Source organism: Methylomonas sp. EFPC1 (assembly GCF_016925515.1).
Classification (GTDB): Bacteria; Pseudomonadota; Gammaproteobacteria; order Methylococcales; family Methylomonadaceae; genus Methylomonas; species Methylomonas defluvii.
Window position 1 is genome coordinate 3,738,603 of the sequence record NZ_CP070494.1, and the last position, 57,671, is coordinate 3,796,273.

Sequence of the window (57,671 nt, forward strand, 5' to 3'; positions counted from 1 at the left end):
TAATCGCGCAGCCCGGACTGATGCTGAGTAACCAAATGATGCAAATAAGCGTCATCGAACCACCCTGTGCTTTTCAGAGTTTCCCCCAGCAAGGCCTGCTGCACTCGCCCCTTTAATGGCCCTCTAAACCAGTTACTTAATGGCACCGCAAAACCCATTTTGGGACGATAAAGAATATCATTAGGCAGATAAGGTTCCAATGCCTTCTTGAATAGATATTTACCTTCTCGCCCATGCAATTTTAAATCAGGTGGCAAGGTTGCCATCCATTCCACTAACTTGTGATCCAGCAACGGTACCCGGACTTCCAAGGCATGGGCCATACTAGCCCGATCAACCTTAGTCAGAATATCTCCAGCCAGGTAAGTTTTCAAATCCAAATATTGCACCATTGACAATGGATGATCAGGGGCTTGCTGACTATACCGACGGAATACTTCAATAGCTTGATAACCCTGCAACTCGCTCTTTAGACTATCGCTAAATAATTGGCTGCGCATGCCGTTGGAGAGCACCGAGACACTGTGAAAATAACCTGCCATCGAATCTCTACCAATAGACTCAAATGTTGTTTTTGCCCTTAATACCTTGGGCGCCCAATCCAGCTTCGGATATACCTTGCCTAAGGCAGAGAACAAAGGCATCCGCAACGCATCAGGCAATAATGCCCTCATCCTCTCTTCATAGGTGTGCCAGCGATAGCGCCTGTAACCAGCCAGATTCTCGTCGCCGCCGTCGCCAGATAACACCACGGTCACCTGCTTCTTGGCCAACTCGCAAACCCGGTAAGTAGGTAACGCAGAACTGTCGGCATAGGGCTCGTCATATAAACCGGACAACTGATCAATCAAACTAAAGTCTTCGGGATCGACTTGTTCGACTCTATGTGCAGTGTGATAGCGGTCCGCAACCTGAGCGGCGAATTGCGCTTCGTTAAATTTAGGATCGCCAAAGGAAATCGAACAAGTATTGACCGGATCTTTGGATAGTCCTGCCATCAATGCCACGACACCACTGGAATCGACGCCGCCAGACAGAAATGCCCCCAATGGCACATCAGCGACCATTCTAATTTTCACTGCCTCGCGCAAGCGCTCGATTAACTCTTCACCGGCCTCTGCTGCGTTGCCCGCAGAGGCCGTCTGAAATTTAACATCCCAATATTGTTTAGGTCGAAAACCGTTCTGTCCTCGTTTAATCGTTAAACAATATCCAGGCTCAAGCTTGTAAACACCTTTATATATGGTTTTTGGATCGGGAATATAGCCAAAGCCGAAATAGTCCTCTACCGCAGTAGGGTCAACATTTTTAGGCAGTAAAGGGTGTTGTTTTAATGCTTTCAGTTCGGAACCGAAAATGAACTGACCGTTACTTAATTCAGCATAAAACAGCGGTTTTACGCCGAGACGATCTCTAGCCAAAAATAAGGTCTGCCGCGGCCTATCCCAAATCCCAAATGCAAACATGCCGCGCAAGCGTTCCACGCAAGACTCACCCCACGCTTGCCAAGCATAGAGAATGACTTCTGTATCGCAATGCGTCCTGAAACTAAAGCCCAATGCCTCCAATTCTTCTCGCAATTCCGGAAAATTGTAGACCTCGCCGTTATAAGTCAACACCACATTGCCATCCTGACTATGCATGGGTTGTTGACCGCTGGACAAGTCAATAATGGACAGTCTGCGGTGTCCAAAACCCAAACCGGGCTCGGTATGCAAACCGCCTTCGTCTGGTCCCCGGTGGAACTGCGATTCGTTCATCCGCGACAACAAGTTGCGGTCTATTTCACTAGCACCTGTAATATCGAAAATACCGACTATGCCGCACATATGAGTTCTCTCTGGATCATTTACTGTTTGTCATAAACCTGCCGATAGCGATTCACCATGCTATCGATTGAAAATTCCGCCTGAACCCGCCTCAGCGAAGCTGCGCCCCGTTGCTGCCGTTTGCTATCATCCAGCGCCAAATCACGCATCGCGAATGACAATCCCGCTACATCCTCTTTTTCTACCAGACATCCAGTCTTTCCATCCAACACCAACTCGGGGTTACCGCCTACACGAGTCGCTATAACCGGCAAACCGCTAGCCATCGCTTCCAATATGGTATTGGAAATACCTTCGGCTTTTGACGGCAATACAAAAATATCCAGACTACGCAGGATTTCGGCGATGTCGTTACGTTCGCCGGGCAACCAGGCTTTATCTGTAAGGCTGGCGGCACTCAATAACTCAAGCGCTTCGGCTCGCAAAGGCCCGTCACCAATCAAAAACAATCGGGTTATTTGGGCAAATTCTGGGGATTTTTGACAAGCATCGATAAACCCCCTAACCAGCGTCAATTGATCTTTCACGCCGTGCATGCGCCCGACCGTACCGATCACCAGCTTTTCATGCAAATTCAGTGAGCAACCGTCCGGTATTTGTCTACTTCCGGCACGAGGATAAAACGTTTTGGTATCGACACCGTTACAGATTCGCGTGATTTTATCTGAAGAAATGCCCACTCGATTCAGCAGATAATCCTGTAAATGCTGCGACAAAGGAATGAAGCGATGAATGATTAAACCTAAACCCCGCCTTAGCCATTGATATTTGACATTACTGCCATCCGGATCGAAGACATCCCAGCCATGCTCGCCATGTACGCGATAAGACACACCAGCTAACAACGCGCAAACCTGATATTCGATTGCCGCTAAATTACGGGTATGCACGATAGCGGGCTGCAATTGTTTCAACAAGCGATAGACTGTATAAAACGACGCCCAATCCTGCCCTGGGCGCTTATGCAACTGATGAACAACCACATCTTGCCGCTTGATACGTTGGCTGAATTCGGTACTATCCGCCAAACAGATAATGGCATGCCGGTAACTGTCTTCAGGTAGATTGTTGATGATATTGACCAGACCGTTCTCCAGACCGCCGATACCTAGCCGATAAATGATGTGCACGATTAAGGGCGGTAACGGCTTGGACATTTATGCAGACTCGCCCGCTATCAATCGGCACAAGCGTTGGCCGTTCTGCTCCCAACTGAAATCGCTTTCCACATAGCGGCGATTGATGTTAGCTGATTCGACCGGCTGACTCAAAAACCGTAAAACTTGGCAGGCAAAGTCTTCGGGAGCGTCGGTTATCGCCACCTGCAGATCCGCTCCACCTGGTATACCTTCCATAGCCGCCGTAGTAGCCACTATCGGCTTCGCCATCGCCATCGCTTCCAACACCTTGTTTTGAATCCCTCTGGCAATTCGCAGGGGTGCGACGACAACGTCAGCATAAACTACATAGGGCCTGACATCGTCAACCCGACCGGTCACAATGACGCCTGAGTCTTTATCCGCCAGTTGCGACACTTCTTTGGCAGGCTTGGAACCCACTATGTAAAAATGTATGTCGGGGACGCGGCTTTTAATAATTGGAAAAACCTGCTCGGCAAACCATTTGACCGCATCGACATTGGCCCAATAATCCATCGCTCCCGTGAAAACTATAGCGTGCTGCTTGGCCGGAAAGGGCGTTTGCCAAGACAAATCCGGATCGAAACTATCCGTATCCACACCGTTGTTCACAAAACCAATTTTGCTTGCCCATTCAGGCGCCAAAGCTTTGAACAAACCTGCTTCTTGTTCGGATACGAATATTGTCGCATCAGCCCATGCTGCGATACGTCGCTCATAGGCCAAAAGCTTTTCGGCTTCACGCCGGTAAACCCAATTGGCTGGCCAGCGCTTGCTGAAGGCATATTGCTGCCATTTATCGGAATCGACATCGACAAAATCGGCCACACAATACAAGTGGGTATATTTCTCCACGTATTGCGCCATCGGCGATGAAAAAATCATCGCCCGCTCAATACCCTGTTCGTGAATAGTCTTATCCACCCACTCTTGCAACCCACGGTTTCGATAATACGGCAAACTCAAGGCTTCGCCACTCAACAAGCCCGCCAAGCTTTTAATTTTACCGATCTTGGGATTTAATTCGATACAGCAAGTATCCGCACAGAAAGACTTTAAGGCGTCGATATGCCGCCTGTCATCAGGATCATCGATAAAGGTACCGAGGAATATCCGGTATTCGGCGGCTAACGCCTGCAAAAAATGAAATGAACGAATCTTATCGCCCTTGTTGGGCGGATAAGGAATACGATGGATCAAGTAAAGTAATTTAGGCTTTTCCATTAGCCTAAGTCCTTGGCAAGCCAAGGGCCAATTAGCTGACTAAGCGGCAAAGGCAAACGCTTCCAAGCCGCAATAAACAAGCGGTATTTAGGATTTAGCGGATTGATTTCGGGTATTTGTTTGGCTTTAACCAGATCAACCTCGTAATAGAGCGGTTCCGGTTCAAAACCCCAGTGCTTCTTAAAGCGATAAGAGCCCGTGCCAACTTTACTGCGACCATAATCGAAAATCTTGCAGCCCTTTTCCACCGCACGCCTCATCACTTCCCAATACATGAAATCGTTGCCTTTCAAATCACGGGCTGCATCGGTGCCGCCGCCGTAATACGGCAAAACCTCGTCCTTGAAATAAAAACTCATTACGCTGGCCACTAATTGACCTTCGTGCTCTATCGTGAGCACCTCGCAACTCTCACCAAATACATCTTGCAAAATTTGAAAATATCTTTTCGGAAAAACCGGGGTGCCTAAATTCCGGACACTTTCGGAATAGGCGCGATACAAACGTTCGACATTATCGTCTATGAAACTGGTAAGACCGGCTTTAATGCCGGCCCGCACCATTGCCCGCTGTTTACGCGGAATCGCATTCAGATTTTTTTCGACATCTGGATCGAGTTCTTTTCTAAACGTGACATAGAGTTCTTTGTGCGGCCAATCCGGGTGATGCTGTTGTCGACTTCTCATCTCCAGACTATCCACGCCCAATTCCCTGGCAAGTTGTTGTGCTTTGCTTTGTAAGCCTGCGAAGGCTTCATCATTGCTTGCGACAATTCCACCATAAACACAAAATGCGTTTGAAACCAAAGAATTACCAAACAACAAGCTATTGACATGAGTCAAGGGCAAAATACCGGTAATTTCACCATCTTGCTCTGTGTAGTAATAATAGGTGTTATGTCCGAAAGCCTGCTTTATCACTTGCTGCCAAGCCGATAAATGAAAAAAGCTGCCATCGGCCGAAGCCATGACATAGTGGTCCCAACGCTCTCTTTGGGCAGGTTCAAGTAATTTGATCATGACTGACTAGGATGATTTGTCTGTTTGCTTGGTTAGAAACACATTCCGCATGGTATCCCAAGCAAAATCAGCAAGTAAGCTGTTAAGGCGATTTTCCATTCGACCCAGATTCAGATAATGTCTAAAGCGGGTTTTAAATGACAGGTCATGCTGCCGCGGTTGCTCTGGATCTATTTCCCAAGGGTGAAAATAAAAAATACCTGACTGGTTTTCGCATTTGTTGAGGTGGCGATAAGCCCATTTCGAAAATTGGTACGGATACAATCTAAAAAATCCGCCGCCGCCACAGGGAACATTACGATTCAGAATTTTTAATGTAGTAATCGGAATTTCCAACAGTTTCGGCGCGTTGTCGGGCCGATAGGCGAAGCGAGGAGCTCCAGGCATACCGTATAAATCATGCTTGACCGGATAAATACTGGAACTGTAGTGAAAGCCTTCATCTTCAAGGACTTCTAAGGCCCAAAGATTTTTGGCGCCAATTGAATAACTAGCCGCCCGATAACCCACAATTGGCTTACCACCAATATCCTCAAGAATCTGCCGGCTAATTTTAAGGTCTTGGCGGAATTGCTCCGGTGTTTGTTCGGTTACCCGGGTATGCTGATAACCATGCGACGCGAGTTCATGCCCTTCATCGACAATCCGTTTAACCAACTGCGGGTAACGCTCAGCCACCCAGCCCAAGGTAAAAAACGTTGCTTTTACTTGATGCTGAGCAAACAAATCCAAAATTCTCTGGGTGTTTTGCTCTACCCGGTGAGGTAAAGCATCCCACTGATTACGCTGAATATTCGCCTCAAAAGCCGAGACCTGAAAATAATCCTCGACATCGACCGTCATGGCATTAACCCGCACAGGCAAATTCATATTGCTTTACCCTGCCAACTCATAACGACGCAGAATTTCGTCGACGATGCGATCAGCCGCTTTACCGTCCCAATATTCCGGGACTCGACCACTCTTACCGCCAGTGTGCAAAATATCATCAACACATTGCATGATTTTGGCCGGATCGGTTCCCACAATAGTATTCGTGCCCTCGGTGATCGTAATCGGCCTTTCGGTATTTTCCCGCAAAGTCACACAAGGCACACCCAATGCGGTGGTTTCTTCCTGCAAGCCGCCGGAATCAGTCAAAACCAATTGGGCTGCTTGCATCAAACCAAGCATTTCCAGATATGCCACCGGCGGCAACATAATCACTCGCTGTTGCGGCAATAATTGCAGCAAACCCGCTTCCGCAATTTTTTGCTGTGTGCGTGGGTGAACCGGGAATATCACAGGGAGTTTTTCACTAATATCACCCACTACCCGAACCAAGCGCTCCAGTGTTTCGGGGTCGTCAACATTAGAAGGTCGGTGTAATGTTAATAAGGCGTAAGCTTTTTCCGAAACAACCTGCTTAGAACCGTATCGCTGCAATGTTTCCGCCAAAGAAGAGGCTTGCTGGCAGTTAGCCAAAAGCGTGTCGATCATCACGTTCCCAGTAAAGCATATCCGCAGTTCTGCAATCCCCTCCCTTGTCAAATTATCCGCCGCCGCACGTTCCGTAGTGAATAGCAAGTCAGATAGCTGGTCAGTCAAAATCCGGTTAATCTCTTCCGGCATTTGCCGATCATAACTTCTTAAACCGGCTTCAACATGAATCAGTGGAATGTTCTTTTTCACTGCGACCAACCCACAGGCGATGGTGGAATTGACGTCACCGACAACCAATACCGCAAAAGGCTTAACCTCATCCAAAACCGGCTCAAAGCGCAACATGACATTTGCAGTCTGCACGGCGTGACTGCCAGATCCGACCCCCAAATCTTTGTCCGGCTCCGGAATACCGAGCTGTTGGAAAAAAGTATCTTTCATGGCCTGGTCGTAATGCTGACCGGTATGCACCAAATAAGGAGTGATCAAATGGCTAACAGCTTGCAACTGTCTAATAATGGGCGCCATTTTCATGAAATTAGGTCGCGCGCCAACCACGCAAACCAAGACTTTAGGGAACATTTTTTAATCCAGGGAGGTTGTTGTATCGCTGTATACGGCATCCATATCCAATTGCAGCAGAATAGCTTTTCTAAGCAACGCTTTTTCTTTATTCAGACTGTTTCGAAGATTAGTGACAACGTCTTCTAGCCTGGCAATCCGATGCTCAAGAGATTCTGAGTCAACACCACTGAAACGATGTAAAGGCGGCATGGAATTCTCATACTCCTCGTCAGCGGCTTCGAGTAGCATTTCTTCCTTAACCTCGACAATCACTTTGGTGACCGCCTGCTCATCCAGCAGCTTCAACTCCTCCAAATAACCGAACAATAGCAGACGATCACACAAGGAATTAATGCGCCTAGGAATACCGCCGCTAAACTCATGAATTACCTCGAAAACACTGGGCGTAAACTCGGGAGTTCCCGTCCAGCCGGCAGTTTGCAACCTAAAAAGTATATATTCTTTAGTCTCTTCCAAATCCAACGGATCAAGTTGAAATGTGGATACAATCCGTTGTTTCAGCTGCTCCATATCCGCGGAGTATATAGTACGTTTCAATTCGGTTTGCCCAACCAGAAACACCTGAAAAACGGGATTGCCGTTAACATCCAAATTGGTAAGCATGCGCAACTCTTCCAAGGACTGTTTAGGCAAATTTTGTGCTTCATCTACGATTAACAATAATCGCCTTCCCTCTCTGGCTTTTTCAGCGATAAATTTTTCGAATCCCGATAATAAACTAGCTTTATCCGTTAGGGAAAATGAAAAACCAAATGTCGATGCAGCCATCCGCAAGGTGTCTTCGGGACCCACTTGAGAAGTCATCATCACACCAATTAACAATTTCTCCTTATTCAAATTTTTTATCAAACTCTTTACCAGCATAGTTTTACCTGTTCCTGGTGAGCCAATAACGAGCACAAAGCCTTCACCTTGCGTCAAGCCGTAATGCATATAAGCTAAAGCACGCTTATGCACGGAGCTCTGGAAAAAGAAATCTGGGTCGGCGCTTAACTGAAAAGGCTTTTGGGTGAGATTATAAAATCCGTCGTACATGTAGTTTCTATTTAGAATCGTACGTTAAAATTGGCTGTCGCCCTGTTTTCAACATAACCGTTAAATTGAGACGAATCAGATATTTGATTGATATGTCGAAACTCGAGCCTAGTATCCATTAATAAGGGCCTCCCAAGATTAATCGGAATCCCCCTACTAACCCCCAAAGCAACATCATATCGAGAATTGCTGGTCAACTCTCCGTCGGTGTGCTGCCAAGACGGCCGCAAATAAAGATCCATTCTAGAAGCAAATTGCCATTGCCAACTACCCGTAACACCATATGACATGTCTTCTCCAGAACGAACCTCATATGTTCTACGTTCGTTAAATACCGAAGCGGTATAACTGCTCTTGCCCGTTTGGTACGAGAAAGAAAGATTTCCACGTTTTCTAATAATCACGTCGTTGACCAAATCAAACGGATTGAAAACTAATTGAGTATTGTTAAAATTGGGGCCTCGAATTAAAGATGATCTTCCCGTCACAGGATCAGTAGGGCCCGGCGTGAGAAATCCCTGAGCAATTAAATCTTGAGTATTAACCACCTGAGTCAAACTACCCGATGCATCCCGAAGAAAAAACCCCTGCTCAGCAAACAATTGCTGCTGTGTAGTTGTCTCCTGGGAATAATTGAATGCAATAGTGGCCTGCTTAGCTCGATAATTAAAGTTTGCATCCCAGGAATCGCCAGTGTTTAACCCAACATCTTTATTACGATACGTAATAGTCGAACTGAGATTTTCCGATGGATTAAATTGCAACGTAGCATGCTTGTTATTACCAATACCTACCTCAAGCGAATACCACTTGCTTGGCGTCCATTGACCACCTACAGTATAAAAAAAACCATTACTTATGCTGTTGGCCGAGGTCTGAAAATCGTTATTTTCAAACCCCGCTTGCCCGAAAAGGTTGAATTTGTTATTGATATAATACCGGGCATTACCTTGATATTGTTCAAATCGAACATCTTGCCCGACAACCCTACCCTGTTCTTGCGACGAATAATTTAATCCCCAATTAATTCTATTAAAATAACTGCCGCTGGACAATCTAGCCTGGCGCGTAATAGTATCTGAATCAGACACTAAACTCGACAACTGCGGAGTGACCGCAGATCCATTTAAATTCTCAAAGGAAGACTTACTATAACCGACTTTAGCTAAACCCGTTGCAAACTGGCCAAAACGAGGCGTCCAATAGGGTGAAATACTAAATGTCTTTACTTCAGTCCGCCCTCCGTTCCCAGAAATATTATCAGTCGTAACAAAGGAATTACTAATATTTTGCTGACTAATTGAGCTTGCAGTTTCCAGAAAAAGAGTATTACGAACAGCTTGATACAAAGAATTCATATTAAGCTGATGATTTACATCTATAGCATCTCTACCACCCGCATTATAGAGACCTTGCATACGATAATTTAAATTGAAATTACTCCACGGAGAATTCCCATACAACGAAATTCCAGGACTAATCTCGGTGACAAAACCGCTCTTTTTGTTATTTTCAGAAAGCGCCAAATTATCAGAAAATATTTCACTCGCCGACAAACTCGGACTAAATCTCCAATCTAGCGCCATTGCGACGCTAGAATGTAAAACCATGCCAACACTTAAACCAGAAAGCAAGGTAGCTAGAGATAAACCGGAAAGACGATTACTGTCACAAATGTCCATATTTCCCATAACTATAATTGTGACCGTATATATCTATCTCTTTTCTTGTTTTGTTCAGAAGAGTCATAACAACATCGCAATTACTAAGCTTCGCAACCGACTCATTAACCACGCTCTGAGGGGTTACTTCCGCCGCAATCACGAGCACTACTTGCCCTACAAGTTCCGCAAGTATTTGGGCTTGAGTAGCAACTAACAACGGAGGTGAATCAAAAATCACAATTCGATCTTTGTATCGCCGACTCACTTCTTCCGCGAACAAATACATCCGTTGACTTGATAACAACTCTGTTGAGTATTTATGTCTTTTACCCGCTGTAATTAAACTAAGATTTGGAAGATCTGTTTTTAACAAAATATCTGAAAAAGTTACTTTATCATCTTCTAAATACTCTATTAAGCCTCGAGGGCTATTAATGCCTAATTGTTTTGATATACTTGGCTTTTCCACATCAGCATCTATAAGCAAAACTTTTTTATCTCTTTCGTTAGCAATACTCAAAGCCAAATTAATTGAAACAAATGTCTTACCTTCCCCAGGCAAACTACTGCAAATAAGAATTAAATTAGAACGATTAATTCCATTATTTTCTGCGCCCTGTATATTGTTTACCAAAGGCCTCTTAATAACTCTAAATTCTTCAGCTAGCTGAGATTTTGCGTTATTATTATCTATAAAACCGTTTTCCGCCAAACTAGCCCAATCAACAACAACCTGTTGTTCGGGCGAAAATGCCCCGGAAGATTCTCGCAACCCAGTCGATTCTAAATTGGTTTCACTGAAACCCCTATCAGGTTTAGCTGTGGTAGCCGACTCTTGACTATTATTTTCCACAACTAACCCTTGGCTCCCTGCCTTTTTCAGCGCATTCTCTATAATGCTCATATGTTTACCTGTTTAATACGACTTTACTTGAGTATCTCAAATATCATGATACCGATATAACCACTTAGCAATATTGCAAAAGTCGAAATAAGTAACCAGTCAATATTATTAGTTTGACTTATGCCTTGTGAGGTAAGAGACACACTACCTAAGGATGGTAGGCCGGTCACAATCCTTACTTGTCTCGTTGACATGAACACTGGACGTATAAAATAAACCAAAAACGCGACACCAAATCCTAAAATAACCCCAACCAAAAGCGCGAAAGAATAAAATAATTTTCTATTAGGTGAGCTAGGCTTGTTGGGCTTACTAGGGGGATCAGCAATTTTAAATTTCAAACGAGATGTCTGGTCATCAACGCGTTCGGTAATATGAGCCTGTTCACGCCGATCCAGCAACTCGGCGTACTTGCCGCTTATCGTTTCATAGTCCCGGTTAAGATTTTTCATTTCCGTTTCTATGGTCAATCTTTCATTCAAACCTTCTTCAAGTTTTGCTATCCTGTTTCGAATTGACTCAACCAAAGTTTGACTAGAAGCAACTTCAGCCTGAGCATTGTCAAACCCCATTTTTAACGCCTGAACATAGGGATTCGCCATTTTCTCTGCACCAATACTTTCGGAAAGCCCTGCCTGTATATCTCCATTTGCTTGCGTCTGACTAGTCTTAGTTTGATTTTCTTGAGTTTTCAGCGTGTCAATCAACTTATCGATTTCAATTATTTCCGGATGGCGTTCGGTATATTTAAGCAACAATTCAGTGCGCTTATCTTTCAGAGATTCTATCCTTGCATTATCCGCAGATACTTCCTGAGTGGATGTCGGTAGACCCCAGTCTTCCTCAGACTCTTGGATTTCAGCAACCTGCTCCGCTAAAACATTTCGTCGAGAAATAGCTTGCTCTAGAGCCGTGTTGGCATCTAGATACTGCTCCTTCATTTTCTGCAAACTCTGAAATTGATCTGAGCCGTTAAGTAAATCAATGTTTGCGCGTTTAAATTCTTCTTTCGCTTTTTCAGCATCTTGCAGCCTAATCTCGTATTCTCGTATCTGCTGTTCGATGAAACGCTGCGCATCACTCGCGTCAGCCAATGCTTTGCCCTCTGTTTGTTCAGAAAACACTGTAAGAACAGCCTGGACCACACTCTTCGCAACTTCAGGATCTTGTGAGGTATAAGCAATATCGAATATATCTCCTCTGCCTCCTGCAATCGTTATGTCCTTCTTAAGTTTCTCAATCAATTCCGTAGCAGATCCTGAGCTATCCTGCGATCTACTTAGCTGAGATAGCGAAATAATTTTTTCAAGATTAGGTCTCGTAAACATTAGCTGCTGGATTATTCTGATCAGCGCAGATATATCAGGCTCTATAACCATACCTCTCATGAGAGGCCTAATCACTGTAGCTGAATCAATATGAACTTTGGCTTTCGATTCAAATTTATCAGGCATCATAAAAATGTACGCCCAAGCAGCTGAACAAACAACCAAAGCGAAAACGATGGCGAGGCGCTTGTACTTTAAAGTACCTTTCAAATAAAAATAAACTTCGGAAAGATCTTGCTGCATATTAACTAGCCGTTGTTTTCAATCTAAAATTAATGGACATACTACCTACAGAAAAAGTCTACCGTCTTACAAACACTTAAAAATACGCATCAGGAATAATTAAAATATCCCCAGGCATCATCAAGACATTAGCTGACAAATCTGTATCATCAATAAGGTCGTCAATCCTTACGCCAAACGGCTTCAATTCTCCATTCACATCCCTGATAACACTGGCTCTATTACCATCAGCATATTGGTTCAGACCAATTTGAATAATAACATCCAATAGCGTCATTCCCCTCTCGTATGGAATGGATTTACCCTGGTAACGTCCTACGCCACCACCACCAGTTCCACCACTGGCTCCACCACCGCCACCGCCTATTCTCCCAATGACCCTGATTTGCTGAGTGCTAATCCCTTTGAATCCGCTAACCATAACAACTACCTGTGGACTTTTTATATAAGTCGAAAGCACCTTCTCAATGTCCCGAGCAAGTTCAAATGGCGTTTTACCACTGGCCAACAATTCTTCTACTAGAGGAACAGTTATCTTTCCATCCGGACGCACTGGCGCTGATGTAGATAACTCTGGGTTGCCCCAAACAAAAATATTGACACTATCGCCAGGCCCTATCTGATAAGTATAGTCAGCAGTCTGTTGCATATCCTCAAGTAAAGGCTGGGAACACCCAACAATACTAGAAACAAGGGCAGAAGCTATCAAACAATACAACAACTTTTTTTTAAATATCGGCATAATCATAATCAAAGTAGTTACCCAATTACCTGCTCAATTCTCTATTTCTTCAAGGATCTTTTTTGCGTTATCTTTACCGGAAAAATTTCGCTTCTGTTTTTCAGACAAACTAATAGATTGTTTAAGCTCACTTATCGCAGTCGCTTTATTACCAGCATTCATGTGCGCAACTCCTAAGTGATATCTAAACTCAGGCAGTTTAGGCTCTTTTAGAATCAAGGACTGTAATAACTTAAGCCCCTCCTCATTACTACCAGCTTTAATTAATGCCCAAGCGTATGTGTCTTGAAAATAAGAATTCTCGGAATCTTTAAATACTTTTGCCAACTCCATTCCTTGACTAATCTCATCGTGACTGTTTGACTCTATCAATAACGAGGCCAAATTGTTAATAGCTAAGTTATTATCGGGATTCTTATCGAGTACTGCTTTATACACCCTGATTGCATTTTCCTTTTCGTTTAATTGTTCATACAAAGCAGCTAGAGCCATAGCTAACTGAGGATCATTTGGATTGACTTCCAATCCTCGCAAGTACACATCTTTGGCTGAAGAAATATTTTTATTCATCATTGCCTCAACCCTTGCTAGAGCGAGATAAATCGATGCTGCTTTTGGAGTATGTTTAAGCTGATCCGTCAGCAGCTTTTTGGTTTTTACAAAATCATTATTTGCAATGTATATATCACTCAGTACGCCAACAGTATTTAATTGATCAGGATACTTTACATGGTGCTTTTCCAAATACGCAACAGCATTCTGTCTTTGCCCAAGAGCCTCGTAAGATCTGACTAAATTAATCAAAGAATTTAAATGATTAGGATACTGTTGTATCAACTTGTCATACAAGCTAATTGCCTCAGCATACTTACCTTTACCCTGTAAAACATTGGCTTGAAGATATATAGGCATCACCTTATCTTTAGAAAAAAGTGCTAGCCGTTGAATAGAATCTTGGGCGCCATCCCACTTTTTCTCTAAAATATCCAACTCAGCCTTACTAGTAAGTAATAAAATGTCGTTTTGTTTTAGCGATAACGCCTTTTCAAGATATTGCCTAGCATTTTCATTTTGCCCGGCCTGTACGTAGTTACTATATACACGAGAAAAGGCAGCCAAATTTGCTGGATTAACTTCTAACGCCTGTTTAAAACTTTTCTCAGCCTGTTTCCGATCTTGTTTTATTAAATAAGCATCACCTAACAAAGAATAAACGTCGTCTACATTAGTTTTGTTCCATACAAGTTTATTAAGGAACTCAATAGCTTCATCCGTTTTATTTTGAGCCAGCAAAAAACGACCTTTAAGCAAATTTGCCTGAATCAATTCCGAATTAATACTAAGAATATCTTTTAAAGAGCTTTCTACAGCACTAAACTGCTTTTCCGTTAGCGCAATTTCCGCAAGAATGACTTGGGCTGACAAGCCTGCTTCGTTGTTCTTTTCTAGCTGAACAACTTGTTCTAACCCTTCCTTACCAGTTTCAGCATATCCTGACGCAACCATCCATTTCGAGAGCTCTAACAACACCTTAGGTTGCCCTTGATGGCGGTTAAGCATAGCCTTGTACTCAGGAATCACTCGATCTTTAGCACGAGCATTTAAAAATTCGAACAAAACTATTTCAGGCTCGACTTTATCATTTGATTTTTCGACCATTTCCCTCAATAGTCTCTCCGCCTCCTCAAGCTTATCAGTCATCGAGTAAATGGAAGCCAAGCTCAGCTTAAAGTTACCGGCATCTGGGTATAACTGAATAAGCTCCTGATAACCTTTTATTACGCTATCTATGTTATTCAGCCCTGCATCCAGTTTTATCTTAAATAAGCGCAAAGGAAGGTTTGCGGGCTGTACTCCCAATGCCTTATTTACTGTCCCCAAAGCTTGATCTATTTCATTTTTTTCAGCAAATAGAGCAGCTTGCAATGACAAAGCCTCAACATTATCCGGGCTATCTTTTAAAACAAAATCAACTATTTCTGCTGCTTGATCTTTTTTCAACTGCTTAATATAAACCGATGCCTTGATCATTTTTGCATCAATATTGCTTGAGTCACTTGTCAAAACTGACTCCGCTTGCTCCAATGCTTTCTCCAGATCTCCAAAAACAATATCGAGCTTACCTAGTTTTATTTTTGCGGAAGTCAAACTTGGTTCTAATTCTAAGGCCCTAATCAGGTTTTGCCGCATCGACTTGAAATTATTATTTTTTTCGTCCAATAGGGCCATATACAAATAGGTCTCACCAAACTTATCGCTGCTTTGACTGGCTGTCTTCAACTCAAGCAAGGCCTTATCAAATTCCCCTTTTTCAAAAAGCTCCTTACCTTTTTGTAAATGACTCCGAGCAGATTCCTCCGGCGAGGAACATGCCGCTGTTTGCAATAAAAACGTACATGCAAGAACTACGGAACTGATTATTTTTCTTTTCATCCTATTACCAAAACCCCAATATTTTATTTGACTACTTACTAATCGCCTAGAAATATATAATTACATTCGATCCCGCCATATTAATTAACAATATTTTCTTTTATCCAGGAATATAACTCTAGCAAATCGGGATGCATATTTTCTAAAACAGCCTGAGTAGTAATGAAATAAGGTGCTCGTATACCATGATAGTCAATATCCTTACCAACTCGTTGAAAATCTATACCTGACCGATGCATCAGCCGCGGCAAGAACGGCTCCATCATCGCAAACACATTTGTACGTCCATCAACCTCTGTTAGGACTGTTGCGGCAAAAAAACAAGCAACTGCTATTGACGAAAAAGTCCTCTGCTCTTGAGGCGAAAACTGTAAGCCGTTAATTTCACCGAAGCGGGTTAGAGTCTCGCCGGTACGTCTACGAAACGCCCCATCCACAGCTAATCTTGATATTTCGCATACTGTATTTCTTTGTAGCTTTAAATTATCTATAAGCTTGCTGTCTAAACTAGCTCCACAGTATTTTTCTAACGGCAATGGCTTATTCTGTCGTTCCCCGATAGCAGGAACCATTCTTACACAACCAGCAGGGATACCAGTTTGCAAATGCGTAATCAAACAGTGGCGGGAATATTGATCGTATTCGTCTACTTCAAGGCGATTAGCAAAACGTTCAACAGGTTCATATTTAAACTCTTCACAATAAACACGGTACCTTACTTGAAAAACAAATTCCTTCTGAGCATCGCTTTCAGCGAGCCCCACCTTGAAGTAACGGCTAAAACTTTCTGCCAGTGATAACTTAGGCCCCACATCCATCTTGCCCTCTCATTTTCACGAGCATCATCCAACTACAAATATTTATCGATATCATGCGCTTTAATTCCCCACGCCAGTAAATGCTCTATTCGATCATTTGCCAATCCCAAACGATTGGACATAGCTTGAAACAAGCCTTTCAAAAATAAATAACCCTGCACCGGATGATCGTCCAAATAAACACTCAACATATCACTACGAACTTCAAGTAAACACACATCAGTCAATGAAACAACAGAAGCCGTTCTCTCCCTAGGCTCGTACAAACAGACATCCCCAAATACCGCCCCAGCATCTAAATCACAGAGACCTGGGCTTATTCGCCGATTCCCATCCAGCTCTGCACCGCCCAACACTCTAACAACACCTTCTTCTATGAGAAATAATGTATTTCCTTGCTGGCCTTTTTTCACGATGGTTTCACCCGCATTTAGGCGATATCGTTTCCAGCCGGAACCGTCAGAGAATTGCGCATTGGCTAGTACGTCACTAAATAATTCTTTCATGTCAGCCTGAATCTGCAAAGTAATGATCCTGCCTACTGCTTATAAGGTCGTATAATGATTATACGTATTGAAAAAACACTTAAACATCGACGCTAAATGCAAAGCTACATTTATTACAGCTACTTAAGCGCAGCCATCGCTTATGGTTTTTTACTTTTATACGCTTGCTTTAGGAAAAACTGGCATCTGCCTTTCATAATAGCAGTTTTGTGCTCGTTAGCATGGTGCACAAGCGTGATAATCGCCACAAAAAATAGCCATTTCTTCTTCGCTGACACGCTACCGTACGAAACTCTCCGGAATGCATCTTGGTTTCTTCAACTTGGAACGCTGCTGTCCAAACAAATATACAACGATCACAAGCAAATATTTAAGTCGAACGTTAGCGTAGTCGTTACCCTGATTTTAATGCTGGTTTTAGGTATCGAGATCTTCCCTGGCAGCCTAACCCTAATCCGAGAACATCTAAACGTCGATCCTCGTTTCGCATCGCACGTTGTATCCGCTGTATTTGGCCTCATCCTAGTTGAGCAGCTTTATCGCAGCACCCCCCTGAAGCAAAGGTGGAATCTCAAATTTCTGTGTATAAGCCTTGGCTCGCTATTCGCATTCGATTTGCTCGTTTACAGCAAATCACTGCTATTCAGCAGCCTGGACTTCGAGCTCTGGCAGTCACGAGGTGTAATTAACGCACTCATGACACCACTTTTAGCAGTCACATTGACCCGACTAAAGCTTAACAGCCAAAGTACGGAACTGACAACACCTCGCAAAACTATTTTTTACTCAACGATTCTCCTCGGTTGCGGCATCTATTTAATCCTTATGTCGTTTGCCGGTTTTTATATCAAACGCGCAAATACCGAATGGGGTGAGGCTGCACAAACTCTGTTTATTTTTCTCGCCATTCTCCTGCTGATTATCCCGTTTACATCTGGAAAAATACGAGCGATCTCCAAGGTGTATTTTAGTAAGCACTTTTTCCACTATAGCTACGATTACCGCGAAGAGTGGCTCAAAATCAGCAAATCATTGGCAAAACTTGAGTCGCTTGAGGAACTGAAAGGATTCATCATAACTACGTTGACGGACCTAGTAGAGAGCGCAGGAGGCGGTTTGTGGTTAAAAAACGATCAAGGCCACTTTTTTCTAGCTGCAGAACAAAACCTCAAACTCACTCCGCAAGAAATTGAATATCTCCACAACATAGGCGACCTGCCTCAATATTTAGCGAACAAGCAATGGGTCATCGATTTTTTCGAACTGGCTCATGCTCCGGAAGTATACGACGACATAGATCTATCGCCGTGGTGCTACGAAGATAGCCAAGTATGGCTGATAGTGCCGCTATTTCACCTAAACAAACTTGAAGCTTTTGTCGTGTTAACGCAGGCGCGCGCGCCACGAAAGCTTGACTGGGAAGACCACGATCTTTTAAAAACTGTGGGAATGCAACTTGCCAACGCCCTCGCTCTCAACCGGACAAGTGAAGAACTCGCCAATAATCGTCAATTTGAAACTTATCACCGCCTTTCAGCATATTTGGTACATGACCTCAAAAATCTGGTGGCCCAGATCTCCCTGATCGTAAAAAACGCGGAAAAGCATAAACATAACCCGGACTTCTTCGACGATACCATAGACACACTAAATAATGTGGTCAAAAAAATGCACCATATTGTCGAACAGTTAAAACAAGGCGAGACCAACACAACCACAGCCAATACCTTCATCAATTTGGTGGAATTGGTTAAAAACATCGCGCAACAACATCTCGGCACTCCGCCGTTGCAGATGGACACAACACTCAGCGAGTGCTTCGTGACGGCCGACAAAATCAAACTGACCAATATCTTGACGAATTTAGTTCAAAACGCCCAAGACGCCATAGCGACAAGCGATGGATGGGTTAAGCTTGAATTAACAAAAAACCAAGACTATGCTGTCATCAAAATTATCGATAACGGCATAGGTATGGACCAACAGTTCATTGCAGAACGCCTATTCAAGCCGTTCGATACGACAAAAGGCAACGCCGGAATGGGCATCGGCGCCTACGAAGCCCGAGATTACATTCTAAAGCAGTCCGGAAATATCCGGGTCGATAGCAATCCAGGCCGCGGCACTGCTTTCACCATCCAATTACCATTAGCTCAGCGAGTTTCCGCAAATCAAGGAAATAATGATCACTTCTAAAGTACTGTTAGTTATCGAGGACGACCTAGGCTTACAAAAACAACTGAAATGGGCCTTCGAGCAATACGAAGTAGTAATAGCAAGTAATAGAGACGAAGCAATAGCTGCACTTAGACGATATACGCCAAGCGTCGTTACCTTGGATCTTGGTTTACCGCCCGACCCCACCAACGCCACTGAAGGACTCGCCACTCTCAAGGAAATTCTCGCATTAGCACCGGCCACCAAGATAATCGTGGTAACCGGCAATGATGATCGCGCAAATGCGATTCATGCAGTAGCCTTAGGTGCTTATGACTTTTATCAAAAGCCGGTAGACCCGGACGTCTTGGGCCTGATTATAGAAAGAGCGTTTCAACTCGACGCATTGGAGCGCGACTACCAAATATTGCAGCAACAAAAGCCCCTGACCGGCGTGATCGCCACCAGCCCGCAAATGCAGGCGGTCATGCGGATGATTGAAAAAATTGCACCGACTCAAGCAACCGTTTTACTAATCGGCGAAAGCGGCACCGGTAAAGAGCTATTGGCAAAAGCCTTACATCGCCTGAGCACACGCGCCTCACAACCGTTTGTAGCGGTAAACTGCGCGGCCATACCAGAAACATTGTTAGAGAGTGAATTATTTGGCTACGAGAAAGGTGCATTCACCGGCGCAGTCGCGCAAACCAAAGGCAAAATCGAATATGCGCAGGGCGGCACATTCTTTTTAGACGAAATCGGCGACCTCCCTTTTGCCTTGCAAGCAAAATTGCTGCGATTTATCCAGGAACGGGTCATAGAACGGTTAGGGGGTAGAAAGGAAATTGCCGTGGATGTGCGCATTATATGTGCAACACATCGCCATTTACCCGACCTCATTGCGCAAGGTAATTTCCGGGGCGACTTATATTACAGGCTCAGTGAGATCGTCGTTGACATTCCCCCGCTACGCGAACGCGAAGGCGACATTATTACGATAGCTAATGCTCTGCTACAGCGCTATTGCCGCGAAAACAACTCCAAAGAAAAACATTTTTCCCACGACGCCGCTCGTGCTCTTGAAGCTTATAACTGGCCTGGCAACATTCGGGAGATGGAGAACAAAATCAAACGTGCGGTCATTTTATCCGACAACAATTTCGTCACCGCCGAAGAGCTGGAAATTGGTACCGATAGCGACAAGTCTATGCCGCTGAATCTCAAATCGGTACGAGAAGCGGCAGAAACGATCGCCATCAAACGCGCACTGACCTACGCAGACAATAACATATCCGAAGCAGCTAAATTATTGGGTGTTACCAGGCCAACCTTGTACGGTTTATTTGAAAAATACGGACTGCAAGCTTTGCTGCGTAATCATACTGATGAACACCAGGATTGACATAGAAGGCCTACCAGCGAGAACAGTTGATAATTGCAGGCTAGGGCTTTAGGCGGCGGATTTAAACGGATAAATCAGATTCTCGACACATAAGAAATAACGCCGATTTGCTTTACCTGGCGCCCCCTCATATCGACAGGAACGTCAGTTGCAATATCCGAATATAAGCGAAAATCGTGTCGGTAACCCTCAAACCATAAAGAGTTTTCCAGCACTTGCTTTGTATTCAAATAATACAGCAGACGTGCACTTTGACGACTAGCATCGCCCAGTTGCTGTATATCTAAGCCTTGTTTCTTAATACTGTACGCCAGTGCCGGATTGGCTAGCATATACCAATGTTTAATGCCCTGCTGGACAGAATAAACCGCCGCAGCTCGATACAGCCCCAACATTATGTCTCTATTGATATTGCGGTAATCGTGCAGAAAACTAATTTTGCGATTTTCTTCAGCTACCTCTATAGCCGGGTTTCTGAAGGCAAAGCGCCTTGCTTCCTTAGTAACGCATAGCCTGGAAATTTCAACGGAATTTTTGTATCTGCCGTTTGGTAGCCGTTGATGTGAACTACTGCTTTCTTGAAACGGAAAAACGTGACCTTTGGGCATGACCATCCTCAACCCGCCCAACCATTGCTGCGTATATTTATGCCTTACTAAAAAATGAACTGCGCTTTTATCCCATTCGTCGATTTCTTGCTGCGCCGGAAACCGCTCCATATCGTCGAAGCCCATTTCATCGCAATAAATCCGGTATCTGAGTTGATAATGAATTTTTTTACTTTCCGGCGTATCAGCTAAAAATACCTCGAAACAATGATCGAAAGACTGCTTCTGTCGATTCAAGATACACCCCACCCTATAAACAAATATTCATAACAAGTTCAAATAGCTATAGCCACTTTGTCTCGTTCCTCAGGTAAGGATGGTATAGCAAATCGAGTCAATTTCAAGCTAAATTGTAAAAAAAACCGACACTCGCTGATTAGATTTTTTTAATTTCCCCACTCTGATTAGCGCGCATTCCAACGTAAATCCAGCGTAAACGGATAGTCTTTATTCAGCTCTTCACTCGGTAATTCCAACACGGTTTCGGTCGGCGTATGCCCGTGCTGCCAAAAACGACTAACCCTGCGTCCTTCAGCCTCGTAAGCATTGACTGGCAGCGTGTCGTAGTTGCGGCCGCCGGGGTGAGAGACATGATACGTACAACCGCCGATAGACCGACCGTTCCAGGTATCAACCAAATCGAATACCAGCGGCGCCTGCACGCCGATAGAGGGATGCAAGGCCGACGGCGGGTTCCAAGCCCGATAACGGATACCCGCCACCAGCTCGCCTTGCTTGCCGGTGGCCTTTAATGGCACCCTGCGACCATTGCAGGTTAAGGCATAGCGTTCACCCATCGCCCCACTCAGCGACACCTGCAAGCGTTCCACCGAGGAATCGACATAACGGGCGGTGCCGCTGCTGGTGATTTCTTCGCCTAACACGTGCCACGGCTCAATAGCCTGATACAGATCCAATTGCAGATCGTTAACCCGCAGACTACCGATTCTAGGAAAGCGGAATTCCAAAAACGGCGCGAACCATTCCGTCTTGAATTCATAACCCGCAGCTTGCAGATCGCGCGCCACATCGTAAATATCGCTGGCAATGAAATGCGGCAACATAAACCGGTCATGCAATTGCGTCCCCCAGCGCACCAAAGGCTTCTTGTAGGGCTCGCGCCAAAACCAAGCTACCAGGGTTCGCAGCAACAGCATTTGCATCAAACTCATTCGTCCGTGCGGCGGCATTTCGAACGCACGCAACTCCAGCAGGCCAAGCCGTCCGGCATCGGTACCCGGCGCATACAGTTTGTCGATACAAAACTCGCTGCGATGCGTATTGCCGGTCATATCCACCAACAAATTGCGGAACAGCCTATCGACCAGCCACGGCGCGGCCACTTCGCCCTCCGGCATTTGTTGAAAAGCAATCTCCAGCTCGTACAAACTGTCATTGCGCGCTTCGTCGACGCGCGGCGCCTGACTGGTTGGACCAATAAACAAGCCGGAAAACAAATAGGACAAGGCTGGGTGATGCTGCCAATACGTGACCAAGCTGCGCAACAAATCCGGTCGCCGCAAAATCGGACTATCGGCGGGCGTAATGCCGCCCAAGGTCACATGATTACCGCCACCGGTCCCGGTATGCCGGCCATCCAGCATGAATTTCTCGGTGCCGAGCCGGGTCAACCGGGCCAGCTCGTACAAAGTGGTGGTGTTGTGCACCAGCTCTTTCCAACTGGCGGCAGGATGAATATTCACCTCTATCACGCCAGGATCGGGCGTCACCGGCAAACGGGTCAGACGCAAATCGTGCGGCGGCTGATACCCCTCTATTACCACAGGCATTTTCAAAGCCGCTGCCGTAGCTTCCACCGACGCGATAATGTCCAGGTAGTGTTCCAACTCGGTCGTGGGCGGCACAAATACAAATAAACGGCCTTCACGGGCCTGAACCGACAAAGCCGTATGCGGCACCCATTCCGGATCGTGCGGCCTCTCATCGTCGGCGGCGTCCATTTCGGTCGGATGTAGTCCCTGCTTGGCCATTTGACTGTAACGACGGCTAACTTCCGAATCAATATCGCCCAAGGGTTCCACCGGTTCGTACAGGCTACGTTCATGGGGGTGATCGCGCTTTTCAAACGGCACCCAAGGCAAACTGTTTAAAGGTAAACGCAAACCCATCGCCGAATCGCCCGGCACCAGGAACATCGCCCCACGCCGAAATTCCCAAGCACTGCTGTTCCAAGAGCCGGCCTGATAGCTCCAATGCAGCGGCAACACATAGCCGACCGGCGCGCCGAGATCCGCGCTGAGCAATTTGGCCAAGCGCTGACGCTCTAAGTCGTCTTTCAAATCGACTTGCAAAGGATCCAGGTTTTTCGGTACCAATCCCTCCTGTAACAGGTAGTAAAGAGGATCTTCGAAACCCGGCAGAATGAACTCGCCGGCCACGCCCAGCCGTTTCACCAAATCACGGATAAATGCATCCGCATGCTTGAGATCGAATCCATAATCACGGGTCTCATCCGCCAATAAAGCCGGATTTTTCCAGATCGGTTTGCCGTCCTTGCGCCAGAAGCACGCCAATTGCCAACGCGGCAACGGCTCGCCGGGATACCATTTGCCCTGGCCGAAATACAATAGCCCGCCCGGCGCAAAGCTGTCGCGCAAACGTCTGACCAATTTTCCGGCCAACTTGCGCTTTTCCTCGCCGTCAGCATCGGTATTCCATTCCGGCGCATCCATGTTATCGATGGACACAAAAGTCGGTTCGCCGCCCATGGTTAAGCGCACATCACCCGCTTTCAGCTCGGCATCAACCTTTTCGCCCAGACGCTCAATGTCTGACCATTGCCTATCGGTATAAGGTTTGGTAACCCTGGGATCTTCATGGATGCGGCTGACACGATTGGAAAAATCGAAGGTAGTCTCGGCCTTGCCGATAAAGCCGCCGCTAACCGGCGCCGCGCTGACATAATCGGCGGTACAGGCTAAGGGAATATGGCCCTCTCCGGCAAACAGTCCGGACGTCGGATCCATACCTATCCAGCCGGCGCCGGGAATATATACCTCGGCCCAGGCGTGCAGATCGGTGAAATCGTGATCGGTACCCGACGGCCCGTCCAGCGATTTCACATCCGCCACCAGCTGCACCAAATACCCCGATACAAAGCGGGCGGCCAAACCCATGTGCCGCAATACCTGCACCAGTAACCAACCGGAATCTCGACAGGAACCCAACTTTTTTTCCAGGGTTTCCTCGCAACTTTGCACGCCCGGCTCCATGCGGATTGCATAGTTGACGACCTGATTCACGGCTTGATTGATACTCACCAGAAAATCGACGATGCCTTGCTTATCCCGCTTCAAGCCGGCCAGAAAACCTTTGAGCAAAGGCCCTTGTTCGCGAATTTCCAGGTAGGGCGCCAGCTCCTTGGCCAATTGCTCCGGATAGGAAAACGGATAATGTTCGGCGTACTCTTCCAGAAAAAAATCGAAGGGGTTGATCACCGTCATATCGGCAATCAGATCCACTTCTATCGAAAATTCGGTGGTTTTTTCCGGAAACACCAAGCGCGCCAGATAATTGCCAAACGGGTCCTGCTGCCAGTTAATGAAGTGCTTATCCGGCTTAATGGTCAATGAATAGGCACTGACCGCCGTCCGCGAGTGCGAAGCCGGCCTTAGCCGCAATACGTGCGGACCCAATTGGACCGGATGATCGTAGTGGTAACTGGTTTTGTGATTAATCGCTACTCTGATACTCATGCTGACACCGGACTGGCTGCTTCACTCTCTGCCTGTAACAAACGTAGATTTTCCTCTACCCCAGCGGCATGCGTTAATTCAGCAACATTCTGCTTTGTAAAGAAACCATCAAAATTACCAAAACGCTGCACGTACTCCACAATCAACGACGAATGCTCGGAAGCGCTGGAAAATATTTGCTTCAAGCCTTCTTCGCGTGAACCGATGACATCCAGCAGAAAGTCCTTACCTCTGGCCCGGATAGCCTGCACTACATAATCGATATTGGCCTGGCCGTTGATCTCACCGTCCGCTACTTCCAAAGCCACATGATGCAAGCGCGGTCCATAGTTGCGCACGAAACTCTCGGTCGGTGACGGCAAGCCCACCAGATGATTGACAAAATACGGATGATTGGCAGCGGTAAACACTTTGGCCGGACTAATGCGTTCCTCGGGATAATGAATGCTTTTGGTGACGTTGGTCGAAGAATTCTGATTGGCAATATCGTAGGACCCCCAATAGTAATAACTGGAGAGCGTCAAATATTCCAAAATCGCCACTTCCCGATTCTGGCTGTAAACCCGGGTAGCTAAATGATCGATGGGGCGGATCAGTTTATCCAGCCCTAATTCTTCCTGAATCTCCTTGGCTTGCAGGTAGCCGCGATTCACTTCGTCAAGGATAATGCTATTTCCCAAGGCATATACTCTGATGTCCTCCGGCGGCCTTTCCCAGTAAGCCACGATGTTGTGAGTATACGGCGACGGTTTGACGATGGCCATATTGCCGGGCAATTCCAGTTTGCGAATTTGATCCTGGTTAAAAAAGCGGATTTCCCTGGCTTTTTGCTGCTCGACCACTTCGTGCAAATTGCTGACCCGGAAAATTTCGCCCATATAGCGCGAGTTAGGCTTGTGGGCACCAATCGGATACACCTCGTTCAGACTGCGGAAAATGTCAGCCCGACCGGGTGCACGCACTTCCCGCACCAACAAGTCCGGCGAATTCATATCAATCCGCAGCACGTGAGTCCAATGGCTCTCGGACTGTAAAGTGACCAGATAGTGGTAAGGCGTCATCAAGGCCAATTCGCTGACATAGGCCGCCGAACAGCCTGGCTCCACCGTCAACATTAACGCATCGATTTCGCGGATCATTTCGGTCAGGCCGGTTCGATCCCGGTTTTCCAGCAACTTGACCAGAAACTCGTCAAACCAGGGCGAATTGGCCTTGTCGCCCTGCTTGGGGTGGATCAGTGAATTTATCATCCGTTTTCCTCTAACTCTATTTGTCCGCTAGGCTGAATCGCCAAAATTTTGCTTAAACAGTCGGTGCAGCAATACACTGTTTACACAAGGACTTATTCCGGTCCATTAAGAAAGGCCCGCTGAATTTCAACGCCGAGCGCGTTGTTACGCAAAATGAAATCCTGCAAAAACTGATGCAAGCCCGTCTTAAAAATGTCGGCCATCCGCCCGTAATGCAGCCGCGCATGATTTTCGCCGGCCAAGCGCAGACACTCCCGGCCCCGCTGCCGACACAGTTGCTCCAGGATAGGCGCTAGTTCGTCGTAGCAGGCATGCAAAGAGCGCGGCATGTCGTCGCGTAACACCAATAGCTCGGCCACTTTCCAGGGCTCGATGGTATCTCGAAATACTTTTTGATAGGCCTCGAATGCCGATACCGAACGCAGCAAGGAACTCCATTCGTAATAATCGACCTGACCCTCGGGAGCTTCCACGGCCGGCAACAGCAATTGATACTTGGCATCCAGCAGCCGGGCGGTATTGTCGGCCCGTTCGACAAAGCTGCCCAAACGCACAAACTTGTAACTGTCATCGCGCAACATGGTGCCGAAGGTAACACCGCGAAACAGGTGCGAACGCGATTTCACCCAATCGCAAAATTCGCTGATCTCTGCTTCTCGTAAACCTTGTCGAATCCGTTGCCTAAGTTCCAACCATAAGGCATTGACGGTCTCCCACATTTCCGAAGACATCGCCACTCGGACGGCACGCGCGTTTTCGCGCGCCGAGTTAAGAGCACTGACGATGCTGGAAGGGTTACGCTCATCCAAAGCCATGAACTGAATCACATTGACAGCAGTGTAGCCGGAGTAGTTTTTCTCGAAAGCCTCGATATCGTCGGCAATCTGCACCGGGGGTTTCCAGCGTGCGGCTTCGTCGTAGGCGCTATTGGCGACCAGTGACATCCGATAAGTCACGTCCAGCACCCGCGCCATATTCTCGGCGCGCTCGATATAACGGGCCATCCAGTAAAGATGGTCGGCGGTGCGGCTTAGCATGTTGAGTCTCCGTGCAATACCCAAGTGTCCTTAGTGCCGCCGCCCTGCGAGGAGTTCACCACCAGTGAACCTTCCCGCATCGCTACTCGGCATAAGCCTCCCGGCACCAGCGTGGTGGTTTTGCCGGACAACACAAACGGTCGCAAGTCCACATGGCGCGGCGCCACCCCTTGTTCAACCAAAGTCGGACAAGTCGACAAAGCCAGAGTCGGTTGGGCGATGTAATTGTCAGGTTCGGCCAAAATCCGCGCCCGAAAATCCTCGATCTGCTGTTTGGAGGACGTTGGTCCCACCAACATGCCATAACCGCCGGAACCCTGCACTTCCTTGACCACCAGTTCCTCCAGATGCGCCAACACATATTTCAAATCGTCGGGATTTTCCAGTTTATACGTGGGCACATTGGACAAAATAGGCTCCTCGCCCAGATAAAAACGCACCATCTCCGGTACATAGGTGTAGGTAGCTTTGTCGTCTGCCACTCCCGTGCCAATCGCGTTAGCCAGCGTGACGCCCCCATTGCGATACACCGAGACCAAGCCCGGCACACCGAGCATCGAATCTTCGCGAAACGCCAGCGGATCGAGAAAATCGTCGTCGATGCGCCGATAAATCACGTCAATGCGCTTTGGGCCTTCCGTGGTGCGCATGAACACTCCATTGTCCTTGCAAAACAAGTCCTGGCCCTCTACCAGCTCTATACCCATTTGCTGCGCCAGAAACGCATGTTCGAAATACGCACTGTTATAGGCGCCAGGAGTCAACAACACCACAGTCGGATCGTAAACACCGGGCTGCGCCACCGCCCGCAAATTGTTCAATAGCACCTGCGGATAATGCTCGACCGGCGCTACCGCATAACGGCGAAACAGTTCCGGGAACAGACGCATCATCATCTTGCGGTCTTCCAGCATGTAGGAAACCCCGGACGGTGTGCGCAGATTGTCTTCCAGCACATAAAATTCGTTCTCGGCGGTACGTACGATGTCGACGCCGGCGATATGTGCATAAATCCCACCGGGCACGTCCACGCCCTGCATTTCCGGCCGATACATCTCGTTTTCCAGAATGCTGGCGGGGACGATACCGGCTTTGATGATTTCCTGATCGTGATACAGATCGTTCAAAAACGCATTCAGCGCCGTGACTCGCTGAATCACGCCCGCCGACAACACCCGCCATTCCGTCGCGGCCAGAATCCGCGGCACCACATCAAATGGAATTAAGCGCTCAGCGCCGGCCTCGTCGCCGTAGACATTAAAAGTAATACCCACCCGCCGAAACAGCATTTCCGCTTCGCGGGACTTTTGCATCAACTGGGCATGATCGGTACTGCTCAACCACTCCGCGAAGGGTTGATACAGCCGCCGGACGCTACCGGTTGAGGTACGCATTTCATCGAAAAAAGTATTTATATTCATGACCATCTTTCAGCAATCCACATGCCAATCTTATTAATGTCTATTTATCAAAAAGTTAAATCGCCACCACATCACCCAAACCGCTTTACGCACCACATCAGTGCAGCACACATCGGTAAGCGCCCTGAAAACGACCATAGCCGTTCACACGCCATTGTCATTTCCGCAGGCGTTGATTATTGTGATCGCTCTAAACCAGCAATTGCGGCGAGGCCAGACAGATGCAAACAGCTTTTTTCACGATATTCGGTGAAGTACTATTCGACAATTTTCCGGACGGCAGCCGAATCCTCGGTGGCGCACCGTTTAATGTCGCCTGGCATTTGCAAGCTTTGGGCCGGCCAGCCCAGTTTGTCAGCCGTGTAGGTGAAGATGACGCCGGCCGCGAGATCCTCGCGGCCATGCAAAGTACCGGTATGACGCGATCTGCCATGCAGATCGACGCTACGCATCCAACCGGCAGCGTAGCGGTCAGCATAACAGACGGGCAACCCAGCTACCGGATTCTGGACCAGCAAGCTTACGACTACATTGATGCCGAGGCGTTCCATCATGCCCACAAACAGGGCTTGCTCTATCATGGCAGCCTGGCTTTACGAAACCCGGTTTCCAGACAAACATTGCTTGATATGCAACAGAACTGGAGTGGCCCGGTGTTTCTGGATGTCAATCTGCGCGCGCCCTGGTGGCAAGCGGATGAGGTCTTGGGATGGATAGCCGGCGCGGATTGGTTAAAACTGAACGATGAAGAATTGGAATTATTGCTGCCTGACCAGCAGAGCATAGACACCAAGTTGCGCCTATTGCAGCAGACATATCATTTAAAAGGCGTGGTGCTTACGCGCGGCAGCCAAGGTGCGCTGGCGCTGAATTCATCTGGGGAGTTGTTCAGTATCGCCCCCGAAAGCCATATTAAAATAGTTGATACGGTCGGTGCCGGCGATGCGTTTGCAGCAGTTTTGTTATTGGGGATTGCCGAAAACTGGCCTATGCCCGTGATGCTAAAACGGGCGCAGGAGTTTGCGTCGGCGTTGGTAGGTCAGCGCGGCGCTACCGTCGCCGACCCAGCGTTTTATCAAGGATTTATTGAAGCCTGGCAATAGCAGAGGCGTAATGTCTTGTGCCTCTGCGGCACTAATCAAGACTGTTGTCTGGCAGGCACACCGTCTGACCAATCGTCAGACTGGGCGGAGAAAAACTTTTTAAATGTCGGCATGAAGCTGGCGGTGATCGGGATCGAATAAAAACAATACATGGCTGCCGCCTCGCCGGTACTGACGCCAAACAGCCATTGCGGCATGAACAAGGTCATCAACGCGCCAAAACAATGGTAGATGCCGATTCGCCAATTGTTTTTCCAGACAAACGCGCTGAAGGCCAGGGCAAACAGGGAGCCATGGGTTACCAGCAAACCAAAGGCGCTGGAGATCGCATAACCGATATGGTAAATGCCCATGAACAGACAGGAGTTCATCCGGCCGATGAAATTAGGGTCAATATCAAACAGCTGCCAGTCGTTCGGCAAGCGGGTCAAAATCAAAAACAAACCGCTCAAAGAGCTGCCGACAATAAAAGCTTTCTTCAAGGCCTTAGGGTCCGACGAATACGTCGCCAAAGCCGGCATGATCGCAAAGGCTTGCAGGCTGATATGCACCGACGACAATTCGCTTAGAAAAAGATTGCTGCCGTAGCCGCACTGATCGGCTACCGGATACGCAAAATACTGAATAAATTCCATCAACGAGAAGTGAAAAATGGCGTAAGCCCTCGCCAGTTTCACCCAAAAGGTTTCGTCCTTATCCAGGAAGGTTACCGTGGAGGCAACGAGCCCCGCCACTCCCAGGCCCAAAGACATATTGGCACTAAAACACATGGTTAATCCGTCATTTAAATTTTTAGAAGCGGCGCGTACCTTGTCGCAGTCGCCGGTTTGATTTATGAGTGCCGGCCATTTTTGCCGGAAGGCAAAGATACACGTAGCGGCGTTTTATTGCAGCAATTTTGTGGGAATTAATCGCTAGCCGCCTGAATACGGCCGAACTAGTGCGGCCGATTGGCCAACTCAATCTGTTCTATCAACTGTTCGGCACCCTCCAACTCTCGATCATAAACATCGGTGCGATAAGCCTCGCCATTCAGCGTAACCGCGGATGCCGATACCAAACCGTCGGCTTTTTCTATGTTGATACGGGTTAATGTAGACAAGCCTGGCTGCAAGGGATTGGCCTTGAGTTCCGCGGCATCCAGCGCGATACGCACCTGCAAACGCTCGGCGATATGAATGAAATTACCGGTAGCATTATCGGTCGGCAACACTGCAAAGATGCTGCCGGTACCTGGATTGATGCCTTGCACCCGGCCGTGATACATCCGTTCGTCGCCATACGCCGCCACGCGAATTTCCGCCGCTTGCCCCGGCCTGACCCCGGCGATCTGACTTTCCAGAAAGTTGGCTTCTATCCATAGATCGTCGAGCGGCACGATAGCCAGTAAGGGCGCACCAGCCTTCAGCGTATCGCCGACTTGCACCTTGCGTTTGGCCACGCAACCGGACACCGGCGCCACCAGATTTCGGCGCTGAAAATCCAGAAACGCTTGGCGCAAGCGGCTCTTAGCTTTTTCCACCGCAGGATGATTATCGATACCCGAATCCAGCAATTGCGCCTCAATACTGCTTTGTTCGGCGCGAATTTCTTTAATCGCCGCCTGCAGTTCGTGGCTTTTATCTTGGGCATTTTGTAGCTGTTGATCGGAAACCGCCCCATCCTTAGCCGCTGCGTTAAAGCGCGCCAAGTCATGATCAACCTGTGCCAGCAAAGCTTGTTTCACCAAGGCCCGCTGCTTCAGCGTCTCGGCTTTGGCCTGCAAACTGACGATATTCCGCACCGCTTCCGCCAATTCGGCTTGCGTCTGCTGCAAGGCAATGCCGGCATGCACACCATCCAGCCGAACCAAGACCTGGCCTTTTTCCACGCACTGGGTGTTTTCCGCCAATACTTCGATCACGGTACCGTCAGTCTGGGTTTTCAACGTAATTAAATGCCCGGCCACGAAGGCGTCGTCGGTGGCGATCCAGTCGCGATGCTCCAGCCACCAATAAGCCAGATAAGCCAAACCGGCCAGCAGCAAAGCCAAGGTGACGCCTTGCAAGCGGCGCCGGCGTTGGCGCAGAATTTCTCGAGGACGAATTTTTTTTGGCATGTTTGCGGTCATGGCTTTGCGGGTTTAGTGTCGCTGTAGCCGCCGCCCAGCGCTTTGATGATATTAATCTCGGCTTTGTGTCGCTCGCCCACCAGAGCCGCCAAGCGAAACTGTTGTTGATAGACCTCCAATTTAGCCAAACTCGGCGCGGCGCGATCAGACAAGCCATGAATGCGTAAACTGTCGGCCAGCTTGTCAGCGGCTAATGCGTCGGCCAAGCTTTGCCTCTGTGCCGCCAGGCGCTCATCCAGCTCGCGCCAACGGCTCAGCGCATCGGCCACTTCCTGCACCGCATGCACCAAGCTGCGGTTATAGCGCTCGACAGCGGCTTCGTAAGCAGACTCTTGATACGCCAAATTGGCGCGCAGGCGGCCGCCTTCGAAGATCGGAAACTCGATGGACGGCCCGACCGCGTAAGCCAGACTGGAACCTTGCAACAACACGTCGCTCAAGCTGACGCTGTGCAAGCCGGTGAAGGCCACCAGATTGACGTCCGGATAAAACGCCGTCTCGGCCACCTTGATTTCCTCGGCCGCCGCCTCGGCATGCAGCCGCGCCGCGCTAATATCGGGACGATGCGCCAGTAAATGCAGCGGCAAATCCACCGGCAGGGTTAACGCTTGCTCAAACTGATCGGGTTCGATGACGATGCCAGCCCCCCAATCAGGCCCCTTCCCAGCCAGCGCCGCTAACAAATTTTTACTTAACGCCACGTCGGCGCGCGCCGCAGCCAAACCTTGTTCGGCGTTAGCAAGGGCTATTCTGGCCTGCAATAGCGGTGCGTCGGGGGCCAAACCGGTCGCCAAACGTGTCTGTTCAAATTGCAACAAGGCCCGCCGCTCGGCGACGATGTTCTCGGCGATGCCTTGCTTTTCGCTGACAGCCAGCAGCTCGAAATATGCCTTGGCCACGGCAGACGCCAGTAACAGCCGCGCATCGGCCAACTCCGCCGCGGCCGCCAGCGAGCGGCCAACCGCGCCTTGCAGGGCCGCCGCGTCGCGTCCCCAAAAGTCCAGGTGATAACGCAAGATCAAAGGATTAATCAGCATCTGCCGAAAGTTCTCGCCGGCCAGTTTGGCTTGCACGCTGTTCGCCGAGAAGCGCTGCGCCGAGAAGCTAACATTGGCATCAACCGTCGGATACAGTTCGGCCGCCTGCGCATCGACCATCGCCTGTGACTGCCGCAACCGGGCCGCTGTGGCCTTCAAATCCGGATTATCGGCCAGCACCGCGCTTATCAAGCGCTGCAATTCCGGGCTGGCGAAACCAGTCCACCAATCCGGCGCCGGCCAGGCATCGCTGCTTGCGAAACTGCCGCGCGCATCAGCAACGGTGTTGGTCATGTCAGGCATGGGTAACAGACTGGCGCGCGTAGTTTCTTCTCCACCGAACCGGGCGCAACTTGACGAAATACCCAACATTAACGCCAGTGCAATGAATCGGCGTACAGACATTAGGCCTCCTCCGCGAGTAATTCCTGAGTTTCCCGGCGCAGTTCCTGCTCGACACTGACTTTCACCGGGGTGCGAGTCGGGTGCGCAAACCAGACCAACGCCGCCATGCCGACAAACACGCAACCGGCCATCCAGAACGCATCGTTCATGGCGTGTAACACCGCATCACGTCCGGCCAGCTTGGCATATTTGGTCAACGCCGCCGGCTCTGCAAATCCCAAGGCATTTAGCGTTGCCAAGGCAGGATGATCTGACAATTCAAACGCGCCGTGATTTTCGGCAAAGCGGGTCAGATGCTGCGGCGCCCGCCGGTACAGCACGATGCCTTGCACGGCAATGCCGATTGCCCCGGCCGCTATCCGCAACAGATTAGCCAATTCCAGCGCCCGCCATTGCCGTTCGGCTGGCAAGCCGTGCAGCAGCAAAGCGGTCATCGGCACGAAAAAGCTGCCCAGGCAGGCGCCCTCCAGCAACTTCGGCCAGAACAATTGGGCAAACGAGTCCGGATCGTCGAAGCGACTCAGCCAAAAATAGGTGGCGGCGAATCCGAGCAAATTCGCACTCGCCAACAGCCGGGCATCACAGCGTTTGACGATCTCGTGCAAGACGCTGGCCATCGGCTTGGCGCAGATAGCCATCGGCAGAAATACCAAACCGGCTTCCCACGACGAATAGCCGAACGCCAGTTGTAACTGTACGATGAGCAAGGACAGCAAGCCTTGAAAATACAGAAAGCCGGTGAATAAAATGAATACGCCAATGCTGAAATTGCGGTGGGCAAACAGGCGAATATCCAAAAATGGCCGGCGCACGTGCAATTCCCACACCACCCAATACATCAGCAAAGCGCCTATCAACGCGATTAAGCCTTTGATGTAAGCCGAATTGGTCCAGTCCCAATCGTTGCCCTGGTTCAACAAAGTCTGCAAAGCAAACACCAGCATTACCGATAAGATAAAACCCACGCTATCGAAGCGCTGCCAGGATCGCCGGTGACCGCGCCGATACAACAGCGCGCCGACGATACCGGCAATCGCCAATGCCGCCGGGATGTTGAGCCAAAACAGCCAGCGCCAACCCAAGTTATCGGCTATCCAACCACCCAAAGGCGGGCCAAAAGTGAACGGCGTCAACGTGAATAGGCTCCAGATACCGATACCTAGCGATTTGCGTCTATCGGGATATTCCTTCAACAACAAGGCCTGACCCAAGGGCAGCGTCAAGCCGCCGGCAAATCCCAGCACAATGCGGCCAGCCAGATAGCCGTAAAAGGCAGTGCAATAGGCGCAGAGGAAAGAGGCCAAGGCAAACGCCAGGAAAGCCGCAACGAAGGGCCGGTATTCACCGAAGCGCCGCGCCAACCAGCCGCCCACCGGAAACGCCAGCGCCAGCGCTATCATATAATCGGTTTGGGTCCAGGTCGCAAAACTGGGCGGCACGCCCAAGCCGCCGGCTACTCTGGGCAGCATGGCGATATAAGCGCCGGCATTGAAGATCACCAGCGCATGCCCGAAACCCAGACACAGATTAAACAGCGTAAAACGCCAGCCGCGCAGGCGTTTTTGATAGACAACGCTCATCGGGTTATTGGCCGTGTCATCGCTCTAAGTTTCATCGGCTTGAGACGGCATGCGCAGACCGATGTCGCCCAAACTTTGCCGCAACAGCGGGACCGCCATATCGCCAATCAATTGCTTAAACGCTGCGCCATCGTTATCCAGGGAGGCGAGCGCCTGTTCGTCAACCTTAAAACTCTCCGAAAGCGTGCGGGCGATAACGTTGCGCGACACCGGATCGATGAGCTTGATCATTAGCTGCAAAGACGTTTGTCCCTCGAAGATTCGATACCGGCCGATACCCACCTCTATCACCGCATCGTAGCGGCCCATCGCCACATAATCGACTGGCGTGGTGTTCTGACCGTACCAGGCCTGAATCGCCTGATGCCAATGTTGCAAACTGGCGTCGCCCACCGTTGGCAACGGGTAATACTCGCGGCTCAATTCCCCTTTACGATTTTCCGCAGACAGTAATCCGCGCAATTTCTGCGCAGCGGCCTTGGCCGGTGTCCAAAGCAAATCGGCACTCGCCGAACCGTCCGCGGCTGTTGGCGCTGCCTTGGTCATCGAATCCACATCCGCCGTATGAGTGTCGCTGACCATGCCCGCAACCACGATGCCGCCAGCGGTCTGATACAGTCCGGTGGGCAGTGCATAACCCAAGGCCATGTTTTCGAAATGTCGATAAGCCGGATCGCGCCGCTCGATCAAATCCGGTATTACTTCCAGCGGCGGCGCTTGCACCGGCACAATCAAGAAACTGTGCAATTGATCGATTTGTGACGCGACCGGCTTAATACTCGGCGCCGTACATGCCACCAACAGCCATGGCAAAGCCAATCCCAACAGGACTTTTTTGTGGCCGGCAAATAGCCAGGTAAACGAACATTTTGAAGTTTTCATGATTTCCTCCGCGCCAGCGAATGCCATCGAATCGATACATTAATAAGATGGCACTATAAAAACCGCTTTGATATAAGACAAGCGATATTTATTGGACTTTAATATCGACAAATGCAATATTAAAACCATGGACATTGATCAAATCAGAACCTTTTTAAGCGTCGCGGCCAACGGCAGCTTTTTGGAAGCCGCCAATCGCCTGTACGTGACGCAATCCACCGTCAGCACCCGAATCCAGCGCCTGGAAGCCTATTTGGGCGTCACGTTGTTTGTCCGTAATCGCTCCGGCGCTACCTTGACCTTGCCGGGCCGGCGTTTTTTGCGGCATGCCAAATCCTTGCTATTAACACTGGAACAAGCCCGGCACGACATTGGCCTACCCAGCCGGTTTCGCGGCAGCATCAGCATTGGGGCGCGGATTGCCTTGTGCGAAACCTTGTTGCCGGAATGGATATGCGCGATAAGACAGGCTATGCCGGATATTTCCATCCGTAGCGATATCGGTTTTGAAGAAGACTTGATGCGCAGTTTGGTGGAAGGCGCATTGGACATCGGCTTGATGTACACCCCCCAGCACAGCCCTGGCCTGCAAATCGAACATTTGTTCGACGAAACATTGGTGCTGTTGACCACCGATCCCAAACAGCCCTGGCCAAACGACGATTACATTTATGTCGATTGGGCACCCGGGTTTTATGCTCAGCACAGTAATAGCTACCCCAACCTGGAACGGCCGGCGCAGGTGGTCAATATCGGCTGGATGGCGGTACAACTGATTCTGGCGCAAGGCCGCGGCTCCAGCTTCCTGCCGGTACGCCTGGCCGAACCATTGCTACAAGCCGGCAAACTATTTCCGGTCGCCGACAGCCCGCAATTCAAATTACCGGCCTACATGGTGTCGCAGCGCGATAACGATTCGGCGGTTTTACAGCAGGTGCTGGCGCAGATCCGCATCTTGGCGGCGCTGGAGCGGCAAAAGGTTTATGTGCTGCCCGATCAATCCAAGGTGGCCGACGCGACATGAAATGCATCGGCATGGATGTCCTGCAAGGCCGCGCCATGCAAAAACGCTTGGCGTTTGGTCTGATGCACCATGTCCGGATGGCCGCATAAATACAGCCGCCAACCTTTCAGACTAGGCAAACTCGCCATCGCCACGTCGTTGGCCCGGCCCCTGGCCACGCCATCAGGCGCATCGCCGCGTGAGATACAGGCGGTGTAATGGAAATTTGAGTATTGGTCGGCAAGCGCCTGCATTTCCTCGATCCAATACAAACCATCCATCTCGCGGCTGCCATGGAACAGATGAATATCGCCGCTGTGGCCGTGGTGCAAAGCCTCGCTGACTATGCCCGCCAATGGCGCCAAACCGCTGCCGGTGCCGATCAGCAATAGATTTTTCTCCGGAGCGGTCGGCAGGTAATAACACAGGCCCTGCGGATCAGATACCTCGAGTTTGTCGCCTACCTGAAGTTCCCGGTGCGCCCATTCGCTGAAGCGGCCTCCGGCCAAGCGGCGGATATGAAAACTTAATTTGTTGGCTTGCAAGCGATTGTTGGCAATCGAATAACTACGGGTCAATCCGTCGGCGCGTTTCAGATTCACGAACTGGCCGGCGTAATAATCCATGGTTTCCCGGCACCGCAAGGTGAGTTGCAGCGTCTCCGCATTCAACAAACTTTTTTCAATTACCGTCGCTTCGGTGAAAAAATCGGCGGGCGGGCTAATGCTGATAGACATATCCTGCTGCGGATAACACAGACAGGCTAGGAAATGATTCTGATGGCGCAACACTTCTTTTAAACCGTCTTGCGCCGCCAGCGGTGGCGGGCCCTGCAAGCTGCGCACCATACAGCTCTGACAGGCGCCCTGCCGACAACCATAGGGGATGTCGATGTTTTCGCGCAGACACGCGTCCAGCACGGTTTCACCAGACTCGCAAATAATATCGCGGTCGTTCACGCTGAGTTTATACAAGCTCATCCCCTACTCCAGCGCCTAGCGGTCCAAGACGTCGTTACGCGTGCTTTCGGCAATAGCCGCGACTTGATTGATCAGCTCTTGCGGCACGTTCAGCTCTTGTAAGGTAGCCGCCAGATCCTCGACCACCGCGTCAAAATGCGAATCGTCCAAACCCAGTTTTTTTACCAGATGCGCATGGGCCTGACGCATATCGGCGCCGGAATAGTTATTAGGACCGCCGAAGGCCATGGTTAAAAATGACTTTTGTTTGGCTGCTTGCTTGTCCATATCGGTGTTATCGAAAAAGCGGTTGATGCGGTGATCGCTCAAGACTTTGCGATAAAAAATATCGACGGCTGCATTAACGGCCGCTTCGCCGCCTAGTTGTTCGTAAAGAGTTGCCGTGGTTTCGCTCATGATGGTCTGCCTTTCGTTGCAAATAAAAAAATGCGGCTGTTCAAAGCCGAGCGCAGAGTAAGCGAAAAAAAACACTTTTGCAATATTTTTATTATAAAAGTTATTTATATGGCAAAAATAGGCTTGTAGTGCTTTGCCTGCCAGTTGATCCGGCGTAGAATGCCGCATCCCTTATTTCCGACCGCCCCACATTCACATGGTCAAACTCACCGGCTCACGCCAGGAACAAATCTTAAAATTACTGCTGTCCAGCGCGGCCGGTATGAGTATCGACGAGCTGGCCGCGCAATTGGAAATCTCCAGAAACGCGGTCAAACAACATCTCACCGGTTTGGAAAAAGACCAATTGGTTGCAGAAGCGGCCCTGAACAGCACCGGCGGCCGGCCTTCGCGCAATTACACGCTGACCGAACAAGGCCGTAACCGCCTGCCCAAGCAATATCCCTGGTTCTGCAACTTGTTGCTGGGCGAGTTGAAAGCTGAACTCGGTGAAACGGCTTTGCGGCAAATGCTGTGGCGTATGGGCGTTAATCTGGCACAGTCGCTGGCTCCGCAATTCAGCGGCAAAGACCCGGCACAAAAGCAAAGCGCGCTGGTGGAATTAATGCAATCGCTGGGTTATCACGCCGAAATGGACACCGAACAAGCGCAGCCGACCATTAAAGCCGTTAATTGCGTTTATCACGATCTGGCCCAGCAACATCCGGAACTGTGCGAATTCGACCGTGCGCTGATGTCCACCCTGTTGGACAAACCCATCGAGCAAACCGCCTGCATGGCCTTGCAGGATTGCGCCTGCAAATTCAAAATCTGCAATGCGGGTGCGTGAGCCAACTTGCCAACTAATCCAAACAGTTGCAACAATCTCCGGCTTTTGGCTCAAGCTGCTTAGCACAATACGAGGGTTTTTCTAAGCGGCGGCTCTCAGTGGTACAATGTCCGCTTCCAGAATGACTTTTTTGAATTGCGACCATGAGCCAACCTTTCCGTACGACAATCAGCCTGTTTAGCGGGCTGCTGTTATTGTTAACCGCCTTCTCGCTGCAAGCCGCCAGCCCGATTTTCACCCCCGCCGCTCCCAGCGTCGCGGCCTCCAGTTACTTTTTGATGGACTTCGACAGCGGCCGGGTATTGGCCGAAAAAGACGCCGACAAGCGCGTATCGCCCGCCAGCTTGACTAAAATCATGACCGCCTACGTGGTGTTCCGCGAGCTGAAAGCCGGGCATTTGACGCTGGACGAAAAAGTCACGATCAGCCAGAACGCCTGGGAAACCGGCGGCTCAAAAATGTTCGTTGAGGTAAACAAACAAGTGGCAGTCGAAGACTTGTTGCAAGGCATGATCATTCAATCGGGCAACGATGCCAGCGTCGCCTTGGCTGAACACGTCGCCGGTAGCGAACAAACCTTCGCGACGATGATGAACGAACAAGCCAGCCGCTTGGGCATGGCCAACAGCAATTTCGAAAACGCCACCGGCCTGCCCAGCCCTAACCATTACAGTTCGGCGCATGACTTGGCGACCTTAGCCCGCGCGGTGATCAAAGAGTTCCCGGAGTACTACCGCTGGGACAAACAAAAAGAATTTACTTACAACGGCATCACGCAGCAAAACCGCAACCTGCTGTTATGGCGCGACCCTTCCGTTGACGGCTTGAAAACCGGTTTTACCGACGATGCCGGCTATTGCATGGTGGCCTCCGCCAAACGCGAAGATATGCGTTTGATTTCGGTGGTCATGGGTACAGCCAGCGCCGGCGCACGCTCCAACGAGAGCCAATCGCTGCTGAATTACGGTTTCCGCTTCTTCGAAACCCACCGTCTGTACGAAGGCAATAAGCCTTTGGGCGAAGCGCGGGTCAGAAAAGGCGTGACCTCCAAAGTCCCGGTCGGTTTACCGGAAGACCTGTATGTCACCGCTCCGCGCAAACACTTTAACGAACTGAAAGCCGAAACGCAGATCGACAAAGGCGTATTCGCGCCGTTGAACAAGGGCGACACGGTCGGCAACCTGAACATTTCGTTGGCTGGCGAATCCATCCTCAGCAAACCGCTGGTGGCTTTGGATGCTGTCGCCGAGGGCGGCATTTTCCGCCGTCTCTACGACGCAGCCATTGGCTTACTGGAAAAAGAATGACCGAGCAAGTCTATCTGAACGGCGCTTATCTGCCATTAGCCGACGCCAAAGTGTCGGTGCTGGATCGCGGTTTTTTATTCGGCGATGGCGTCTACGAAGTGATTCCGGCTTATAACGGCCGGCTGTTCAGACTGGAAGACCATATCGCCCGGCTCAACAACAGCCTGAACGGCATCCGTTTACCGTTGCCTCACAGCGTCGCGGACTGGGAAGCGATTTTCCGGCCGCTGCTGGCAGATGACCGCGATCAATACATTTACCTGCAAGTCACCCGCGGCTATGCGCCGAAACGCGATCACGGTTTCCCCGAACAAATCGTACCGACCATATTTGCAATGTCTGCGGACATCAAGCCGTTCGCCGGCCGAGTCGACGGCATCAAGGCGATTACGCTGGACGACATCCGTTGGCAGCTCTGCAACATCAAAGCCATTACATTGCTGGGCAACATTCTGCTTAGGCAGGAGGCGCTGGATCAAGGCTGCGCGGAAGCGATACTGGTGCGCAACGGTTATGTCGTCGAAGGCGCGGCCAGTAATCTGTTTGCGTTGCTGGACGGCGAATTGATTACGCCGCCGAAAAGCCACGAAATCCTGCCCGGCATTACCCGCGACGTGATTCTTGAATTGGCGGCCGCGCATAACATCCCTTATCAAGAAGACATCATCGCACTGGAAGCCCTGCACAACGCCAGCGAAATCTGGGTCACCAGTTCCACCCGCGAGATCGTGCCGGTCATCGAACTGGATAGCCAGCAAGTTGGCGACGGCAAACCCGGCCCCGCCTGGCAACGCATGCACGACTTACTGCAAGCCTATAAAAAATCACTGTCATGAGCGAAACCGAAAGCTTACTGGAATTTCCCTGCCAATTCCCTATCAAGGTGATGGGCAAACATAGCGACAATTTCGACGCCATCGTCGTGGAAATCGTCCGCCGCCATGTCCCGGACATTCTAGAAGGCGCGGTCACCACACGACCCAGCAAAGGCGGCAATTATCTGGCGGTGACGATCATGATCGAAGCCCATAGCCGCGAACAACTGGACGCCATCTACCTGGGCTTGACGGCCTGCCCTGATGTATTGATGGCGCTGTAAGCCGAACTGATGTCCAGTAAGGCGACGACTGTCCTTCGCGATCTGGGGACGCAAGACTATCTCGACGTCTGGCAAGCCATGCAGCAATTCACTGCCGAACGCGACGACAACACTGCCGATCAAATCTGGATCGTCGAGCATCCGCCGGTTTATACGCTAGGTTTAAACGGCAAGCGCGAACATTTTCTTAAAGCCAACGACATCGAAATCGTCGAAAGCGACCGCGGCGGCCAAGTGACTTATCACGGTCCCGGCCAGTTGGTGATTTACCTGTTGGCCGATTTGCGCCGTTTAAACAAAGGTCCCAGACAAATGGTGAATATTCTGGAAAACGCGGTGATAAACACCTTGCGGCAATACGGCATCGCCGCCCAAGCCGAGCCCAAGGCACCGGGCGTCTATGTCAATCAGCAAAAAATTGCTTCGCTGGGCCTGCGTATCAAGCGCGGTTGCTGTTACCATGGCCTGAGCATCAACAACGATATGAATTTGGCGCCGTTTGCAGACATCAATCCCTGCGGCTATGCCGGCTTGCAAGTCACGCAACTGGCCGATTTGGGGGTTAAGATCACTAATCAGGAACTAGCCGTGCCGGTCGTGCATCAGTTACTGCAAGCGATAGAAATCTGAAATAAGCAAATTCGACGAGCCTCGCTGGAAACAGCCAAGCTCGCGAAGACTCTAAAACCAACCCCAGTGCCCGGTGGCTATATGACCCTCAACGCCCCTTCCCGCTTCACCCCGGAAACTCATCAACGTAATGCCGACAAGCTGTCGCGGATTCCGGTAAAAGTGGAAAAGCCCGAACAAATCTTGCGCAAGCCGGACTGGATACGCATCAAATTGCCCAGCGGCGACCAAGTCAATCGCATCAAGCAATCATTGCGCGAACACCGCTTGCACACTGTCTGCGAAGAAGCCGCCTGCCCCAACTTGAGCGAATGCTTCAGCCACGGCACCGCCACCTTTATGATCATGGGCGATTTGTGCACGCGCCGCTGCCCGTTCTGCGACGTTGCCCACGGCAAACCGCAGCCTTTGGATGCGGAAGAACCGGCCAATCTGGCCGCGACCATCGCCGCAATGGCTTTGAAATACGTGGTGATCACATCCGTGAACCGCGACGACTTACGCGACGGCGGTGCCAGCCATTTTGCCGCTTGTATCGCGGCAGTGCGTAGCCAGTCGCCTAATACCACCATCGAAGTATTGGTGCCGGATTTTCGCGGCAGGATGGATACGGCGCTGGACATTCTGCAACAACAGCCGTGCGATGTGTTCAACCACAACTTGGAAACCGTGCCGCGCCTGTATCTGCAAGCCCGCCCCGGCGCCGATTACCATATTTCGCTCCAATTGCTGCAACAACACCGACAACGCTTACCCAATGTACCAACCAAATCCGGCTTGATGTTGGGCATAGGCGAGACCGAAGCGGAAGTGATTGACGTGATGAAAGACTTGCTGGCCCACGGCGTCAGCATGCTGACGTTGGGCCAGTATTTACAACCCAGCAAGGACCATTTGGCGGTACAGGAATACATTCATCCCGACCAATTTCAGCGCTATGCTGACATCGCCCGCGAATTGGGATTCAAACAGGTCGCCAGCGCGCCCTTGGTACGGTCTTCCTATCACGCCGATTTGCAGGCAGCGGGTGTTGGCAAATAGCAACACATCCCAAGCTATACAAACATCCCGATAGCGTTTGAGCTTTGTCGCATCATAGCCGTCAATCGCGCATGGATAAAGAATACGCAAGCAAGTAAATCCGGCCCGTAACTGATTCGCGGAGTGGTCTCAATTGCCAACCCGCAAGGGGCGACGTCGAACATTATATTTACTTCGGTACTCAGTGAAATCGGCTGAGCAGGTTCTTGATTTCCTCTAGCGCGTAAGCCGGCTGATTTAAGGTCATCGGTTTGTGGCTGAATAGCCGGCATCGGGCACATGGATATTAAGAGCCTAACTGCTTTTGCGTGAATAGAATACTATTTATAGGACTCTTCCCAGCCGATTATTAAAGACCGGATTAATAACAGTTGCTGCCGGACGCTGGTTTGTGCTGAACTACCGACGCGATTCGTGTGGATAAATTGCTTGGGGGGTGGATGATCGACAAACCGGTGCGCGCGCAACTTCCCGCTAAATTGGTCGCGCCGACCTTACCCGCTGTGGTTTGCCGCCGACGCCTGTTCGAACAAATAGACCGCAGCTATTCCGACTACGGTTCGGCAGTCTGGCTGTTCGGGCCGGCCGGTTACGGTAAAACCACGTTAGCGGCTGATTATGCCGCCGCAAACACTCAACCCGTACTTTGGTACCGTTTCGACAGCGATGACCTGGACCCGGCCGTTTTTTTGGGGCATTTCCGCACTGCGGCAACCCGTTTGGGCCTGGTCTCCGCGACACCGGCGTTCGGCCCGGAATATTTGCCCGGCCTTGAAGCCTATGTCGGCGAGTTATTGCGCACGCTGTTGCCGCCCGAAGCCGCGCCAATGCTGCTGGTATTCGACGATTGCCACCAGGTGGTCGCTTCGCCGTTACTGGTGCGGATATTGGCCGCATTGGGCCGCATCGTCGGCGTGCAGCACCGAATACTGTGTCTGAGCCGCCACGAACCACCGCCCGGACTGGCTATTGCATTGCAGCCGCTCGGCATGCTCACGCCGGCGCAATTGGCGTTTGACCGCGACGAAGCCGGCCGACTGGCCGATCTAGCCGGATTCGACGGCGGCAACGACAGGCTCGACAAGCTGTTCGGCCAAAGCCGCGGCTGGCCAGCCGCTTTAGCCGTGGAATTACGGCAACGGCCACCCGAACATCCGACTCCGGCCAACGAGCAAGCAGATTTAGCGCAACGGGTGCAGGACGGTTTGGATGCCACCGTCTTGCAACAGTTGCTGGCCGTTGCCTGCGCAGAAACCGCAACCGAGCCGCTGGCGCACGATTTAGCAGACGACCCGGCCGTGTTGGCGACGTTGGCCCGACTGGCGGCCAACCATTATTTGGTCAACCGCATCGACACTGCCATCCCCAGTTACCAACTTCACCCTTTGCTGCGGGAATTTCTGCTGGCCCGCCACCGGGCCAACCTCGGACAGGACGATTACGCGGCATTTTTAAAACGCAGTGCCGGAGTGCTGGAACGCCACGGCGAGATTGGCCAGGCCTTCGAACTGTACCGCCAAGCCGGCGCCGGACTGGACCTGCAACGCCTGATTCTGGTCCATGCCAAAACCGAGTTGGGCGCCGGCAGAAGCCTGCAACTGCAGTCTTGGTTGCAGAGTTTACCGGACGACTTACCGGCTAACCCGTGGCTGGAGTTCTGGCGGGCCGCGGCCCAGTTGGCGTTAAATCCGCCGTTGGCCCAAACCTTGTTCGAACGGGCTCACGCCAGTTTCGGCGACGACCCCTTGGGCAAAGCGCTGAGCGCCGCCGGGGTACTGAGCGCGATGTTTTTCGTGATGGACGACTTTCGCGACGCGGCACGCTGGCTGAACGAACTGGCTGTGCTGGATTCAGTAATCGAAGCAGCCGACGATCCGGAGTTGGACGCCTGGATCCTGGGCTGCGGCAATATTCTGGTCCACTTCCCCGATTACCTAGAATTGGCCCGACGCTGGGCGCAGCGAGCATTAGCGCGCCTGCCGCACTGTCCACCGGGGCGCCAGGTGTTTTTGACCTCCTTCCTGTTGCAATACCACGTCTGGCGCGGCGATACGGAAGGTTCGCGCGCCTTTTTTGCCTTACTGGATCAGCAGATAGCCAACGACGAACCGCTGTACCGGATCAATCTATTGAATTGGCAAGCAGTGAACGCTTACCTATGCGCCGAGCACGCCGCCGCTTACGCAGCCACCGAGGCGGCCGCGCAATTGGCTACCGCTTACGGCTTGGCTTTTTATTTGCCGAACATTTACGGACAAGAAGCCTACACCGCGCTGTCGGCCAGGGACTGGGAGCGCTTTCGCTCGGCGTTGGCGCGCATGGAAGCCTGTATGCCGGAGAATCGGCGGGTGGATCAATCGTTCATGTTGCATTTGCGCTCCGGCCTGTCGCTGGCGGAACAGCGTTTTAGCCAAGCGCGCCAGGAAGCGGAACTGGCATTGTCGATTTGCCGCGAAATCAATTTACCGTCGGTGGCGGCCCTGGTTCAGCACGGTCTGGCGCAAATTTTGGCGGCGGCTGGCGATCTGGCCGAAGCCGCCCGGCATTTACAGCAATTGCAAAGCCATGCCGTTCGCGCGGACAAGCCCTTCATTCTGTTCATGGCCTTGCTGACCGAAGCCCAAGTCCTACTGGCCGGCGACGACGAAGCCGGCGGCCTGGCAGCGTTGGCCCGAGCGATGGCATTGGGCAAGCGCCAGCGCTATCTGAACGTGCACCCGTTCTGGCAGCCGGCAGTGATCGGCAGGTTATGTACCGTGGCGCTGGAGCGCGGTATCGAAGCCGACTATGTGCGTTGGTGGATAGTGCAACGCCAACTGCAACCGGACGGTAACGCCTGCGAAGAATGGCCGTGGCCGGTGAAAATCCGGACGCTGGGCCAGTTCAGGATCGACGGCCTCGAACCGGCGGCCCGCCGCAGGCAAAAAGACAACAAGCCATTGCAGTTGCTGCAGTGGTTGCTGGCGACCAATCCGGACGGCGTGCCTCAACAAACCCTGGCCGATGCGCTGTGGCCGGACTCGGACGCCGATGCCGCCCAGCACGCGCTGGAAGTGGCCTTGCAGCGCCTGCGCAAACTGCTGGGACGGAATGAGGCGGTGTTGTTGCAGGGCGGCACCCTGTCTTTGAATCGGGAATTGTGCTGGCTGGACATTTGGGTCGTCGACGAAGTCGCCAGACGATTTGCCGCCGACCCGAATCAGGCCGCAACCTTGGCGGATCGCCTGTTAAAAGTCTGGCGCGGCCCGTTTTTGCCCGGCCTGGAAGCGCCATTAGCGGCATCGAAACGGGAAAATCTCGCTGCCAAATTCATCCAAACTTTGGAAAAGCTTGGTTCCGAGCTGGAAGCCGCAGGCCGGAGAGCCGTGGCCATCGCCTGCTATACGCAAGCCGTCTCAATTGAACCGTTGGCGGAAAATCTGCAATACCGGCTGATCGATTGCCTGCTCGCCGAAGATAGGCGCGCCGAGGCCTTGCTAGCTTACCGCCGCTGTCGGCGCCACTATGCCGGCCACTATGGCATCGAACCCTCTCCCCGCTTAAAGTCCCTGGCCGTACTGATCACGGCACCAAACGTCGGTAAAGGCTAAACAATGTTCATAGCCTTAATGGACGGCATCGAGCTAATACTAAATAACTTCCGGTCACGCATTCGCCGATCATCCGCAAACAAATTCGGTCAATGTTGTGAGTTTTTTGTGAGGCCTGTTGCTTTAGGGTATCGACACGACCGTCGATAGGAGACCTAAACATGAACTTTCCCGCTAAGCCGATCACCTTGTTTTTATGCGTCAATCCGTTTTCGACGTTTGCCGCAGTAGTTTCGCCGCCGCCTGTGCTGTCGTTGATCGCTTCCGACGTTTATGTCCAGTACGGCGGCCCCGGGGTCGCGAATACCTTGCAGCATCATCCCAGCGTATTGTCGATTGCAGTCGGAGGCTCTACGGCTTCCGCCGATTTCGGCAGCGGCATCTTTAAGGCCAGTTCTGCAGCTGCGGATACAGGCTCACAAACCACTTATGCCTACACCGGCATGACTGCAACATTCAAAAATACCGGCGCCGTCAATATCAGTTTTGCCGCCGGGGCGATTGATGCCGACATCGACGCGGTGTTCAGCCGCACAATCGGCAGCGAAGCGAGCGGCCAAGCCGCCACTGTACTGAGTTCCGCGTTGGCAGGAACTTACCCGGGCAATAATGTTCCCGGCGTTAGCGTGCTGTATCAATATGGTGCTTCCAATAGCCCTTCATCGCCGTTTTTCGACTTTCATTTCAACCCCAATGCCGGTTTCACCGGCAGCGGTACGGCAGATGCGGACAAGTTGTCGGCCAATCTGGCCTTCCCGGCTTTCACGCTGAAACCGAACGACATTCTAACCGTGAATTATTCGCTGAATACCTGGGTCGTGGCCGGCGTCGGCTTGGGCACTCCCGGCAGTGGCTGGAGCGCTACCAGCGATGCAACGCACACCGCGTCGATCAGCCTGCAATTGCCGGCGGGAACTTTACTGAACTCGCCGATTGCGCTCGATTGGGTGAAAACAGCGCCTGTCCCGCTCCCGCCAGCCATCGGCTTGATGCTTACCGGGTTGGCGGGCATATTCGGCTTCACCCGCCAACGTTCGCACCAAGCCATGATTTTCCCGCTGGTCGAATCCATTAACCCAGGAATCCAATCATGAATCTAAACAAAGGTTATGCGCTATTCGGCATCGCGTTATTCGGCCTTACCACCGCTGTTCGCGCGGACCAGGCCATTTTGCAATATGGCGGCAACGATTACGGCAATCAGCGTCTTTTCGATCCCAATCCAGCTGCTTTCGACGACGCCAACATTTAGGATGGCGTCATGTCGCCACGGCGGAATTCAGGGTTTCCGGTTATTCCGATTCGGTAACCAACTCGAACAACCGTTTCAGCCAAGGCTCCTTGCAATATCACTATCTAAGTTACTTAAGACCATTCAGATTAAACACCAGTCAGAGATACTTTAAAGCACGTCATAACATTTGGAGGATTATTATGTTGAAATTAGCACGATATATTGGCATATGCGCGCTTGCGACCAGCCAACTTTCAACAGCGGCGACAGTGTTCGTTCAATACCCTGACCCCAGCGGTTCTGGGATCACGTCTGATCCTGCATTTGCCACGCAGACCGGCGCCGGCTTCTTTGCAGAGGCGGATCTGCTGAGTGCCGTATTCAAGGCAAGATCGGAATCCCCGGACGCTTCCTTTGCTTATGCTGGACTACAAGGTTTGACCTTTACCAATCCGCTGGGCAACGCGCCAATACTGCTGCCGGCCGGAGCGCTTGGTGTCAACATTACCGGCCAGTATACACTTGGCCCGCTGGTACCAAACTCTGGCGCCAGCGCGGGCATAACCGGTGTCCTTAGCATCAATGACGGCAGCTTGGCAAGAGTAGCCAGAGGCGATCATTTCGTCAATATTGGTCAGGCTAGTAATGGTTTCTCCTACCCTCCCACCAATACAACAACCCCAATTACGCAAAACGGGGGGACCGTCTTGTTTAATACGGCAACCTTGACCAACCTTGACATGACATTATTAATGCCAGCCATGACAATAGACCCTGGCGAAACCCTGGAAATCACGTTTTTGCTGCAAACGATACAAGGGGCCAATGGTGCCGGCGTCAAATCACTAGCCGATGCGTCGAACAGCGCAAAGTTGTTTTTCAATTTACCGGCTGGCGTCAGTTTGGTCGACAATGCTGGTGGTACTTTGACCTGGGTTAAGCCTGTGCCGTTACCGGGAGCTTTTTCGCTGTTCGGCATTGCACTGGCATCTGCGGCAGTGCGCCTGCGGCGTGCCGCCCCCCATTCGCACTAGCAGATTTTTCGCTCGTTCCCACGCTAGCGCGTGGGACGGCACTTGTGTATAACGCTAAGCACCCGAGCTTGGAACTACCCATTAAAAACGTATAAACACGGGATGTAAGCCTCTTCATCCCTGACCTTCTTCTCCCTTTTTATCATGCGGCTTCGGAGGCCGCGAGCGTTGACAATTCGCCATCCTACCTCCCCCAAAACACTGTAGAGGCGTAAAACCTTGCGTCTACGCGCATAAGCGGTAACACTACTTGTTTTTTAAAGCCATCCAAGCATATGAACCGATTCAGAACCTTTACTTTGGCATTCACTGTCTTTCTGGGAACAGCGCTAATCAGCGGCTGCTCGTTTTCCACCAGCTCCGAGAGTTCGTCCGACAGCATAGGCAGCTTGTCTGACAGTTCTGGCGGCATCTTCAAAAGCGCGTCCAGCCCCTTTACCTCCAGTTCCGACTCGTCGCGTAACAAACACGAAAAATACGAAACCGATGTAGCCGACTATACCGCTACCTTCGTAGTGTCCAGTAGCGGCACGCTGGACAGTTTTCGCGGCCATCTTAGCGAATTAGCCGAAAGCCATGAGATCACCAACTGGGAAACCGACCGGAATACTTACGTAGGCATCGGTCGCGGACTTGCCAAAGCCAAGCTCGGCAAACCGCAAATTTCGGCGTTTACCGAAAGTTTGAGCGATAACGAGCCCTGGAAGAAACAGGTCATTGAAGAAGGTTTAAAAAAATAATCCCGCAGGCAGTCGCCCACTTGGTCATGCCAGTTGCCGGCTTGAAATTCGCAAAGTGGGCGCTGACGCTGGGCTGTTTACTTTGGGTAGCCGTTGCCGAAGCAGACCAAAGTCATCATTTCGAGTTCCTGTACATAGACGCCAACGAAGGCAGCGCCAGCGGCGGCCATGCCGCCATTAAATTCGACCGACAAGTCTTTCATTTTCAACACATCGAACCCGGTTTGCTGCGCCTATATCGCAACGATGCGGCGGCTTTTGAGTTTGCCTACGGTTTTCAGGAGAACCGTAACATTTACGGTCACCGCATCGAAGTGTCTGAGGATTTTTTTCAAGCACTACGGGACACCTTCAGTCGCCGCCTGTTCATTCAAAACCAGCAATTGTCGCTGTTACAAGCCCTGCACGACGACCAGACGCTGGTTTCAGGCTTGCAAAATCTTGGCTCTGCGCCGCCTCTGCCTATAAAAGGATTGGGTTATTTTTTGACGAAATATCGGGCGGCAGAAGCGTTCCCTGTCGAGGCAGACAAACCCAGCAATAACAGCCAAGCGCTACAACAATTGCACGAAGCCATCGTTAACAAGTATGGCGAAGATTTTTTGCCGGCCAAGCGCCAGCAAGCTTGGCAAACCCTGCAAACCCTGAAACCTGAGTTAGCAGTTAACCCCGCTGAACCCACGGATACACGGTTTACCGCCACGAACAGCTCATTTGCCGAACGCTACCGCAATCAGTTGCTGAATCTGGCAGCGCTGGATGTGCTACACGCCAGGCTATCCCCGCTTAGCGAAAGTTTGTTAGAAATTCCCGAGGCGACATACAAACTCAACACCGCGCAACGAGCCAAGCTACAAGATTTTCGGCGGCGTTTGTTTGCCGATTTAATGACCCTGATGCACAGCCAGCGCAGCGACTGGGGTTATCCGCTGTTGGTGGGAATGGCCCGTTTGCATGCGCTGGACCATGCCGTCGCCTCGGGCTATCTGAGCGTGCTGGACCGCAGCCGCCCCGACAGTGACGACCCACAAGCCACTATTATCGACAACGACAACTTGCCGGCAGCCCTGCAATACAGTCAAGAACTGTTTACCGCGGCGTCCAAACAACTCGACAACCCCATAGCGCTGGATGAACTCGCTTACTCGGAACTGGAGCTAAGCGCGACGGCGCTTATGCGATTGCATAAGCCGCGCCATGATCAGCAGTCTTTGCAGCTGTTGCCATTGACAGCCACTCCATCACGACCGGCAGCGGCCAAATTGCTTGGTTTACCGCTACCTAGCAGCGAACTGGCAGATTTCCAAAACAGCGTCACGCAGCAAATCGAAACATATCAAAGCCAATTGCAATCTCTGTATGGCTATAACTTGCTTAGCCGCAATTGCGGCACCGAAATCTTTCGGCTCCTTAACCAGACGGTTGCGGAAATCTCGTCTACAGCCGAGGAAAGTAGAAGCCAGGCTTCGCAGCGACTGCTGGGCGGTTACGTTGATGAAGGCGGCTTGAACATGATTCCGTTTATCGCCTACGACCAGATAGGAAACACATATCGACTAAGCACCAGCTTCCAGCGCCAGCCCTACAGAGAACGGCAGCGTCAACGACGTTACCGGCAGACGCCGCAATGGCTGGTGGATTTACAGGAATCTAATACCCTGAGTTCGAGTATTTATCAATGGAACGAGGATGACGCGGCGTTTTTATTCTTCACTCAAGATCAGCTATGGCCTCGGCCATTGCAGGGCGGCTTCAATCTAGCGATAGCTGGCGGCCAGGGCCTTTATGGTATGTTCAGTTGGCCTTGGGATGGTGGGGACAATCTACGCAAAGGATTGAAAGGTTTTGTGGTCAGCCTGCCTGAACTGTTGTTCTTTAACATCCGTAAAGGCTCGTTTCCAGGATTGCTGCCGGAAGCAGGTCTATATTGGCCTGAGGCTTTTTAACTAGGCTAGCTTGCGGGTATAGCGACGGTGAGAGGAGGGAAGAAAATTCGTTGCCTCTTTACCGGACTGCCCTCAGACCCTAGGCAGTTTGCGGTGAAATTCTCGGGCATCAGGCTCGAACATCAATAAATCTGCCTTTACCACCTTCGTTATTTTGATCGGAGGCGTCTTTAGCAACCGGTTGGACTTGCTGAAACGCTTGTATGGGGCTGTTTGGCTGGGCTTTTTTGACTGTCGGAACATTGGTTCCGGCAGCACTATAAATTTGCGACGCGCCTGAATTAATTGACATGTATGACATTGGCTACCTCTTGTTCACGGATTTAATGGCTACAACTCTACTTGAGAGCAGCCAATTTTATTCCAAGCCCTTTGTATGAGTTGCCTGTTGCCTCGCAGTTTTCGAGATAATTGCTACACCAGCTTCGAAGCATATACCTGAATTGCGCTAATTTACCCGATATGCCGCATCAATCCGTTCTCGCGAGGCTTCAGACAGGAAAAACACCGGTAGGCGTTCGCTTGTCAATCCACCCTATTTGTTAGTATCAATGCGGCGGGTAAGCGCTGTTGCTTGGCTCAACGCTTGATGACCGGACTCACCGGCGCCACGTTCTGCGGTACAAAAGGCGGGGGAGTCGGCGTCGTGGTTGGAGCTGGCGTGGCAAAATCAAAGGTGGCGATACAGTTGACGCCGCCGATCAGCACGTCGCTGGGGTTGGGTAAGGTCATGCGCACCGTAAAGCTGCCACTGGCCGGATCGATCAATTGGTCCACTTTGGTGACAGTCGCTCTCACGACTTTTTTGGCCGGCAGCTCAGGGCGTACTTCCACTTCCATGCCAGGCTGAATCAGACCAAAATATTCAGTCGGCGCGATCAGCTCAACGCGCAACGGATTGACTTGCGCCAGCTTCATAATCGCGCGATCACTGACGGACTCGCCGGGCATGGCATAGCGATCTATCACAATACCGTCTATCGGACTTTTGATGGTTTTAACTTCCAGTTGTGCCTTGGCCATATCCAATGCCAACATCGCCGACTTTTTACGTTCCTCTGCCTTTTTCAACTCGATTCCAGCCAACACCACTTCGGTTTCGACTTTATCTTTCTCGATTTGTGAAATGACATTGGTGGTGGCTAAACTCCGATAACGGGTGCGGTTGCGCGTGGCGTATTCCAGTTTCACTTTCTGATTGCGTACCTCGCTGCTACTCTCGGCATCGGCCTTGGCCTGGTTAAACTTGGCCAATTCCACCGACGCTTCCAATTGGGCCAGCGGCTGGCCTTTGGTAACGTGATCGCCCTTATCGACCAACAGCGCTGCGACGGTACCCGACACCGGGCTACTCAACTCGACGTACATTTCCGGCTTGACCATGCAATCCAGATTGGCGGCGAGCACGGTGCCACTGAACAGGCCAGGGCCGATTAATGCGCAAAAAAAATGGTAGCGTATGGGCATGTAAAAATCACTAATCGATTAGTTTGATTTGAAACGCTCTGATTTTTAACAAAATAGTAAATTTAAGGCCACAGCGTTTATTCAAACTTGCCTGAAAACGCCAAAATACGCGACAAATGCTTATCCTGTTTGCTGAGTTGCCTTCTGACGTTGCGCTGTTGCCGCTCTTTGTAAGTTTGCGGCAAGCGTAATATCAGTTTTCCCAACAGCGCCGGCAAAGCTTGCTGATCTTTAGCCAGGCCGGCCAGAGTCTTGAGAATAGCAGACGAATAAAACTCCCGTAGCGCCGCATCCTCCAGCGACAGTATCGCTTCGCAGCTACCCGGATCGCCTTGCCGGGCAGAGCGCCCGTATAGTTGCCGATCTATGCGCCGAGATTCATTGCAGTTCAATGCGATCACGTGCAAACCGCCCAGGTCCGCCACGCCCAATCCCAGGGCTATATCGGTGCCACGGCCGGCCATATTGGTCGCCACCGTAATCGCATTTAGCTGGCCGGCATGAGCAATGATTTCCGCTTCGTGTTGATCTTGCTCGGCATTCAACACCCGGTGAACCAAACCCGCCGCTTCCAGACAGACACTGACCTCCAGCGACTCGGCAACCGAACCGGTGCCTATCAATACCGGCCTGCCTAGTGCGTGCAACTCGCGGACCCGTTGCAGAAACACGCCTTGCTTGGCTGCCTGCGTGGCATAAATCCGTTCGCTGAACAAAATCCGTTTCGATACTCTGTGCGTAGGCACTTTTACGCTATGCAAACCATAAACACGCTGCATTTCCGCGGCCACTTCCCGCACCGTGCCCGAAGTACCGGCCAGTTTGAGATAGCGGCCGAAAAAGCGCTGGTAACTGATCCGGGCCAGCGGCTCGCGTTGTTCGGAAATCAAGCAACCTTCCTTAGCTTCTATCATTTGTTGCAAGCCCTGCTCCCAAGACCGATCCTCCATCACCCGGCCGGTAAACTCGTCGATGATTTGCACCTTGTTATCTTTCAGGATGTATTGCTTGTTGCGCTTGAAGCAATACTCGGCGATTAGCGCCTGTTTGACCATGGCTTCCCGCCAGCGCTTGTTTTTCCAACTCGGCCCCAAGCCGATAATCAAATCCGCAATGGTATTTTCGCCTTGCGGCGTCAGTTCGACGTCGCGAGTTTTGGGGTCCATGACAAAGTCGTCGTTGATGAACAACGATGAGGCCAGATACAAGGCGTCACCGTAGGTTTCCGGAGACTCATCATTCGGCCGGGCCTGGGTGATGATCAGCGGCGTTTTGGCTTCATCGATCAATACGCTATCGGCTTCGTCGATAATGGCAAAACATAAGCCGCGCATGATCAGAGGGTTGCTTTTCGGCTGTTTGATTTGCTGTTGAATCTGCTTGAATTGAAATTTTAACAAGCCCACATCCTCGCCCATCTCGATGCGGTCACGCAGATAATCAAAGGCAATTTGTTTATTCGTCGTATGGACGATGGGTTGTTGATACAGTTTTCGGCGCAGTTCAAGGTCCATACCGTCAACCACCGCACCGGACTTCAAGCCCAGGCGCAGATAAAGCGGTTTCAGTATCTCCGCATCGCGAGCCGCCAAGTAATCGTTGGCAGTAATCACATGCACCGGGATGCCTGCCAAGGCGGCGGTGCAGGCCGGCAAGGTCGCGGTCAGTGTTTTGCCTTCACCGGTTTCCATTTCCGCCAGCATGCCGTTGATCATTAACCAGCCGCCAAACAATTGCACATCAAAATGCCGTTTATGCAGCGTCCGACCGGCGGCTTCGCGAATCAGCGCGAAGGCTCTTATCATCAGCTCTTCGGTCAGACCATGCCGGTATAGATTTTCCCGCAGCTCGAGAATGGCAATGGTCAACTGTTGCTCGTTGTAGTTACTTAACGGAGCGGCAACTTTTTCAACTCGACTGACGATATAAGCCTGGCTGAAACGCTCGCGGTTCAGGCGTTTGTGGAGTTTGTCGAAAAATGCCGCGGCGCCTTGTTCGAAATCGCTTAGCCGACTTTCCTGCTTTTGCGGGTAGCTGCCAAAATGCACACCTGGACGCAACACCAACTCAGACATTGAACTGCCTCAAAAATACCTGGCGTACCCGGCGGTACAGCTGAGTCATAATCGATTCGCCGCCGTGGTTGATCCGCACATAAGCGCGCATACCTATCGGCAGATTTTTCGGCGGCGAGAAGTCCAGATCAACCAAAAAGATTTTTTGCAGGGTTTGCATGTCTTGTTCGTTTTCCGTATTCACCCGGATCTTACCGCCGCCGGTGGTCGCCAGGGCCGGGCTGGGCAGCGTATTGGTCGCTTCCGGCGCCAGGCGGATGATGTTGGCCGGGTATTCGCGATACGGGTCGCTAACCAGACGCACGCTGATTTCCGGACTGCCTTGCCGTAGCAAGCCAATATTGTCTTGCGTTACCACCATGCGGATGGTCGGTGGCTGTTCATCCAGAATGTAACCAATCAACTCACCCTGGCGCAAATAGCTACCGGTCAGATCGTCAGCATCCGGCAACAGAATATAACCGGATTTAGCAGCGCTTATAATCATCGCGCTGGATTTATGATTCAAATGATCCAGTTCGGATTCCGCAACGCGCAACGATTCTTTCAAAATTTCCGCCTTCACCAAATCGTTTTCTTTCTCGGCCCGATATTGGCTTTGCAACTCGGCCACTTTGGCGCGGGCGATCTTGGCTTTGGCTTCCAATGCGTCGTCATGCATAGTCAGCAACACATCACCCTGATTCACAAACTGATTGGATTTCACCAGAAATTCGCCGATGAAACCCTCTTGCTCCACCTTGATCAACGCCTCATCGGGCAGCCACACCACACCTTCAGCCAGCGTGTAATTGGGAATCGGCAAAGCACCAAAAACCAGAACCACAAACAAGGCCACGCCTGCCGTGGTCAGCAGCGCCTTATCTCTCTTCCGACTCAGACTGGGGCTGGTAAACACAAAACGTATGGCTTTATACAGCGGAAACACCACCTGTAATGACACCATCAACAGCGCAACGGCGATACCCAGTGAGAAAAATTTTTCGGTCAGATAAATACAGACAAACCACAACATCATCAGGCGGTAAGTCAGCGATGCCAAACTATAAATGACAAACCAAGCCGTTTCGCCCGGTGCGGAAGCCGGCGACACCGCCTGTTTCAAGTCAAACAAATAGCGCTGGGCCAAATAGGCCCAGATTTGGCTTGAACGCTGATACAAATTGGGAATGCTCAAGGCATCGGCCAGAATGTAATAGCCGTCGTACTTCAATAATGGGTTCCCGTTAAAAAACAACGATGAGACGCCGCCGGTCAGCAAGATGTCGAAGCCCACATCCTGGACAAATCCGGTCTCGGTGCTCAAAAACAAGAATAGGCCCAACGCGGCCAGAAATCCTTCCACCAAAATACCCGCGGCGCTGATTAACATCCGGTCGTACTTGTTACGCAGATGGTTGGCGGCGGAGACATTGACGTAAGGCACCGGCATGAACAATAAAAAATTGACGCCCATTTCATGCACTTCGCCGCCTTTCAACTTCATCGCAAAGCCATGCCCCAATTCATGCAGGATTTTGATCAAGGGGTACAGCAAGAACATGATCAAAAAATTGTAGGGTGCCAAAGCGTTCAATTCAAAATGATGGCTGATTTCCGACCAATTAGCCCCTGCTTGCAGTAAAGAAATTGCAATGACTAGCAGCCAGACCACGCCGAACTTGACGCTGAACAGACCCGCCACTTTAGACGCATGTTTGCTGAGAAACTCGTCCGGATCCCACAACGGTAATCTCAAAGACAGCGGATTCAACAATCGCTGATTGCTTTTCGCGCTGCTTAGCCGCGCCTGACGCTCGAACAATTCTTCGGTGTTGACCAAGGCTTCGGTTTGAATCAAATCGGCCTGATGTAATTGCCCCAGTAGTTGAATAAGGTCCTGTTGGCTGGGTGCGTAGTCGCCCAGCTGCCGATTCAGGATGTCGGCAATCTCTTGTACGCTCAACTTGCCGTCCAATAGCCCGATGAACTGATAGGCCAGGCTATTAAAGCGCTGATGGCGGGCGGTATTGGGGTCTTCCAGGATGTACCAGATCAGGCCGCGGTACTCGTGGCGATGAATCTCGATATGGCTATGCAATTTGGGTTTGAGCTTGGCGACCCGGTACCAGTGCGGGCTGAACAGTTCGTTAGCCATGAGCAAGCCTCGGCATCCGGTTCACCAGGACCAAATCCACAAACGCAGCCAAGCCAGCATGTCGTGGCTCCAGATCCACAATAAACTAGCGCGCCCGGCCGCGATTTTGCCAACACCCTCCATACCCGGCCGCAATAGTTCGGGCGCATTTTCCAGGCTGGCTTCGACACGGAAGATGTTTTTGCCGCTATCGGTCTTGGCCACTGCGGTAATCTTTTGCACCTGTAGCGGAAAGGTCCGGCTGGGCATACTGGCCAACACCAAAGAGCCTTTTTGACCTGCCTGCACATAGGAAATCAGGCTTTCATCCACCTTCAGGATTATGCGGTAACCTTCCAACGGGGCAATTTTGAACAGAATTTCACCGCGTTCGACCGGTGAACCGAGCTTCTGACTCAAATCGCCTTCAATCACCACCCCATCAAACGGCGCGGCCAGATTGATTTTCTGCAACTGCTGGCGGGTCAGCTCCATCTCCGCGTCGGCCTGGTCGATTTGCGCGCTAATGACCCTGACTTTCACCAGATCACCACCGGACAAGGCTTCGCGATATTCGCGGCGGAA

Annotated in this window: 47 protein-coding genes (2 of these 47 cut by a window edge); 16 read left to right on the forward strand and 31 right to left on the reverse strand. The window is 50.7% G+C overall.

Annotated elements, in window-relative coordinates; genetic code table 11:
* The 14 genes from JWZ98_RS17175 to JWZ98_RS17240 all read right to left on the reverse strand — a co-directional run.
* Window positions 1–1,829, reverse strand: the 5' portion of a protein-coding gene (locus tag JWZ98_RS17175; RefSeq protein ID WP_205451151.1) for an XrtA/PEP-CTERM system amidotransferase. It extends 55 nt beyond the left edge of the window; 1,829 of the gene's 1,884 nt are visible here — the first part of the coding sequence; it begins with the start codon at window positions 1,827–1,829; its stop codon lies off the left edge, out of view.
* A 20-nt stretch (window positions 1,830–1,849) separates the two neighbouring features.
* On the reverse strand, window positions 1,850–2,986 hold the full coding sequence (locus JWZ98_RS17180) for a TIGR03088 family PEP-CTERM/XrtA system glycosyltransferase (protein ID WP_205451152.1): 1,137 nt from the start codon (window positions 2,984–2,986) through the stop codon (window positions 1,850–1,852).
* The gene (locus JWZ98_RS17185; RefSeq protein ID WP_205451153.1) at window positions 2,987–4,192 is read right to left on the reverse strand and encodes a TIGR03087 family PEP-CTERM/XrtA system glycosyltransferase; all 1,206 of its coding nucleotides are present in this window, start codon (window positions 4,190–4,192) and stop codon (window positions 2,987–2,989) included.
* Window positions 4,192–5,211 (reverse strand): FemAB family XrtA/PEP-CTERM system-associated protein, encoded by a 1,020-nt coding sequence (locus JWZ98_RS17190; RefSeq protein ID WP_205451154.1) that lies wholly within the window; start codon window positions 5,209–5,211, stop codon window positions 4,192–4,194. The genes JWZ98_RS17185 and JWZ98_RS17190 overlap by 1 nt, the downstream gene beginning before the upstream one ends.
* A 6-nt stretch (window positions 5,212–5,217) precedes the next feature.
* Window positions 5,218–6,081, reverse strand: coding sequence for an XrtA system polysaccharide deacetylase (locus tag JWZ98_RS17195; protein ID WP_205451155.1), 864 nt, complete (start codon window positions 6,079–6,081; stop codon window positions 5,218–5,220).
* A 6-nt stretch (window positions 6,082–6,087) separates the two neighbouring features.
* Entirely contained in the window at window positions 6,088–7,215 is a 1,128-nt protein-coding gene (wecB, locus tag JWZ98_RS17200; RefSeq protein WP_171694508.1) for a UDP-N-acetylglucosamine 2-epimerase (non-hydrolyzing), read from the reverse strand.
* A gap of 3 nt (window positions 7,216–7,218) precedes the next feature.
* The gene (locus JWZ98_RS17205; RefSeq protein ID WP_205451156.1) at window positions 7,219–8,253 is read right to left on the reverse strand and encodes an XrtA/PEP-CTERM system-associated ATPase; all 1,035 of its coding nucleotides are present in this window, start codon (window positions 8,251–8,253) and stop codon (window positions 7,219–7,221) included.
* A gap of 11 nt (window positions 8,254–8,264) precedes the next feature.
* Window positions 8,265–9,944, reverse strand: coding sequence for a TIGR03016 family PEP-CTERM system-associated outer membrane protein (locus JWZ98_RS17210; protein ID WP_240348058.1), 1,680 nt, complete (start codon window positions 9,942–9,944; stop codon window positions 8,265–8,267).
* On the reverse strand, window positions 9,922–10,821 hold the full coding sequence (locus JWZ98_RS17215) for an XrtA-associated tyrosine autokinase (RefSeq protein ID WP_205451157.1): 900 nt from the start codon (window positions 10,819–10,821) through the stop codon (window positions 9,922–9,924). The genes JWZ98_RS17210 and JWZ98_RS17215 overlap by 23 nt, the downstream gene beginning before the upstream one ends.
* Before the next feature lie 23 nt (window positions 10,822–10,844).
* On the reverse strand, window positions 10,845–12,392 hold the full coding sequence (locus JWZ98_RS17220; protein WP_205451158.1) for an XrtA system polysaccharide chain length determinant: 1,548 nt from the start codon (window positions 12,390–12,392) through the stop codon (window positions 10,845–10,847).
* A gap of 76 nt (window positions 12,393–12,468) precedes the next feature.
* A complete protein-coding gene (locus JWZ98_RS17225; protein WP_240348059.1) occupies window positions 12,469–13,134 on the reverse strand; it encodes a polysaccharide biosynthesis/export family protein in 666 nt (221 codons plus the stop codon).
* A 33-nt stretch (window positions 13,135–13,167) separates the two neighbouring features.
* The gene (locus tag JWZ98_RS17230; protein ID WP_205451160.1) at window positions 13,168–15,567 is read right to left on the reverse strand and encodes a tetratricopeptide repeat protein; all 2,400 of its coding nucleotides are present in this window, start codon (window positions 15,565–15,567) and stop codon (window positions 13,168–13,170) included.
* A gap of 80 nt (window positions 15,568–15,647) precedes the next feature.
* Window positions 15,648–16,385, reverse strand: coding sequence for a PEP-CTERM/exosortase system-associated acyltransferase (locus tag JWZ98_RS17235; protein ID WP_171694502.1), 738 nt, complete (start codon window positions 16,383–16,385; stop codon window positions 15,648–15,650).
* Window positions 16,386–16,417: 32 nt separating this feature from the next.
* Window positions 16,418–16,891, reverse strand: coding sequence for a cyclic nucleotide-binding domain-containing protein (locus tag JWZ98_RS17240; RefSeq protein ID WP_033155694.1), 474 nt, complete (start codon window positions 16,889–16,891; stop codon window positions 16,418–16,420).
* 96 nt (window positions 16,892–16,987) lie between these two features.
* On the opposite strand from JWZ98_RS17240, the gene prsK reads away from it, so the two are divergent.
* Complete coding sequence (gene prsK, locus JWZ98_RS17245; protein ID WP_205451161.1) at window positions 16,988–19,087, forward strand: XrtA/PEP-CTERM system histidine kinase PrsK; 2,100 nt, start codon at window positions 16,988–16,990, stop codon at window positions 19,085–19,087.
* Window positions 19,074–20,450 carry a PEP-CTERM-box response regulator transcription factor gene (prsR, locus tag JWZ98_RS17250; RefSeq protein WP_171694500.1) on the forward strand — a complete coding sequence of 459 codons (1,377 nt, stop codon included), beginning with the start codon at window positions 19,074–19,076 and terminating at the stop codon, window positions 20,448–20,450. Before prsK ends, prsR begins: the two co-directional genes overlap by 14 nt.
* A gap of 74 nt (window positions 20,451–20,524) precedes the next feature.
* Here the strand turns inward: prsR and JWZ98_RS17255 are convergent, their stop codons facing one another.
* The 5 genes from JWZ98_RS17255 to JWZ98_RS17275 form a co-directional block, all read right to left on the reverse strand.
* On the reverse strand, window positions 20,525–21,295 hold the full coding sequence (locus JWZ98_RS17255; protein ID WP_205451162.1) for a PEP-CTERM/exosortase system-associated acyltransferase: 771 nt from the start codon (window positions 21,293–21,295) through the stop codon (window positions 20,525–20,527).
* A 167-nt stretch (window positions 21,296–21,462) separates the two neighbouring features.
* Window positions 21,463–24,774: a transglutaminase family protein gene (locus JWZ98_RS17260; protein ID WP_205451163.1), complete on the reverse strand. Its 3,312-nt coding sequence runs from the start codon at window positions 24,772–24,774 to the stop codon at window positions 21,463–21,465.
* On the reverse strand, window positions 24,771–26,024 hold the full coding sequence (locus tag JWZ98_RS17265; protein ID WP_033155699.1) for a hypothetical protein: 1,254 nt from the start codon (window positions 26,022–26,024) through the stop codon (window positions 24,771–24,773). The genes JWZ98_RS17260 and JWZ98_RS17265 overlap by 4 nt, the downstream gene beginning before the upstream one ends.
* 92 nt (window positions 26,025–26,116) lie before the next feature.
* Window positions 26,117–27,061 (reverse strand): alpha-E domain-containing protein, encoded by a 945-nt coding sequence (locus tag JWZ98_RS17270; protein ID WP_033155700.1) that lies wholly within the window; start codon window positions 27,059–27,061, stop codon window positions 26,117–26,119.
* Window positions 27,055–28,488 carry a circularly permuted type 2 ATP-grasp protein gene (locus tag JWZ98_RS17275; RefSeq protein WP_205451164.1) on the reverse strand — a complete coding sequence of 478 codons (1,434 nt, stop codon included), beginning with the start codon at window positions 28,486–28,488 and terminating at the stop codon, window positions 27,055–27,057. The genes JWZ98_RS17270 and JWZ98_RS17275 overlap by 7 nt, the downstream gene beginning before the upstream one ends.
* 215 nt (window positions 28,489–28,703) lie before the next feature.
* Here JWZ98_RS17275 and JWZ98_RS17280 point away from each other — a divergent pair, with 215 nt between their 5' ends.
* Window positions 28,704–29,585: a PfkB family carbohydrate kinase gene (locus tag JWZ98_RS17280; protein ID WP_205451165.1), complete on the forward strand. Its 882-nt coding sequence runs from the start codon at window positions 28,704–28,706 to the stop codon at window positions 29,583–29,585.
* A 35-nt stretch (window positions 29,586–29,620) separates the two neighbouring features.
* Here the strand turns inward: JWZ98_RS17280 and JWZ98_RS17285 are convergent, their stop codons facing one another.
* The 5 genes from JWZ98_RS17285 to JWZ98_RS17305 all read right to left on the reverse strand — a co-directional run bounded on the left by JWZ98_RS17285 (window position 29,621) and on the right by JWZ98_RS17305 (window position 35,599).
* Window positions 29,621–30,355 carry a DUF5765 domain-containing protein gene (locus JWZ98_RS17285; protein WP_033155703.1) on the reverse strand — a complete coding sequence of 245 codons (735 nt, stop codon included), beginning with the start codon at window positions 30,353–30,355 and terminating at the stop codon, window positions 29,621–29,623.
* Window positions 30,356–30,522: 167 nt separating this feature from the next.
* Window positions 30,523–31,683 carry an efflux RND transporter periplasmic adaptor subunit gene (locus JWZ98_RS17290; RefSeq protein WP_240348060.1) on the reverse strand — a complete coding sequence of 387 codons (1,161 nt, stop codon included), beginning with the start codon at window positions 31,681–31,683 and terminating at the stop codon, window positions 30,523–30,525.
* Between the two features lie 8 nt (window positions 31,684–31,691).
* Window positions 31,692–33,137, reverse strand: coding sequence for an efflux transporter outer membrane subunit (locus tag JWZ98_RS17295; RefSeq protein ID WP_205451167.1), 1,446 nt, complete (start codon window positions 33,135–33,137; stop codon window positions 31,692–31,694).
* Entirely contained in the window at window positions 33,137–34,717 is a 1,581-nt protein-coding gene (locus JWZ98_RS17300) for a DHA2 family efflux MFS transporter permease subunit (RefSeq protein ID WP_205451168.1), read from the reverse strand. The genes JWZ98_RS17295 and JWZ98_RS17300 overlap by 1 nt, the downstream gene beginning before the upstream one ends.
* 24 nt (window positions 34,718–34,741) lie before the next feature.
* Window positions 34,742–35,599: a hypothetical protein gene (locus tag JWZ98_RS17305; RefSeq protein ID WP_205451169.1), complete on the reverse strand. Its 858-nt coding sequence runs from the start codon at window positions 35,597–35,599 to the stop codon at window positions 34,742–34,744.
* Between the two features lie 127 nt (window positions 35,600–35,726).
* Between JWZ98_RS17305 and JWZ98_RS17310 the strand changes: the two genes are divergently transcribed.
* The gene (locus JWZ98_RS17310) at window positions 35,727–36,623 is read left to right on the forward strand and encodes a LysR family transcriptional regulator (RefSeq protein ID WP_205451170.1); all 897 of its coding nucleotides are present in this window, start codon (window positions 35,727–35,729) and stop codon (window positions 36,621–36,623) included.
* Here the strand turns inward: JWZ98_RS17310 and JWZ98_RS17315 are convergent.
* Together JWZ98_RS17315 and JWZ98_RS17320 are read right to left on the reverse strand one after the other, a co-directional pair.
* Window positions 36,596–37,582 (reverse strand): 2Fe-2S iron-sulfur cluster-binding protein, encoded by a 987-nt coding sequence (locus JWZ98_RS17315; protein ID WP_205451171.1) that lies wholly within the window; start codon window positions 37,580–37,582, stop codon window positions 36,596–36,598. The two genes, JWZ98_RS17310 and JWZ98_RS17315, sit on opposite strands and share 28 nt — an antisense overlap.
* Before the next feature lie 15 nt (window positions 37,583–37,597).
* A complete protein-coding gene (locus JWZ98_RS17320; protein ID WP_020485015.1) occupies window positions 37,598–37,978 on the reverse strand; it encodes a group 1 truncated hemoglobin in 381 nt (126 codons plus the stop codon).
* A 196-nt stretch (window positions 37,979–38,174) separates the two neighbouring features.
* Here JWZ98_RS17320 and JWZ98_RS17325 point away from each other — a divergent pair, with 196 nt between their 5' ends.
* The 12 genes from JWZ98_RS17325 (at window position 38,175) to JWZ98_RS17380 (ending at window position 51,428) form a co-directional block, all read left to right on the forward strand.
* Window positions 38,175–38,807 (forward strand): HTH domain-containing protein, encoded by a 633-nt coding sequence (locus tag JWZ98_RS17325; RefSeq protein ID WP_026603737.1) that lies wholly within the window; start codon window positions 38,175–38,177, stop codon window positions 38,805–38,807.
* Between the two features lie 143 nt (window positions 38,808–38,950).
* Entirely contained in the window at window positions 38,951–40,114 is a 1,164-nt protein-coding gene (locus JWZ98_RS17330) for a D-alanyl-D-alanine carboxypeptidase family protein (RefSeq protein ID WP_205451172.1), read from the forward strand.
* Window positions 40,111–40,950 (forward strand): D-amino acid aminotransferase, encoded by an 840-nt coding sequence (locus JWZ98_RS17335; RefSeq protein WP_205451173.1) that lies wholly within the window; start codon window positions 40,111–40,113, stop codon window positions 40,948–40,950. Before JWZ98_RS17330 ends, JWZ98_RS17335 begins: the two co-directional genes overlap by 4 nt.
* Window positions 40,947–41,213, forward strand: coding sequence for a DUF493 domain-containing protein (locus JWZ98_RS17340; RefSeq protein WP_205451174.1), 267 nt, complete (start codon window positions 40,947–40,949; stop codon window positions 41,211–41,213). The genes JWZ98_RS17335 and JWZ98_RS17340 overlap by 4 nt, the downstream gene beginning before the upstream one ends.
* Window positions 41,214–41,222: 9 nt before the next feature.
* Entirely contained in the window at window positions 41,223–41,843 is a 621-nt protein-coding gene (lipB, locus tag JWZ98_RS17345) for a lipoyl(octanoyl) transferase LipB (RefSeq protein WP_205451175.1), read from the forward strand.
* A gap of 81 nt (window positions 41,844–41,924) precedes the next feature.
* A complete protein-coding gene (gene lipA / locus JWZ98_RS17350) occupies window positions 41,925–42,884 on the forward strand; it encodes a lipoyl synthase (RefSeq protein WP_205451176.1) in 960 nt (319 codons plus the stop codon).
* A gap of 416 nt (window positions 42,885–43,300) precedes the next feature.
* A complete protein-coding gene (locus JWZ98_RS17355; protein ID WP_205451177.1) occupies window positions 43,301–46,474 on the forward strand; it encodes a BTAD domain-containing putative transcriptional regulator in 3,174 nt (1,057 codons plus the stop codon).
* Between the two features lie 161 nt (window positions 46,475–46,635).
* Window positions 46,636–47,568: a hypothetical protein gene (locus JWZ98_RS17360; protein WP_205451178.1), complete on the forward strand. Its 933-nt coding sequence runs from the start codon at window positions 46,636–46,638 to the stop codon at window positions 47,566–47,568.
* Window positions 47,565–47,726: a hypothetical protein gene (locus tag JWZ98_RS17365; RefSeq protein ID WP_165786383.1), complete on the forward strand. Its 162-nt coding sequence runs from the start codon at window positions 47,565–47,567 to the stop codon at window positions 47,724–47,726. The genes JWZ98_RS17360 and JWZ98_RS17365 overlap by 4 nt, the downstream gene beginning before the upstream one ends.
* Before the next feature lie 182 nt (window positions 47,727–47,908).
* The gene (locus JWZ98_RS17370) at window positions 47,909–48,742 is read left to right on the forward strand and encodes a hypothetical protein (RefSeq protein WP_205451179.1); all 834 of its coding nucleotides are present in this window, start codon (window positions 47,909–47,911) and stop codon (window positions 48,740–48,742) included.
* A gap of 275 nt (window positions 48,743–49,017) precedes the next feature.
* Window positions 49,018–49,482 (forward strand): putative lipoprotein, encoded by a 465-nt coding sequence (locus JWZ98_RS17375; RefSeq protein WP_205451180.1) that lies wholly within the window; start codon window positions 49,018–49,020, stop codon window positions 49,480–49,482.
* Between the two features lie 26 nt (window positions 49,483–49,508).
* Window positions 49,509–51,428, forward strand: coding sequence for a hypothetical protein (locus JWZ98_RS17380; protein WP_205451181.1), 1,920 nt, complete (start codon window positions 49,509–49,511; stop codon window positions 51,426–51,428).
* Window positions 51,429–51,537: 109 nt separating this feature from the next.
* Here the strand turns inward: JWZ98_RS17380 and JWZ98_RS17385 are convergent, their stop codons facing one another.
* The 5 genes from JWZ98_RS17385 to JWZ98_RS17405 form a co-directional block, all read right to left on the reverse strand.
* A complete protein-coding gene (locus JWZ98_RS17385; protein ID WP_205451182.1) occupies window positions 51,538–51,729 on the reverse strand; it encodes a hypothetical protein in 192 nt (63 codons plus the stop codon).
* Window positions 51,730–52,007: 278 nt separating this feature from the next.
* A complete protein-coding gene (locus JWZ98_RS17390) occupies window positions 52,008–52,895 on the reverse strand; it encodes an efflux RND transporter periplasmic adaptor subunit (RefSeq protein ID WP_205451183.1) in 888 nt (295 codons plus the stop codon).
* Window positions 52,896–52,972: 77 nt separating this feature from the next.
* The gene (locus JWZ98_RS17395) at window positions 52,973–54,970 is read right to left on the reverse strand and encodes a hypothetical protein (protein ID WP_205451184.1); all 1,998 of its coding nucleotides are present in this window, start codon (window positions 54,968–54,970) and stop codon (window positions 52,973–52,975) included.
* Window positions 54,963–57,107, reverse strand: a complete 2,145-nt coding sequence (locus JWZ98_RS17400; protein ID WP_205451185.1) for a biotin/lipoyl-binding protein — start codon at window positions 57,105–57,107, stop codon at window positions 54,963–54,965. Before JWZ98_RS17400 ends, JWZ98_RS17395 begins: the two co-directional genes overlap by 8 nt.
* A gap of 21 nt (window positions 57,108–57,128) precedes the next feature.
* Window positions 57,129–57,671 carry the final stretch of an efflux RND transporter periplasmic adaptor subunit gene (locus tag JWZ98_RS17405; RefSeq protein WP_205451186.1) on the reverse strand. The gene runs 1,206 nt beyond the window's last position, so only the last 543 of its 1,749 coding nucleotides appear in the window; its start codon lies off the right edge, out of view — the gene reads right to left on this strand; its stop codon occupies window positions 57,129–57,131.

What these genes read in the sequence shown, in the direction of transcription:
- JWZ98_RS17180 (WP_205451152.1), bottom strand. Translation starts at nt 2,986, where the DNA reads ATGTCCAAGCCGTTACCGCCCTTAATCGTGCACATCATTTATCGGCTA.
- JWZ98_RS17185 (WP_205451153.1), bottom strand. Translation starts at nt 4,192, where the DNA reads ATGGAAAAGCCTAAATTACTTTACTTGATCCATCGTATTCCTTATCCG.
- JWZ98_RS17190 (WP_205451154.1), bottom strand. Translation starts at nt 5,211, where the DNA reads ATGATCAAATTACTTGAACCTGCCCAAAGAGAGCGTTGGGACCACTAT.
- JWZ98_RS17195 (WP_205451155.1), bottom strand. Translation starts at nt 6,081, where the DNA reads ATGAATTTGCCTGTGCGGGTTAATGCCATGACGGTCGATGTCGAGGAT.
- wecB (WP_171694508.1), bottom strand. Translation starts at nt 7,215, where the DNA reads ATGTTCCCTAAAGTCTTGGTTTGCGTGGTTGGCGCGCGACCTAATTTC.
- JWZ98_RS17205 (WP_205451156.1), bottom strand. Translation starts at nt 8,253, where the DNA reads ATGTACGACGGATTTTATAATCTCACCCAAAAGCCTTTTCAGTTAAGC.
- JWZ98_RS17210 (WP_240348058.1), bottom strand. Translation starts at nt 9,944, where the DNA reads ATGGGAAATATGGACATTTGTGACAGTAATCGTCTTTCCGGTTTATCT.
- JWZ98_RS17215 (WP_205451157.1), bottom strand. Translation starts at nt 10,821, where the DNA reads ATGAGCATTATAGAGAATGCGCTGAAAAAGGCAGGGAGCCAAGGGTTA.
- JWZ98_RS17220 (WP_205451158.1), bottom strand. Translation starts at nt 12,392, where the DNA reads ATGCAGCAAGATCTTTCCGAAGTTTATTTTTATTTGAAAGGTACTTTA.
- JWZ98_RS17225 (WP_240348059.1), bottom strand. Translation starts at nt 13,134, where the DNA reads ATGCCGATATTTAAAAAAAAGTTGTTGTATTGTTTGATAGCTTCTGCC.
- JWZ98_RS17230 (WP_205451160.1), bottom strand. Translation starts at nt 15,567, where the DNA reads ATGAAAAGAAAAATAATCAGTTCCGTAGTTCTTGCATGTACGTTTTTA.
- JWZ98_RS17235 (WP_171694502.1), bottom strand. Translation starts at nt 16,385, where the DNA reads ATGGATGTGGGGCCTAAGTTATCACTGGCAGAAAGTTTTAGCCGTTAC.
- JWZ98_RS17240 (WP_033155694.1), bottom strand. Translation starts at nt 16,891, where the DNA reads ATGAAAGAATTATTTAGTGACGTACTAGCCAATGCGCAATTCTCTGAC.
- prsK (WP_205451161.1), top strand. Translation starts at nt 16,988, where the DNA reads ATGCAAAGCTACATTTATTACAGCTACTTAAGCGCAGCCATCGCTTAT.
- prsR (WP_171694500.1), top strand. Translation starts at nt 19,074, where the DNA reads ATGATCACTTCTAAAGTACTGTTAGTTATCGAGGACGACCTAGGCTTA.
- JWZ98_RS17260 (WP_205451163.1), bottom strand. Translation starts at nt 24,774, where the DNA reads ATGAGTATCAGAGTAGCGATTAATCACAAAACCAGTTACCACTACGAT.
- JWZ98_RS17265 (WP_033155699.1), bottom strand. Translation starts at nt 26,024, where the DNA reads ATGATAAATTCACTGATCCACCCCAAGCAGGGCGACAAGGCCAATTCG.
- JWZ98_RS17270 (WP_033155700.1), bottom strand. Translation starts at nt 27,061, where the DNA reads ATGCTAAGCCGCACCGCCGACCATCTTTACTGGATGGCCCGTTATATC.
- JWZ98_RS17275 (WP_205451164.1), bottom strand. Translation starts at nt 28,488, where the DNA reads ATGGTCATGAATATAAATACTTTTTTCGATGAAATGCGTACCTCAACC.
- JWZ98_RS17280 (WP_205451165.1), top strand. Translation starts at nt 28,704, where the DNA reads ATGCAAACAGCTTTTTTCACGATATTCGGTGAAGTACTATTCGACAAT.
- JWZ98_RS17285 (WP_033155703.1), bottom strand. Translation starts at nt 30,355, where the DNA reads ATGTGTTTTAGTGCCAATATGTCTTTGGGCCTGGGAGTGGCGGGGCTC.
- JWZ98_RS17290 (WP_240348060.1), bottom strand. Translation starts at nt 31,683, where the DNA reads ATGCCAAAAAAAATTCGTCCTCGAGAAATTCTGCGCCAACGCCGGCGC.
- JWZ98_RS17295 (WP_205451167.1), bottom strand. Translation starts at nt 33,137, where the DNA reads ATGTCTGTACGCCGATTCATTGCACTGGCGTTAATGTTGGGTATTTCG.
- JWZ98_RS17300 (WP_205451168.1), bottom strand. Translation starts at nt 34,717, where the DNA reads ATGAGCGTTGTCTATCAAAAACGCCTGCGCGGCTGGCGTTTTACGCTG.
- JWZ98_RS17305 (WP_205451169.1), bottom strand. Translation starts at nt 35,599, where the DNA reads ATGAAAACTTCAAAATGTTCGTTTACCTGGCTATTTGCCGGCCACAAA.
- JWZ98_RS17310 (WP_205451170.1), top strand. Translation starts at nt 35,727, where the DNA reads ATGGACATTGATCAAATCAGAACCTTTTTAAGCGTCGCGGCCAACGGC.
- JWZ98_RS17315 (WP_205451171.1), bottom strand. Translation starts at nt 37,582, where the DNA reads ATGAGCTTGTATAAACTCAGCGTGAACGACCGCGATATTATTTGCGAG.
- JWZ98_RS17320 (WP_020485015.1), bottom strand. Translation starts at nt 37,978, where the DNA reads ATGAGCGAAACCACGGCAACTCTTTACGAACAACTAGGCGGCGAAGCG.
- JWZ98_RS17325 (WP_026603737.1), top strand. Translation starts at nt 38,175, where the DNA reads ATGGTCAAACTCACCGGCTCACGCCAGGAACAAATCTTAAAATTACTG.
- JWZ98_RS17330 (WP_205451172.1), top strand. Translation starts at nt 38,951, where the DNA reads ATGAGCCAACCTTTCCGTACGACAATCAGCCTGTTTAGCGGGCTGCTG.
- JWZ98_RS17335 (WP_205451173.1), top strand. Translation starts at nt 40,111, where the DNA reads ATGACCGAGCAAGTCTATCTGAACGGCGCTTATCTGCCATTAGCCGAC.
- JWZ98_RS17340 (WP_205451174.1), top strand. Translation starts at nt 40,947, where the DNA reads ATGAGCGAAACCGAAAGCTTACTGGAATTTCCCTGCCAATTCCCTATC.
- lipB (WP_205451175.1), top strand. Translation starts at nt 41,223, where the DNA reads ATGTCCAGTAAGGCGACGACTGTCCTTCGCGATCTGGGGACGCAAGAC.
- lipA (WP_205451176.1), top strand. Translation starts at nt 41,925, where the DNA reads ATGACCCTCAACGCCCCTTCCCGCTTCACCCCGGAAACTCATCAACGT.
- JWZ98_RS17360 (WP_205451178.1), top strand. Translation starts at nt 46,636, where the DNA reads ATGAACTTTCCCGCTAAGCCGATCACCTTGTTTTTATGCGTCAATCCG.
- JWZ98_RS17365 (WP_165786383.1), top strand. Translation starts at nt 47,565, where the DNA reads ATGAATCTAAACAAAGGTTATGCGCTATTCGGCATCGCGTTATTCGGC.
- JWZ98_RS17370 (WP_205451179.1), top strand. Translation starts at nt 47,909, where the DNA reads ATGTTGAAATTAGCACGATATATTGGCATATGCGCGCTTGCGACCAGC.
- JWZ98_RS17375 (WP_205451180.1), top strand. Translation starts at nt 49,018, where the DNA reads ATGAACCGATTCAGAACCTTTACTTTGGCATTCACTGTCTTTCTGGGA.
- JWZ98_RS17380 (WP_205451181.1), top strand. Translation starts at nt 49,509, where the DNA reads ATGCCAGTTGCCGGCTTGAAATTCGCAAAGTGGGCGCTGACGCTGGGC.
- JWZ98_RS17385 (WP_205451182.1), bottom strand. Translation starts at nt 51,729, where the DNA reads ATGTCATACATGTCAATTAATTCAGGCGCGTCGCAAATTTATAGTGCT.
- JWZ98_RS17390 (WP_205451183.1), bottom strand. Translation starts at nt 52,895, where the DNA reads ATGCCCATACGCTACCATTTTTTTTGCGCATTAATCGGCCCTGGCCTG.
- JWZ98_RS17395 (WP_205451184.1), bottom strand. Translation starts at nt 54,970, where the DNA reads ATGTCTGAGTTGGTGTTGCGTCCAGGTGTGCATTTTGGCAGCTACCCG.
- JWZ98_RS17400 (WP_205451185.1), bottom strand. Translation starts at nt 57,107, where the DNA reads ATGGCTAACGAACTGTTCAGCCCGCACTGGTACCGGGTCGCCAAGCTC.